This window comes from Chitinophaga niabensis (assembly GCF_039545795.1).
In the GTDB taxonomy this organism is placed as follows: domain Bacteria; phylum Bacteroidota; class Bacteroidia; order Chitinophagales; family Chitinophagaceae; genus Chitinophaga; species Chitinophaga niabensis_B.
This window is the reverse complement of the sequence record NZ_CP154260.1, coordinates 6,058,975-6,114,797: the sequence shown is the minus strand read 5'-3', so window position 1 is coordinate 6,114,797 and position 55,823 is coordinate 6,058,975. Positions and strand designations below refer to the sequence as shown.

The following is a 55,823-nucleotide window of genomic DNA, read 5'->3' as shown; positions in this document are numbered from 1 at the left end:
CCTCTACAGCGCCTACCATCTTACCCGCGATCTCCTGCCTGGTATGAAAGCGGCAAAAAAAGGGCATATCTTCAATCTTTGCTCTACAGCCAGCCATAAAGCATACCCCAATGGCGGATCCTATAGCATTACCAAGTTCGCGCTCCTGGGTTTCTCCCAGAACCTCCGGGAAGAGCTGAAGCCCCATAATGTAAAGGTCACCTCTATCAGTCCAGGCCCCACTTTAACAGCTTCCTGGCAAGGATTTGACGGTCCTGCAGGGCGTTTGATGGAACCAGAAGATGTGGCAGCCATGATATGGGCCGCGTATAACCTTAGCCAGCAGGCAGTTGTAGAAGATATACTCATGCGCCCTATGTTGGGTGATATTGAGTGAAATCCTTACTAGTGGCTAATCTTACAAGATTTTTAACTAACTTTTAACGCGTGATCGCAATAGGCCCCGTAAGCATTGGTTAAATTTGTTTCCAGGATGAACTTCAATATCAGTTTGAAAAAGTATCTACTAACGCTGCTTGTGATTTGTGCAGCAACACTTACAACTGTCGCGCAGACATTTCGTTTTACCACAGCTGTGAACACGAATACCATCGCAATGGATGAGATGGTGCATATTCAGTTCATGCTGGAAAATCCTGTTAACCTCAGCCAGTTCTCGCCACCACAATTCACCGGCTTTAATGTTGTACAGGGGCCTCAGCAAATGCAGGGGAGTTCCTATGTGAATGGAAAGGGCACAGACTATATCGCATTCAGTTACATCTTGCAGCCAACAAAAGCAGGTTCTTTCACCATTCCCGGAGCCACCGCAAGGGTAGATGGCAAACTGGTGAAAAGTAACCCCGTGAATATTGAAGTGGTGAAAGGAGGGCAGGGCGCGCAATTACCGCAGCAGCAACAACAGCCTTATCAACGGAGAGCATTCCCTGATAACGGATATGAAAATCAGCCCGGCATTTTAAAGAAAGGAGAAGATGTAAAAGAGAAACTGCGCAGGAACCTTTTTGTGCGGGTTGACGTAGACAAAACCACTGTATACGAAGGAGAGCAATTAACAGCTACTTATAAACTCTATACCCGCCTCCCGACAAATTCAAGCGTTACCAAAGTGCCTGCATTCAAAGGGTTTTCAGCAAGGGATATTGAACTGCCCAATCCTCCGCAGGCAACAGAAGAGATCGTGAACGGAGAACGGTATAAAGTATTCACCATCCGAAAAACATTATTATTCCCCTTACAATCCGGCCAGCTGGAACTGGATCCCGCAGAAGTGGATAACCAGGTGCATTTGGTAACCATGGCCAGCGCAAGAAAGAAAAGGTCCGGTGATGATCCTTTCAGGGATGCATTCGGCGCAAGCCCATTTGATGATCCGTTCTTTGATGATCCCTTCGGCAATCCACAATACGAAGTAGTACCCTATAAAATCCAAAGCCCGGTAGTGAAGATCAATGTGAAACCATTACCCACTGCAGGGCGCCCGGCCAGTTTCAATGGAGCCGTAGGGCGTTTCACCATGACGGCCGTTGCGGATAAAAAAGACCTTAGCACAGATGATGCCCTCACACTGAAAGTGACGATTGCAGGGCAGGGAAATGTGAACCTCCTGAATCCGCCGCCTTTAAACATTCCGACTGCATTCGAGAAATATGATCCCACACTGTCCGACAATATCGATAAGAACAGTAACCCGCTCAGCGGTTCCCGGATCTTCCAGTATGTATTAATGCCGCAGGAAAAAGGAGAGCATACTTTACCACCGGTAGAGTTCTCGTATTTTGATCCTGCCGCCAATGCCTATAAAGTATTACAGTCTTCCGCCTTCCCTTTACATGTGATTGCAGGTAAACTGGCGAAGAAAGAAAAAGAAGACTTCGGCGGCAAAACGGAACTGGGTAATATCCGTACTTCCGGTCAGCGCTGGAGTAAACACAGCCCCTTCTTCTTTGGTAAACCCCTTTTCTGGATCCTGTTATTATTACCTTTACTGGGTGTAGCAGGAATGGCCTGGTACCGCAAACGTGAAAACTTTAAGCAGAGCAATGTGGCCATGTTGAAACATAAACATGCCAACAAAGTAGCGTTGAAACGGTTGGAACTGGCGGCACGTTATCTGAAAGAGGGAAAAGACAAAGCGTTCTATGAAGAAACTTCCCGTGCTACCTGGGGATACCTCAGCCACAAGTTAAAGATCCCCATGGCAGAGCTGAGCAAACAGGTGGTGCAGGATAAACTGGGCGACCGGCTGAAAGAAACAACCAAATTACAATTGATAGAACTGATAGACAGATGCGAAACAGCACTCTATGCGCCTGTGAGCAGTAATGAACATCGCCAGGATGCTTACCAGCAGGCTGTGCAGGTGATCAGTTCTGTTGAAGAAGAACTAAAAGGAAGGGCCGGAAAATAATAGACTATGATGCGTTCATTCGTAAATCCCCTGTTATACATCTTATTGTTCTTAGGTACTGCGCTGTATGCGCAGGACCCTGTTCTGTTCACGGAAGCCAACAAGCTGTATGAACAGAAGAAATATGCAGAAGCCGCGGATAAATACCAGCAGCTGATAGACTCCGGTTACCAGGTGGCAGACCTTTACTACAATGCAGGGAATGCTTATTATAAAAGCAGCCAGACCGGCATGGCCGTATATAGTTTTGAAAAAGCCCTCAGCCTTAAACCGGGAGATGAACAGATAGAACAGAACCTGGCACTGGCTAATCAGCAGGTAGGGAATAACCTGGAATCATTACCACTGCTCTTCTTTGAAAAATGGTGGCTGCAGTTACAGGTGATACATACTGCTGCAGGATGGGCTACCGGTAGTATTGTGTTTTGCTGGATCCTGGCCGCACTGGCCATCGTTTATTTTTTCGTGCCCAATATGAAACGCCCTGTTTTTCGTTGGGGGATGCTCGTTGCAGGTATCCTGTTCATTGGATATTTCAGTATGGCTATCTGGATGCAGAATAAAGCCTACAACAGCGGAAGCGCCATTGTAATGAAGAATGGCAAAGTGAAATCCGCACCGGATGAAGGCAGCAAAGACCTCTTCGAAATAAAGGAAGGGATTAAAATAAAGGTACTGGACAGCACAAAAGATTTTTCCAAGGTACGGTTGTCTGATGGTAAAACCGGTTGGATAGCCGTGAAAGATATCCGCAACCTATAACCTTTCTATCCGCATTAAAAAATCCTGTTTGCGGTTCCGTGAAACGGGGATATTCTTTCCATCCGTCATAATGATCTCGCCGCCATCTCCCTTAATGTACTTGTGCATATAGGAGAGATTGATGAGATAACTGTTATGCACCCTGAAGAAGCCTTTCTCTCTCAAAGCTTCTTCCACTTCTTTCAGGGATCTGCAAATGAGTGTAGGCGTACCCTGCTGTGCCATGAACACTTTCGTATAACCACCGGCGGATTCGCAATAGGTGATATCTTTTACCGGTATCATGCGCAAACCATCTTCCGTAGGCAGGGCCAGCCTTTCGTTCGGCTGTACATGCTGATGCAGGAATTGCAGGAGGGCATCTACCTTGGTAGCGGAATTAGCGGTTTGTGTGAGTGCTTTTTGCACACTTTGCACCAGCTCATCTTTATCGATAGGCTTTAATAAAAAATCCAGGGCGCTATGCCGGATGGCTTTGATGGCATATTGATCGTAAGCAGTGGTGAATATCACTGAAAAGCTGCGGCGGACGCAGGATTCAAGTAATTCGAACCCATTCATGCCGGGCATTTCCACATCCAGGAAAACAAGCTGAGGTTGCAATCTTTCGATCACTTTCAAAGCTTCTTCCGGATCCCCGCAAAGGGCGTCTATCGTTACTTCCGGACAATGGCGTTCTATTAGCATTTGCAGCACATCGCGGCAATGTTTCTCATCATCTATAATAACGGCGTGCATATAGGTAAAATGCTTTTGGTTGATCCTCTGTTCACTATTCGCACATCGAATTTACTTAAAAATCTGCTCTTCTTCGGGAAGAGAGGTGGTAGTGACATTGGGGAAGTGAAAAAGGGTGTAAGTACCCGTCTTATTATGATGGGGGTCAAACAGGTGACCGGTACTGATAGCCGCATGTGTATGATAGCGGGCATTCATCCAGTGGAGCCTTTCAGCTGCCACACGGGTACCTGCAGTTCTTTGCTGGTGGTGGTGAAACATGCTTTGCCTTGCCACACCATTATCTTCTACACGGATGAACACTTCATCTTCATTCTGCCCAATTTCTATCCTGATCATGCCTTTATGTTCCGGTGTTTTTTGTAAAAGCCGGTACCAGATGGCATTTTGAATATAAGGTTGAACAATGAAAGGAGGTACCAGCATCTGCAGATCCAATGAAGGGGCAGTGTGTATTTCATACTCAAACTGTCCTTCAAACCGCAGTTGTTCCAGTTGCAGATAGAGTTCAAGTGTTTCCAGTTCTTCTTCCAATGGTATCCATTCCTTGCTGCTGTTCTCCAGCGTAAAACGCATCAGGCGGGAAAAGCGGGTAAGGTAAGTAGAGGCCTGTTCCGTACTGGCGGAGAGGATATAACTATGAATAGCATTCAGACTGTTGAAGATGAAATGGGGGTCCATCTGGGATTGGAATGCATGCAATTCCAGGGACGCGCGGCTTCTTTGTGCTGCGATCCTTGCCTGCATATTTCTGCGAAGTTTCTTCTCCCGCCACCAGAATAATGCTCCGAGTATTCCGATGACCACAAAAAAAATGATCCAGTAGACCGTTTTTCCCGTTAAGGGTTGAACAATGCATGATGTATACAATATGATGGATCCGTTAAGGGGGTTATACATACTTTAAAATTCCTAAGCCTGCCAAATATAGCCCTGTTTCCCACCCTGAAAAAGGGGGATTGAGTAGCTGGCAGCAGCAGCCTTACGGATGGCAGCGGAGGGGGGATAGTTGGTGATCAGCCATCTGTGAACTTATACCCTACTCCGCGAACGGAATGAAAGTACTGGGAATTGCGGCTGTCCTGCTCAAAATACTTGCGGAAATTGAGGATAAAGTTGTCTATGGTACGGGTTGTAGGGTAAACATTATAACCCCAAACCACCTGGAGGATCTTTTCGCGGGTTACTACCTCGCCTTTGTTTTCTATGAGCAGTTTCAGCAGCATGGTCTCTTTTTTGGAGAGCTCATGGTGTTTGCCGTCTTTACCTACACATTCTTGTGCAGCAAAGTCTATCATATTATTGCCAAAGCGGTAGATATTGGGTACGTTATCCTTTTCCTGGATCTTTTTGTTCTTTACGATCAGCTTCTCTACGCGGAGGAGCAGTTCTTCCAGGTTGAAGGGCTTGGTCATGTAGTCGTCCCCGCCTTTTTTCAGCCCCAGCACTCTGTCTGCACTGCTATTTTTGGCGCTGAGGAACAGGATGGGCACTTCATTATTCTGAATGCGGATGTTTTCGCACACAGCGATGCCGTCCATCTCGGGCAGCATGATATCGAGAATGATCAGGTCAAAGTATTCGTTCTTAACGGCTTTCAATGCACTGGTCCCATTGTCCACAGCCGTTACCTCATATCCTTCCAGCTCCAGGTTCAGCTTAAGTGCTTCCTGGAGATTTTCTTCATCTTCTACCAGCAATATTGATGCTTTCGTCGCTTCCTTCATATTGATGCATTGGTGAATGGTGAACGGTAATTGCCTATAAAATTACGCACAACTGGTTAATTTTATACAGATTGTAAGGAATAATCATTCCAGGTGATCTCAAAGCAGGTGCCTTTTGGGGTATGATCCCTTACGGTAATAGTGCCTCCATGCTGTTCCACGATCTTTTTGGTCAGGTATAGTCCAAGACCTGAACCTTTGGATTTACGGGTGTTTTCGTTACCAATGCGGTAGAATTTCAGGAAGATCTTATTCCTTTCTGCCGGTGGTATACCCTCTCCTTCATCCGATACCGTAAGTTTTAACGTTTCTTCTTCAATAAAGAGCCGGACGTTGATCTCAGAACCCTTGGGAGCATATTTAACGGCATTCTCCACAAGATTGTTCAGCATCAGCTGCATCATGAACTTATCCGCGTTCAGCCATATATAAGGTGCAATATCGGCTTTTATGGGATGGCTGGCAATACGGCCTTGTAATTCTTCCATACTGCTTTTCAGCAGGCTGGAAAAATCCAGCTGTTCCAGGAAAGGCTGGTACTTCTGATGTTCAAACTGGGAGGCCAGCAGGATGTTATTACATAGCTGGTCCAGCCGGTTGGTTTCCCGGATAGTAGTATCCAGCAACTTTAACCGTTTCTCTTCATCCAGTTTATGCTTCCTTAATGTTTCGAGGTTAAGTTTAGCGACAGCGATGGGGCTTTTCAGTTCATGCGTCACTGCCATCATAAAGTTCTGCTGTTGCTGGGAGAGTTTCATTTGTTTCCATACAGCACGGTAAACGAGTGCAGCGCCTGCAAGGATCAGTACCAGGAAAATGATGCCTTCCCCAACATATTTGAACGTACGCATCTGCTGTTCTTTATGCAGCCTTTGCATTTCAGACATGAATTGCGCAGGCTGTGTAAGTTCCTGTACCCGGTGCGTCAGTTCCAGCTGCTCATACTTTGCAATCTGTTTGCTTTGCTGATGCAGCAGGACTCCCCACCATAACAGCTGAAGCACTGTATATGCCAGCACAAAAACATAAATGCCGGTGATCACCTTCCTGCTTTGCAGGCCGGAGGAGGATTTCTTCATGCTCAATTATTTCCGCGGAGCAGCTTTTTCTATGCGGAGCCCCACACTCAGCATTTCCGGCAATGGGTTCTGACGCATGTTCTGCTCAAAAGTAAAACGATAAGTTCCGGGTTTTGGAAGGATAGCATTTTGCTGAATGGGAATGCGGTGTTCATAGATATCATCCACACCGCTTCCCAGCCATTTACCATACGTATCGGCCAATGGAAGTTCTATCCGGCGGATAGCGGAAGTACTGTCTCCAGGTAACTGTGTTCCCACCAGCAGCCAGAGGTTGCTATAAGGATAAGCATCCGTATGCCTTACATTGATGTACATGTTGTAATAGAATGCGGTATCCTCCGGCGCAAGTTCCAGTTCAAAGGACTGTTTATTATCTATCGTCCATTGAGAACGGGGAATGTCCCGGTTCTTTTCAAAGGTTTCCATCCTGGGTGGTTTGCAGGCAACAGCCAGCATACATAACAGGAGGCAATTGAATCGCAGTTTCATCTTCAGGGGATCTTTTTATAGGAATTACAGCACATTCAGTACCTGTTCCTTTGCTTTTTCCAGTTCATCCTTCATCATCACTACCCATTGCTGCATAGCGGAATCGTTGGCTTTGGAACCTGTTGTATTGATCTCACGGCCTATCTCCTGTAACACAAATCCCAGCTTTTTACCTTTAGCGGCATCTGCTTCTGCAAGGATGTCTTTAAAGTAGCGGCAGTGATTGGCAAGGCGCGTCAGTTCTTCTGTAATATCGAGTTTTTCTAAGTAAAAGATCAGTTCCTGCTCCAGGCGGTTGCCATCCACATTATCCTTCCCTACATATTCCGCCAGCAGAGATTCCAGCCTGGTACGCACGCGGTCTTTCCTTAAAGGATCCAGTTCACGTACCTTATCCGTATACAGGATGATGTTATCTATGCGGAGGAGTAGGTCCTTTTCCAGCATATTGCCTTCATCGATACGGTGAGCATCCATTTCAGCAATAGCGGAACGGATGATGGCTTCTACTTCCAGCCATTCTGATTTGGCCAGTTGTTCAGAGGCAGGGGTTACTACTTCCGGGAGTTTCATCAGCACATTGAGCATGTCTTCCTGGGGAAGGTTCAGTTCAGTGGCCATAGTAGAAAGTGCCTGGTGATAGTACCTGGCCAGCTCCGTATTGATCACCACGGGGCGGGTGGCACCATTCTGTTTGATATTGATGGTAGCATCAAGCGTACCGCGTTGCAGTTCCTGCTGTAAGAGGTTGCGGATATCGAACTCGTAGGGTTTTAACAACGGAGACATCTTAAGGTTCACCTCAAACTGTTTCCCATTCAGCGATTTGATCTCTGCTACAATGGTGGTTTCTCCCCTTGTTATCTCCGCTCGGCCGAAGCCGGTCATGGATTTGAGCATATTATCTGTTTATTGTGGCAAACCTAGTTAAATTAAGCCATATTTCTGATTGATGCACAATCATTTGGTCTATTTGAAAAGCGCATTGTATAAAGCAGGCCGGGAAAGCTCCACAAGATCACCGGGCTGCATGCCATCTATGCTCAGTTGTTCTATCCGGTAACGGATAAGCCTCAACGTTGGAAACCCAACAGCAGCGGTCATTTTACGTACCTGCCGGTTCTTTCCTTCCCTTAATATCAAACGGATCCAGGGGGCCGGAATATGTTTGCGGAAACGGATGGGAGGATGTCTGTCCGGCACAAAAGGGTCTTCCGTAAAGATGGCTGCATCACAACCCCGGGTACGGTAAGCTTTGCCATCTATGTTGATGGAAACGCCTTCCCTGAGCTGTTGAATGGCGGCATTGGTCACTGCACCGTCCACCTGTACCCAATATTCCCTTTCATGGGCAAATTGGGGGTCTAAAATGCGGTGGTTGAGAGATTTATCGTTGGTGAGGATCAGGAGGCCCTCGCTGTCATAGTCCAGCCGGCCTACCGGGTAAACGTCCCGGGGGACCTTGAAAAAATCAGACAATACAGCCTTATCACCTTCTTTCCCGAAGCGGGTCAATACCTCATAAGGCTTGTACACGATAAAATAGTGAAGGCTCACAATACTTGTATTGGTTAAGGGCCTGTAAATTAGTAATTTTGGCCCATCATTGGCGGTTTTATGAGAATGACATGTTAAGCGATCAAACAAAATGCCGGTTCTGCAACAAATATCTAAGCGATATATTTTCCACATCCTCACCAGAGCACATGGAAGAGATCGCCAACGCCAAACAATGCGCGATCTATAAGAAAGGTCAGGTGATCTTCCAGGAAGGAGCACATCCCTATGGCATTTATTGTATCAACACCGGAAAGGTTAAGTTATCCCATTCAGGAGATGAAGGGAGAGAGCAGATCATACGCCTGGTAAAACCAGGTGATCTTATCGGCTATAAAGCACTCATTAGCAATGAACCATACACAGCTACTGCTACCGTTCTGGAAGATAGCGCCGTATGTTTCATACCACGCGACCTGTTCCTGCATCTCCTGCAAAAGGATAATGTATTATCCTTGAAGATGATGCAGATACTTACCAGCGAACTGAGAAGAGCAGAAACAAAGATCACGCACCTCTCACAGAAACCGGTAAGGGAACGTTTGGCTGAAACACTGCTTACACTCAAAGAAACATATGGCCTGGAGGAAGACGATCAAACCATTAATGTAACCCTCTCCAGAGAAGAGATCGCCAACCTCGTAGGTACTGCAACAGAGTCTGCAATCCGCCTCCTCTCTGAGTTTAAGAAAGAGAAGGTGATTGATCTTACAGGTAAGAAGATCCGCATCTTACGCCTTCAGCAACTCATAAAAATGGCTAATCTCCAGGATTGATTCCGGTTATCCGTTTAATTCGTTAAAATTTATGCCCTGAAGTACCCTTCTTTGAAAAAATTTCTGTTAAAAAGGGAGCTTAAAGGGTAAAAAGGAGGAGAAACCGGAAAAACCGGCGGACCCGCTAAAGGGCAAAAATCCCTTCAAAACGGAGAGGCATTACAACATACATTCGTTGATATGAAAAAGTATGATCGTCTGAAACACTTTGCTGCCGCGGGTTGTAGAGGCAATAAAAAAAGTCTGACCGTTGGAACAATCAGACTTTCTTGTTATGTGAATGGGTTAGTAAGTACAGGGAAATAAAATTCCCTACACAATATTAAAAAGAATTTCATCACAAAAGAAAAAAAATGCAATAAATTTTATTCACACGCTGAAATAAATTGTGGATAACGCCCCCTAACTTTGCCATCACTTTAACGAAGTTCATATGAAGTTTGAGAAACCAATATCGGTAAAAGAAATAGCAACGCTCATAGGAGCAGAGCTGACAGGTAACGATCAGTTGATGGCTACCGGCATTAATGAGATCCATAAAGTAACGGAAGGAGACATCTCCTTTGTTGACTTTGAGAAGTATTACAATGCCTGCCTTAACTCTGCTGCCACCATCATCATCATCAACAAGAAAGTACCTGCACCGGAAGGTAAGGCACTGCTGGTGATCAATGATCCGTTCAGTGCATTCGTGAGCCTGGTGAAACGCTACCGGCCCTTTGTTCCCGCAACTACCCCTATCAGTGATACGGCAGTAGTTGGTGAAGGAACCATCCTTCAGCCAAACGTATTCATTGGCCATCATGTGCGCATCGGAAAGAACTGTCTTATCCATCCCAACGTTACCATCTACGACCATACCATCATCGGGGACAATGTGATCATTCATGCAGGTACCGTTATCGGTGCCGATGCCTTTTACTTTAAGAAACGGGCAGAACGTGAAGTGATGTACGACAAACTGGAAAGCTGCGGAAGGGTGATCATTGAAGACCATGTGGAAATAGGCGCAAGCTGTACCATCGATAAAGGGGTAAGTGGCGACACCATCATCGGACAAGGGACCAAATTTGATAACATGGTGCATATAGGACATGGTGCCGTGATCGGAAAGAACTGCCTTTTTGCCGCACAGGTTGGTATAGGTGGTAAAACACATGTGGAGGATAATGTGATCCTCTGGGGACAGGTAGGTGTGAATAAAGACCTTACCATCGGAAAGGGAGCTGTTGTATTAGGACAAAGTGGTATCTCCAGTTCCGTTGAAGGAGGTAAAACCTATTTTGGCTCACCGATAGAAGAAGCCCGTGAAAAGAAAAAAGAATTAGCCTGGGTAAAACGTATCCCGGAGATCTGGGCAAAGATCAACAGTTAATACTATGTTTAAGATGTACCGACTGCTCATTATGGGCTGCCTTCCATTCCTTGCCTGCTCAGTAGTGAAACCCACTATTGTTAAAGCGCCTGATCTCTATACCACGGAAAATGAGTTAGCCGTTAAGATCAAAGACGGCTGGTTAAGCGCCAAAACAATTTCACTGGGAGCATACAACACTACTTCCCGTTCAAACGGAGTGGCGGATCATTCTCCTGCCAAACAGATCAAACAGGCCAGCGATGCCTTTTACTTTACCCTGAAAGGCAAAGATGTGCAGGTTCCCGTTCAGCTGCTCAGTACAAATGCCATTACTTTTTCCAACCGCACATTACCATCTTATCTGAACGGGTTATCGGGAGATGCACCCTTATGGTATATTCATGTAGGGGCAACTGCTTTAACGCCATTAAAGACCTGGGAACTGATCCTGAAACGCAATCTATCCTTCCTTGAGCTGAACGAAAACAAACCAGTAGGTGTACTTCGTTCAGCTACTGAAGAAATAAGGGTAACCGTACATAACCGTTTCGGTATCAGGAACAGTTATGAGAAAACCTGTTATGAATTTCAGTTGAAAGGTATTCCCGTTGCTGCTGTAATTGTAGGGGATGCTCCCAAAGCATGGATCAATACAAAAGCAGATGCCGATCTGCAGCAGACATTATCAGGCGCTATGGCTGCCTTGCTGTTTAAGTAGGAAGGCTTTGGAGATTTCCGTGATGGTTTGTTCCAGGGGTTTATAACGGAAAGAAGGTAAGGCGGCACGTATCTTATCACTGTTGTAATATACTTTCAGCTGTGCCGTTCGGGCTGTTTCTTTTGTTAACAAGGGCCGTTTACCCCTCAAGAGGCCTTTTACTTTTTCCAGTCTCCATACCAATTCAGCCATCCAGGGTTTAGTGGCAATATGTGGCGGCTTTTTGCCCAGGGCATTTGCCATTGTAGTAAACAATTGCCGGTAAGGCCAGTTCTCTGCAGATAAAATAAAACGCTGGGCGCTGATCTCACTGTCCATCAACCTTATCATTGCCTCCACTACATCTTCCACATCCACAAAACCATTGATGCCTTCCGTATAATAAGGGAATTCTTTCCAGGCATTCTTCAGTAACATACCGGAGCCATCATGCCAGAAGCCGCTGCCTAAAATAATAGAGGGGTTCACGATCACGGCATCCAGCCCTTCTGCAATACCTCTCCATATTTCCATTTCACTGCCATGTTTGCTGATGGCATAATTGGAGTTGTTCTTACTTTCTTCCCAAGGGATATCTTCTGTGAGTTCTGCCTGTGTTAATGATCTGCCGATGGCAGCAACGGAACTTACATGTACCAGTTTTTTTACGCCGGCATCCAGGGCAATGTTCACCACATTTGCCGTGCCTTCTATATTCACCTTTAAGAGATAGTCGCGCTTGTCCGGTTGAAAAGATACAACGGCGGCGCAATGATAGACCTGTTCAACACCCTGCATGGCATCTTCCAGTGAGCCAATGTCCAGTACATCGCCCTTCACCCATTCTACCCGGTCTTTAATATCATTGATCTGTTCCGGGATCTGCCGGCGGTATAATGCACGTACCGGTTTGCCGGCCAGCACAAGGGCCCGCAATAAGTAACTGCCTAAAAAACCAGTACCGCCGGTTACCAGTATCATGATCTCATGTGTATTAATGAAGGCACAAATGTAATTTAATAGTTGTAAAAACCTTTTCCGGTTTTGCGGCCGAGTTCTCCTTTGGCGACTTTATCTGCCTGAAGCTGACCTGGTTTAAAACGGGGAGCATGGTTGAATGCTTCGTATAAAGAAGTGGTAACGGCAAAGTTGATATCATTTCCAATGAGGTCCATTAAAGCAAAAGGGCCCATCCTGAAACCTGTTGCTTCCAGCAATTTGTCTATGCTTTGCAGCGATGCAGTACCTTCTGATGCCACCTGCATGGCTTCCAGGTAATAATGTCTTGCCACACGGTTCACAATAAAACCCGGAGCATCTTTTACACGCACGGGCGTTTTGCCCAGTTGTTTTGTGAGTGCATACAATACCTCCGCAACAGCCGGATCGGTTGCCCTGCCACTTACAATTTCCACCAGTTGCATAAGGTGCGCAGGGTTGAAAAAGTGCATGCCGGCTACACGCTCCGGATGTAGTACATCTTTGGCGATATCGGAAACAGATAAGGAGGAAGTATTGGTGGCAAAGATGGTCTCAGGGGAGTTTAAGCCTGCAAGTTGATTGAACAGCGCTACTTTGGCCGGAATGTTTTCTACGATGGCTTCTATGATCACATCTGCCACACATTGCTGTGCATCATGCACTGTGGAAATGCGGGAAAGAATGATAGCGGGCTGCGCTGCATCCAGCTTCCCTTTCTCTACGGCTGTCTGTAAGTTGCGGCTGATCTGTGTGATGGCTTTCTGCAGGGCTTCTTCTCTTGTATCGAACAGGATGGTTTTAAAACCTCCTGCGGCTGCAACCTGGGCAATCCCTGCGCCCATGGTCCCTGCTCCGCAAATTGCTATGGTGTTCAGCATTAGTTGGGGGATTAAAAAAAAGTGACAGGCGGTGTTACCTGTCACTTTCGATATTCGTTATAACACTCCCTGGAATTGTTTCAGGAAGCGAAGATCATTTTCTGAGAATAACCGTAGGTCTTTGATCTGGTATTTCAGCATGGTGAGCCTTTCAATACCCATTCCGAATGCAAAGCCGGTATATTTGGTGGAGTCTATGCCGCAATTTTCCAACACCTGCGGATGTACCATTCCGCAACCCAGGATCTCTACCCAACCGGTGTGTTTACATACATTACAACCCTCGCCGCCGCAGATCAGGCAGGAAATATCCATTTCTGCGCTGGGCTCTGTGAAGGGGAAATAAGAAGGGCGGAAACGCACTTTAAAGTTCTCCCCGAACATCTCCTGTACAAAGTAATACAGGGTTTGTTTGAGGTCTGCAAAGGATACGTTCTCTGCTATATAAAGACCTTCTATCTGGTGGAAGAAACAATGTGCACGGGCGCTGATGGTTTCATTACGGTATACCCTGCCCGGGCAGATGATCCTGATGGGCAGTTTCCCCAGTTCCATTGTTCTTACCTGGGCAGAGGAAGTATGGGTGCGCAACAGCCAGTCCGGGTTGTTCTGCACATAGAAAGTATCCTGCATATCCCTGGCCGGGTGATTTTCTGCCAGGTTGAGCGCTGTGAAGTTATGCCAGTCGTCTTCAATTTCAGGGCCCTCCGCAATGGTAAAACCCAGTCTTTCGAAGATGCGGATAGCTTTATTCCTTACCAGGCTGATAGGGTGGCGGGTACCCAGCCTGTGGGGTTCACCGGGAAGGGTAAGGTCCAGCTCGCCGGCTGCGCCATTTCCTGCTTCCTTCAACTGCTGAAACTCCTCGTATTTAGCCTCTGCCAATTGTTTGAAGGCATTCAGCACCTGGCCGAACTCCTTCTTTTTTTCGTTGGCAACGTTCTTCATTTCCCCGAAAATGCCTTTTACAATGCCTTTTGTTCCGAGAAATTTAATACGGAATTGTTCCAGCTCCTCTGCCGTTTTGGCCTGGAAAGCGGCAATCTCCTGCTTATATGCTTCTATTTGCTGCACTATCTGCTCCATGGCCACAAATATAACGTGCTGTGGATAAAAATGAGTACTTTTTGGGAGTTTTTGTAACCATGTCTGTCGTTGTATATATTATAACTGTTTCTGTGTTGTTGCTGCTGATTGCCGGGATATACCGGCAAATGCTGCGCTATAAGCGTCAGTATAAAGCAGAGGCCACCCTCAATTACTTTACCACCTCCCTTTTTGGCAAAAACACGGTAGACGATATCCTCTGGGATATTGCCAAGAACTGCATCTCCCACCTCAACCTGGAAGACTGCGTGATCTACCTGGTGGATGAAGACCGCAACGTACTGATCCAGAAAGCAGCTTATGGCCCTAAAAATCCTGAGCGTTTTGAGATCCGCGATCCCATAGAAATACCCCTGGGCAGAGGAATTGTAGGATATGTGGCATTGTCCGGCAGGGCTGAAATAGTACCGGATACTACTGTAGACGCACGTTATATTGTTGATGATGAAAAACGGCTTTCAGAACTGGCCGTGCCCATTTACTACGAAAGGAAAGTGATCGGCGTAATTGACACGGAAAACCCACGTAAGTATTTCTATACGGCTGAACACCTGGCCATGCTCGAAAAGATCGCGGCCATCTGTTCCTCCAAAATAGGCCGGTCTTTAATAGAAGAAAAAGCCCGCAGGCAGGAGCTGGAAGTACAATTGCTGCATAAACAGCTCGCAGAGTTCAGGCTGGTGACCCTCAAAAGCCAGATGAATCCCCACTTCCTCTTCAACTGCCTGAACGGTATCTATAACTGCATCCTTGCAGAAGAGATCGATAAAGCATCTGAGTACCTCTCCAACTTTGCGAAACTGCTGCGGATGGTGTTGATGCATTCTGAAAAGAACTTTATTTCCCTGCGGGAAGAAGTAGACCTGCTGCAACATTATCTCAGAATAGAGGCTTTGCGGACCAGTAAACCGTTCGAGTTCAACATTCTGATAGACGAAGGGATCAACCCGGATGAATTTTTTGTACCCGGTATGTTGATCCAGCCTTTCCTCGAAAATGCTATCTGGCATGGTCTCATGAACAAAGAAGGACAGCGGAAGTTACAGATCCACTGGCGCAGGTTGAAAGAGGACGTGTTGATGTGTGAGATCCTGGATAACGGCATTGGGCGGGAGCAATCATCCCGCAGGCAGGGAAATGGCTTACGGGGAGAATCCCATGCCTCCAAAGGAATGAGCCTTTGCATGGAGCGGGTGGAACTCTATAAAGCATTGTTCAACACTACTTTCAACATCCATGTATTTGACCTCTATAGCGAAGATGGCCTGGCAGAAGGCACAAAAGTGAATATTGCTTTTGAAATAGCACCCGGTATGGGAACTGCTTACCTGGATTAAAAATCTTTTTATGGAATTATGGAAAGGCTGCGTCTTAATAAAAAACCTTTCCTTATGCTCAGAAACACCGCCCTCCTGGTTGCTGCATGTTTAATTGCCGGCAGCCCATTACTGGCTCAGGAAAAAGCTGCGCCAAAGAAAACACCTCTCCCTCCGCCCGTTGTTCATCAAAAAGAAGTGACAGTTGCCGATGTGAAGAAACATGAAAAGCTTACGCCGCCGATTGTTAAAAAAGACGTGGCTTCCAGCAAAGAGGCCTCTAATCCTAAAGGTAAAATGGTGAAGTTCAAAGCTCCGGTGGTGAAGAAAGAGGAAGTGCCCTTGCCGCCTCCGCCACCATCGCCTCCGGTGATTAAGAAGGATGAGAAAATGCCTCCGCCGCCTCCACCAGCTCCACCAAAGAAAGATTAAGATTTTAAAAAGCCCTGCCCGGGGCTTTTTTTATTCAAACACTACTGTTTTATTGCGATAGACAAATACCCTATCGTTCAGTACCAGTCTCAATGCTTTAGCTAGTACGGATACTTCAATGTCCTTACCCGCCTTTACCATATCTGTTGCTGTAAAAGAGTGATTAACGGGGATGACCTGTTGCGCGATGATGGGCCCTTCATCCAGTTGATCTGTTACAAAATGCGAGGTGGCACCTATGAGTTTCACGCCTCTTTCAAATGCCTGTTTATAAGGTTGGGCACCGGCAAAAGCAGGAAGGAAAGAATGGTGGATATTGATGATGCGGGCCGGGAACTTTGCTACGAAAGCAGGTGAAAGGATCCGCATGAACTTGGCCAGTACAATGTAATCAGGATCAAGTGCCACAATATGTTCCATAATCTTTGCCTCAAACTGTTCTTCTTCGTGGGAAATATACACAAAGGGAATACCGAACCTTTTGCAGACATCCTCCAGTGTAGTGTGATTACCGATCACGGTTTGCACTTCTGCCCCGAGGGTAGAGAAGTAATTACGGATGAGGATATCACCGAGGCAATGATATTCCTTCGTGACCAGTAATACGATCTTTTTTTCCTGTTTAGGATTGATGGTGATGAGTGCTTTTTCAGGAAGTACCTGCCGGATGGCAGCTTCCAGCTGTAAGGGATCTGTTTCGTTCTCTGCCTCTATGCGCATGAAAAAACGGTTCTCCACTTTATCCACGTGTTCACGGAGGGAAACAATGTTGAGGCCGGCCTTGGCTAATATACCGGAGATAACGGCAACAAGGCCTATCTGGTCTTTGGATTGGATAAGGATGATCATAGCAGGGTGAAAGTATACAATTTTCTCCGCTATTTCCTGGCTATTGTGCTTTCTTTGTTTTCTTTCACCCTGGCTTTAATGATCATTCCGCCAGTTTTTTCAATTCGTTTAATGCCTTGGGAAAGGGTTCGTCAAAATGATTTTCAAACTCATCCGGAAGGTCCAGTTCTACTGTTAAAGCTGTTTTGTCGCCCACTGTTTTAAGGGTATAGTTCTCTTCGGAACCGGCCCATTTTTTCACTTCCGGACTGTCCAGGTCCTCTACCCCGTTGATCATGTTGCCGAGGTGTTTAATGGACATATACTCATTAGGAATATTCTCAGCGATCACGGATACCATGCCATTGTTCTGGCCGTCTACGAACACGGCTTTACTGCCTTTTTTCCAATCTGTTTTAACGTCTGATCCGCTGGCGAAAGGAGCTGTCCATACCCGGTAACTTTCTTTACCCCAGAGTTGTTCCCACACTTTTTCAGCGGGGGCATCAATTGTAATAGAGAATGTTTTCTTTTTCATAACCTTGAGTTTTGTATAACAAAGGTGGGCTCTTTTAATTTGAAAGAACATGGTTAAACGCGACAAATTCAGGGTGATTTCCGCCTAAAATAAATAAGTCAAATGTACCATCGTCCTGTTCCCTGCTTTTACTTTCATGCCGGCCAGCTCCTGCGAAAGCACCGGTTGAAAATTACCGCCGATAGCATACTGTTTAAAAGAAAGCTCTATGCCGGCAGTACCCATCAGAGTATAACCACCGGAAACATCGACCCTTATTTGTTCTGTATCCTCATCTGCTGTTTCATACAGTATACCTGCATTAGGGGAAATGGAAAGGTCTTTCAACGGCCGTAGTTTGTAATAGACCAGCAGGTTGGCGGTGAACTTATTGCCATATTGATAATCATATTTATTACGGGTGTTGAGCTTATAGCTGATGTTTGTATTCAATCCTATATCCATTAGCCGGATATCGTACATGGCATTCAGTGTAAAATCCATACTGGCTGTTCCCAGCTGAAAGTTATTGGGACTGTCTTCATTTTCTTTTCTTTCCGCAGGCTCATATTTGCCGGTAGGCAGCTTCACACCTGCACCGATCCATAAAGAATGCGCCGCCGTATTCATTTTGCTGAACACCTGATAATATCCTGTAACAGCAATATCTCCCAGTCCTGTTTTGCTTTTGGATATGCCCTGGTTGCTGCGTTCACTGAAATTAAGCGGAACGAAGCCCAGCACCCGGAACTTCTTCCCGATATTCCAGCCGCCCCATAATTCAGCTGTCTGGTAAGTTTCATCTGTGGTGAGGTAAGAAGTGCTGCCTCCCGGGCCAAGATGAGAACGCATGGTTTTGTATTGATAACGCAGGCCTGCAAAGCGTTGCTTAAAATCAGGCAGCAACCCGATGTAATAACTGCCTACTCCGCAGCCGCAGATATCGCAGGCTGCTGAAATCTTGTACACGAATAAGGCTATAAATACCAGGGCCATCTTTTTCATTGTTCAGCAAATCGTTTATCTGTTATAAAAATTTTATCGTTCAGGGTATTCAGGAAAGCTTTTAACTGTGCCTTTTCTGTAGTTGTTAAAGCAATGCCGTTCTTTAGCAGAGGATCCAGTGTGGGCATATCCTTTACTTCATCTGCGTAATGGTTTAATACAGCATCCAGGGAATAGAATCTGCCATCATGCATGTAGGGAGCCGTATAAGCCAGGTTACGTAGACTGGGTACTTTGAACTTAAATTTATCCGCCGGGTTGAGTGTGATGGGTTCCCTGCCTTCATCATTGGCGGGTCCCGGCCCGATGCCATTATTCCTGAAAGAAAGATCTGTGAACAGCGGCTCCTGGTGGCAACTGTTGCATTGCTGTTGAAAGATCTTATAGCCCTGTTCTTCTTCGGCAGTGAAGGTGGCTTTTTTTGTTTTGACGCTATCGTACCTGGAATTGGCGCTTACCAGCATCACCATGAACTGGGACAAGGCTTTGAGCATTTTGGCAGACGTGATCTCCGTGCTGCCGTAAGCCTTTTTAAACAGCTCAGGGTATTGTGGGTGGTTGCGTAGTTTATTCAATACGTTGTCTATCGTTTCATCCATTTCCACCACGTTTGTGATGGGAACGATGGGTTGAAGGTCGAGGTCAAATACTCCGCCATCCCACATGAAAGTAGTGTGCCAGGCCATATTCATAATGGGAGTGGCGTTGCGGTTGCCCAGGCGATCGTCAATTCCATGGCTGATATCATGGCCATGATGTGTGAAGGCTGCGCTTTGAATATGACAGCTTCCACAGGAGACAGTATTGTTCCTGGAAAGCCGGGGTTCATAGAATAACTTCCTCCCTAATTCAAAACCAGCCTGCGTCACTTCTTTCTTATATACCCTGGGTGGAAAGTTCTCCGGTTGTTTAAAACCGAAGAAACGCTCCATCAGGTCCTGTTTGGTACAGGCGAGTATAAATATGGATAGTACGATTAAGAGTTGTTTCATAGGTCATCAGTTTTCAGTGTGATCATGATGGAACATGCTGGAGAAGTTGTTGGCAATCTTCCCGCTGAATTCGCTGAACATCACAGTAGGGTTTGCTGCGATGCTGGCTTTATTCGGGCCATTGAAGACCTTGAGGATATCTACCATCAGGTGGATATTGGGCTGTCGGCCTGCTCTCACTTTTGCCACGCCACCTGCATTGAGGTCTACGCTGATCGTTCTGATGTTGTTGATCGTTGGGGCACTGTAGCCGCCAAAACCGCCAATATGGTATCTGAATTTACGTTGTCCGCTGGGGTCAACGGGAGCTGCTGCAGCAATCCCTTCCATCCTGAAAAAGATATAACCACTGTTCCACCCCCAGTACATACCATCATCATGCCCGCCTGAAGGATCTAACACACCAGTGCGTTTATCAATATCCATCGTGCTTCTGAGGCTATCTACACCCAGCACAAAGCTGATGCTGGCATAATCTCCCTGCGGTACTTTTACTTTAACGAACTGTGTGGATGGATTACTTTCTGAGATGAGGAAATAGCTGCTGTCCTGCGGAATTACATATTCCACACCTGCGGCTGTTTTTACTTTGATATTACTGATGAAATATTGCAGCAGGGAAACATTGAATTGTTCTCCTGCTTCGTTGGAATAATTACCGGTATTCAGTTGGAGGTTCTTATCTCCGGCAACATTATCGAATTGAATGCTGAGTGTGGCTTTGGAAGTATCTGTTGCGATGGAATCTTTTTTACACGCGGAAAAAATGAACAGGAATATGATGAGTAATTTTGCTTGTTGCATAGTTTGTTGAGTTTAAGGCAATAGAATTCCCGGCCGCGGAATGGTGCAGCAATAGACATGACAATAAGCCTGCGTTTATGCGGGAGTTTTAATTTATGTGGAGTATGCGCCTATGCGGTGGGTGGATGGAAGATAGCGGCTGATTGATCTACAGGGTATCCGATGGATATGGGAAAGATGAAAGTGTTGTTTAATAAAGTATATGCGTTAGAGAGGGTATTATCTGTTTTGCAGCTTAGGTAAATGATTTCTTTACTTTCCGTTTTTTTAGCAGGAACCTCCTGTTGTTTCTTTTGTTCTTCTGCGAGCTTCTTTGAAAGCACGCAATTACCGTTACAGTTCAACTGTGGCCTGGCGCGGTTTTCACAGAGGTTCTTCGCAATGTAGGATTGATTGAGGTAGAACTCCAGCATCACTACATATCGGTCCCCGACCTGGCAGAGCCAGGTGAGAAAGAGGAACGTGGCTATGATACGTTGATGCATGTTGTAAAGCTAAGGAATTGGGGTGGTTGGTGGGAATGATTTTGGTCAGGTTGACTTGTGTTTCAGGAAAAGCAACATTGAAAGATTTAAACGTTTCAATGGCCCGTAATCCGGCTTCGGTGAGTTGTGTTTGCCCACCACCTTTACCACCGACATTCATTAGTACAAGGGGGCTTTCTGTTTGTTCATTCATTTGTTTAACGAACTCCCAGGCCTGCCGGTAGGACATTTTCATGGCCTGCGCCGCCTTACGGATAGGACCCGTTTCATGGATCTTTTCCAGCAGCTCCACTCTCCCGTAACCGAGAAAAGCGCCTTCTTTTCCATCTATCCAGATCCTTCCGTTTGCTTTGAAGTCTTTACCATGGGCATAAAAGTATTGAATTTTAGATAAACCCGCTATGGTAGCTTTATCCTTGCTTCATCCTTGCTTCATGTTGCAGCCTGGAGCGGGTTTAAGCTACTTTAAAGCAAGGATGAAGCAAGGATAAAGCATAAGAAAAAGAATACCAATTTATTATGAACAAAAAACGTCAAAAGCGTCAAAACGCGTCATACGTTTTTAGTCCCCACAGAATTGGATATAATTTTGACTTATTGATCGCCGCAAAAGGAGCAGTGCTTAAGTGGAACGGGAGGAGCACCCCGGGAAACTTTCTCCTGGCGCGGGGATCACAGATTTAAACAATTTTTTCTTACCAGTTAAAACAGTCTATCATGGCTAACATAAACAATAACTTGCTCGTCCGCGGTGCAAGTGGAAATGTAGGTAAACAATTCGTTTACCGTAAACGCGGAAATAACACACATATCGTAAAGATGCCGTCCGTTAAAAAAGGCGCGGTAGCTACAAAAGAACAAACAGAAGCCCGCGAGCGGTTCGCAGAAGCAGTACTGTACGCACAGGGTGCTATTGCTTCGGCAGACTTAAAAAAGGAATATGAGAAAATAGCCCCTTTCGGAAGTACTGCCTATAACATGGCCTTCAGAGACTATCTGAAAGCCCCTGTTGTAAAAAAGATCGATGCATCCAATTACAATGGAACACCCGGTTCAACGATCGTTGTTCATGCGAAAGATGATTTCAGGGTAGCCAGCGTAAAGGTGAGCATCTTTGATTCCGCCGGCGTTTTGCTGGAAGAAGGCAATGCATTACTGAACCCGGTTAAGCGAGGGCAATGGGTGTACACGGTTACACTGGCCAACACCGGAGCAGTGATCAGCGCCAAGGCAACAGACCTTCCCGGAAATGAAGGAATGCTGGAGTTATCACTTTGATGAGATCGCGTTATCGTTACTTTTAGACATGAAGTTTATCCCTCGGCGTAAAAGCCGGGGGATAGCTTTTTTGAATAGGCATAAAAAAACCGGAAATCCATACAAGATGAACTTCCGGTTTTGTGGTCCCACTCGGGCTTGAACCAAGGACCCTCTGATTATGAGTCAGATGCTCTAACCAACTGAGCTATAGGACCAGTCCTTTCGGACAAAAATATATATATAAACTTTAATTGGGCCCTTTTCAGGGACGGCAAAACTAAATATTTTTTAGTCAATCCCCCAAGAATTATTTCTTTTTTCTTTCAGGCCTTAACTTTGCGGCACCATGCAAGGAATCCAACACATCATTTTCGACCTGGGGGGTGTACTTCTCAATATCGATTACCAACTCACCCACAAAGCATTCACCGATCTGGGCATCGCTGATTTCAATACACATTTCTCCCAACTCCATGCCAATTCCCTGTTTGAGGACTTGGAAACCGGTAAAGTGAATGAGGAAGAATTCCTGGAAAAAATAAAAGCCCACTTACCGGCGGGGGTAACCAACGAGGCCATCATTACCGCCTGGAATGCCATGTTGCTGGATTACCCGGTAGCCCGGCTGCAGCTGCTGCAGCAGTTACGGCAGCATTACAACTTATTCCTGCTCAGCAATACCAATGCCATTCACCTGGCAGCATTCAATACCATCCTGGAAAAAAGCCGGGGCATATCATCCCTCGCTTCCTTTTTCGACAGAACATACTATTCCCACCTGGTGGGCCTTCGCAAGCCCGGGAAGGAAATTTACCAGTTGATCCTCGATGAAAATGATCTCCGGCCGGAGCATACTTTGTTCATTGACGACACACTTCCTAACGTGGAAGCCGCGAAAGAACTGGGTATACAGGCTATTCACCTGCAGGCGCCGAAAACCATCCTGGATATTTTCAGGAAGTGATTATTTGATCTCTTCAAAATCTATGTAATCCCCCTTCTCCCTGGGTTTGGGAGAAGGTTGCTGAGGAGGAGGAGCTTGTTGTTGCTGCTGCTGTTGCTCGAATTGCTCACGCATATGCTGTTGCATATCCCTTACCTGGCGGCGGACATGCTTGGTAGAATTATAGACCGGAATGATGAACTCAAACACCAGTTTATAAAGGATCCAGCCTACGATGATAAAGATGAGTAACTTACCTATTGACATAATCACACAAAGATAACAGTATCTCCCATTTCTTGCCCCATTTTAGGGATTCTTTAACGAAGTCCGATCATCGCTGCAACATCCATGGAAGCCTGTTTATTGTACTCCCAGGTGAGTTTGCGATAGTTCATGGCATCGATAATTGTACCCACTAAACAGAAGCCTCCGGTGAACAGGTAAAGGATACCCATCAGCACCTGGTCCATCAAAAAACGGTGAATGCCGGCTACGGCCACCAGGCCCAGCAGGCAGGTGATCAGTATCGTTTGGGGATCTTTGCGCCTTGTCTGGTAAAGGACCAGGAAGCGCTGGCGCGTATCTTCATCGTATTTTTTGGTTAATTCCTCCAGCCAGATAATCTCTTCATGGTCGATGCCAGGTAACATGGCAAAATGGAAGTTGTTCATATAGCGTTTATTTTACAGGCTTAAATGGTATATGGAAAAGTTTTATCAGTTGAATGATCCGCCACAACAAAGCCACTAATACAATCACCCCGAGTTTGTGACTTTCCCAGCTTTCCTGCCATTCCCCATGAAAAAGATGACTGATGGAAGTACCCAGGCCACAACCCGGGCAGCCGCCAAAACCAATCATTTTAAAGAAGCAAAAACCGGTGAAACCCTCGCCGGGATGGATGATAGCGAGGTAGAGCAGGCCGGTGGTCCAGGCGATCAGTTCGATATTTATTTTGGGAAGATAGCGCTGCATGTGTATACAAGATAGCGTAATCCAACCGCATTTACAATTTCTATTAAGATTAAACAACATGTGTGTGGTTGCGGCTTTCCCAAGGCCTGTACTGTATTATATTTAGAAGAAATACTTTTTGTAATGAAATAAAATGCTAATTTTGTAGTGGAAAAATGATTCAAATGAAGGGGACGAAAAAGTCCCCTTCTTCTTTTTTGTATGGCAAACGAACAAGTGATAGCACCCATCCGGGAAATGCTGGATTCGCTCCTGGCGGACAAACCAGAGTATTTTGTGGTGGATATTAAGATCAAACCTACCAATAATATTAAGGTCTTTGTAGATGCAGATAATGGTGCTTCCATCGACAAGCTGGTGTCGCTGAACAGGCAATTATACCCGCTGCTGGAAGCGGCCGGATTATTTCCGGCAGATGATTTCTCCCTGGAAGTATCTTCTCCCGGTTTGGACGAACCATTAAAGTCTCCGCGTCAGTTCCAAAAGAATGTGGGCAGAAAAGTGGAAGTGATGTTGCTGAACGGCACCACGCTGGAAGGCAAGCTGCTGAGCTTCAATGACACAGAACTGGTGCTGGAAGAAACAGTAGGTAAGAAAAAAGAGATTAAACAAACAAATATCAATTTATCCGAAATAAAGCACACAAAGGTGTGCATCGTGTTTTAAAAAATAATAACAGAACATGGCTAGTATTAACCTGATTGAGTCATTCACCGAGTTTAAGGAGGCGGAAAATATCGACCGCCCGACCCTAATGAAGGTGTTAGAGGATGTGTTTAAGACGCTGTTGCGTAAGAAATATGGCTCAGATGAGAACTTTGACGTGATTGTAAATACCGAAAAAGGTGACCTGGAGATCCTCCGCCGCCGTATGATCGTAGAAGATGGTACGGTAGAAGATGACAACGCCCAGATCGCATATTCGGAAGCTATCCTGGTAGAACCTGATTACCAGGTAGGAGAAGACTTGTACGAAGAGGTAGAGATCCTGGATTTCGGCCGCCGTGCTATCCTGGCAGCCAAACAAACGCTGACTGCCCGGATCGGTGACCTGAAAAAGAATATCCTGGTGAAGAAATATGGCGACCGCGTAGGCGAGATCGTGACAGGCGAGGTATACCAGGTATGGAAAAAGGAAGTTTTATTATTGGATGATGAAGGGAATGAGTTAATATTGCCTAAATCCGAGCAGATTCCAACAGATTATTTCAAAAAAGGTGAAAATGTGCGGGCGGTAGTGAAAAAAGTGGAGATGAAGAACAACTCTCCATTGATCATCCTCTCCAGAACACATCCTTCCTTCCTGGCGAAACTTCTCGAAATTGAAGTGCCGGAAATTTTCGATGGTCTTATCGTGATCAAAAAAATCGTAAGGGAACCCGGCGAAAGAGCCAAAGTGGCTGTGGAGTCTTATGACGACCGTATTGACCCCGTAGGTGCCTGCGTAGGTATGAAAGGTAGCCGTATCCACGGTATCGTTCGTGAGCTGCGCAATGAGAACATCGACATTATCAACTATACCGCGAACATACAACTGCTGATCCAACGTGCGCTGACGCCAGCGAGGATTAGCCGTATGGACGTAGACAATGAAAATAAATATGCATCCGTTTATCTTAAACCAGACCAGGTGTCACTGGCCATCGGTAAGAAAGGGGTGAATATAAAATTGGCCTGCGAATTGACGGGATTTGAGATAGATGTATTCCGTGATGAAGAACAGGAACAAACTGAGTTTGACATTGACCTGGGTGAATTCGCGGATGAAATTGAAGCATGGGTGATCGATGAATTAAAACGCATTGGTTGCGACACTGCCCGCAGTGTACTGGATCTGACTCCGGAAGAACTTGTACGCCGTTCCGACCTCGAAGAGGAAACCGTACATGAAGTGAGGAGAATTTTGCAGGAAGAATTTGAAAAAGAATAAAGCCGTCCGCTACCCCTTCCCAAGTGGTAGGCTTTTTTGATTGCAGAGATAATTGAGTTATTTGTTAAAATGTTAAAAGAATTACTCCGCCGGCTGGTGGGGATTAAACGGGAAGGACGCGAATACGATATGCCTGAAGTAACAAACAACACACCGCGATTGCTGGCTGCGGCCAAGGAATTCAATATTGGAAAGGAAACGCTCATCGATTTCCTGGCCAATAAGGGCTATGATATGGACGGATTCGGATCTCCTAACGCCCGTCTCACAGCCCAGATGTACAACTCCTTGCAGAATGAGTTTCAACAGGATAAGGCAAACAAGAAGAAAAGTGATCAGATAGCCTTACCTAAAGGAACCGTGCTGGATGCAGCCAAAAAGAAGGAGAAGGAAGAGGCAGAGCTTGCAGCGAAGAAGAAAGAGAAAGAAGATGCTGATACCGCTGCTGCTAAAAAGAAAGAAGAGGCTCCTGCCAAACCTGAGCCACAACCGGAACCTGTAGCACCTAAGGTGGTACCGCAACCGGAAGCAAAGGTGGAAAAACAGGAAGCGAAACCGGAACCTAAACCCGAACCGCAACCTGAACCAAAACCACAACCACAGCCTGTACAGGAAGTAAAACCGGAACCTAAACCGGAACCAGCGCCTGCACCAAAAGCTGTTGTGGAGGAAACACCTAAAGCAGAAGAAGTAGTGAAACCTGAAGCCCCCAAGATCAATGGTCCCAAAATAATGGGCTCTATCGATCTGGATGCGCTGAATAAGGATAACCGCACTGCTAAGAAACCTGCTGCCAAAAAGAAAGACGACACTGAAACTGTTGAGGATAAACCAACACCCGCACCACAGGAAACTGCACCGGTTGCGGAAGTGAAAGCAACGCCTGCTCCTGAAGTGAAAGAAGTGCCTGTCGCCAAAAAAGAGGAACCGGAAGTAAAAGTGGAAAAACCAGCTGCGAAAGCAGAAGAGAAACCCGCTGAACAAACTCCCCCTCAGGCCAAAGCATCGAGAGAAGAAAAAGCAGAAAGGCCGGCTGCCAAAGTGGAAACACCTCAGCCCCCCGTTTCTAATGAACCAACAGACGAATCAGGAGACGACAACAGCAAAGCAGTGATCGAAAATATCCAGGCTAATAAACTCACTGGTCCCAAGGTGATCGGAAAGATTGACCTGCCAGTGCAGCAAGATCGCAGGGATAATAGTAAAGGGTTTAACAACTCTAAAGACGAAAAACGTAAGCGCAAGCGCATCGTTATAGAAAAGAAACCAGAACCCATCAAACCAGGTGAGTTCGCTAAAGAAGGCGGACAAAATGCACCAGGCGGAGGACACCAGGGTAATCGCGAAAACCGCGGTCCCGGAGGACCAGGCACTCATCAGGGTGGAGGTCATCGCGGACCAGGAGGCCCGGGTGGAGGACATGGTGGAAATCGTGGACCCGGTGGTCATGGTGGAAACCGTGATAATCGTGGCCCAGGTGGAGGACATGGTGGAAACCGTGGACCAGGTGGTGGTGCACCAGGAGGTGGAAATCGCCCTCCGGGAGCTCCAGGTACTGGCAACAGCCGTCCATTACAAGCCCGCCAACCCCGTCCGGGTCAAGGTGGTGGTTACGGACAAGGTGCTCCACGCAGACCGGAAGACAAGGATAAAGAAATTGACAAGAACGAGATCCAGAATAAGATCAAGGAAACAATGGCCAAACTGGGTGGCAACTCCCGTGGCCGTTCTACCAAAGCAAAACGCCGTCACGACAAACGCCAGGAAATGGCCAGTCGCAGAGAAAGTTCTGCAAACGGAGAAGGAGCAAAATTACAGGTAACGGAATTCGTATCTGTAAGTGAGCTGGCTAACCTGATGGACGTGAGCTTTGCAGAAGTGATCTCAAAATGTATGGGCCTCGGCATCATGGTATCTATCAACCAACGCCTCGATGCGGAAGTAATAGAACTGGTAGCCGGAGAGTTCGGATACGAAGTAGAGTTTATCGGAATTGAAGATGCAACGGACGATGATGATGAAGAAGTAGTAGATGATCCGGAAGATCTGCTTCCCCGTGCACCGATCGTTACCATCATGGGTCACGTTGACCATGGTAAAACCTCCCTGCTTGATTACATCCGCAGTGCGAATGTGGTAGCTGGTGAGGCTGGTGGTATCACCCAGCACATTGGTGCTTACCAGGTAACTACCGCCACCGGTAAAAAAGTAACTTTCCTCGATACACCTGGTCACGAAGCGTTTACCGCAATGCGTGCCCGTGGTGCCAAAGTTGCGGACATTGCAGTAATTGTGGTGGCTGCGGATGATGCCATCATGCCTCAAACGCGTGAAGCCATCTCCCACTCCCAGGCTGCTGGTCTCCCCATGGTCTTTGCGATCAACAAGGTGGATAAAGACGGCGCCAATCCGGAGAAGATCAAAGAACAACTGGCCGGCATGAACCTCCTGGTAGAAGACTGGGGTGGTAAATACCAAAGCCAGGAGATCTCTGCGAAGAGTGGTTTGAACATCGACATTTTATTGGAGAAAATATTGCTCGAAGCTGAATTGCTGGAACTGAAAGCCAACCCAGACAGGGAAGGTACAGGTACAGTAATTGAAGCCACCCTGGATAAAGGCCGCGGTTATGTAACAACCGTACTGGTATCCAGCGGTACCCTGAAACAAGGGGACACCATCGTTTCCGGTGCTCACTTTGGTAAGATCAAGGCTATGTTCAACGAACGCGGTCAGCGGGTTGAAAAAGCGGGTCCTTCCACGCCGGTTCAGTTGCTCGGTTTGAACGGAGCATCACAGGCCGGTGAGAAGTTCAAGGTATATGAAGATGAATCTGAAGCGAAAGAAGTTGCCAACCGCAGAGCACAACTCGTGCGGGAGCAAGGTATCCGCACCAAGAAACACATTACCCTGGATGAGATCGGACGCCGCCTTGCACTGGGTAACTTTAAACAACTGAACCTGATCCTGAAAGGGGACGTGGATGGTTCCGTGGAAGCATTGAGCGACTCCCTGCAGAAACTCTCTACAGAAGAGATCGTAGTGAGCGTGGTGCTGAAAGGCGTAGGTCAGATCACAGAATCAGACGTATTGCTGGCTACTGCATCAGATGCCTTGATCATCGGTTTCCAGGTACGCCCTTCAATGAATGCGGCAAAACTGGCTGAGAAAGAGAACATCGAGATCCGCACTTACTCCATCATTTACGATGCGATCGATGAGCTGAAGAGCGCCATGGAAGGTATGCTTGAGCCGAAGATCGAGAAGAAAGTGGTGTGCAACGTGGAGATCCGCGAAACTTACAAGTTCGACAAGGTGACCATCGCCGGTTGTTATGTGCTGGATGGTAAACTGAACAGGAACACCCGTATCAACATCGTTCGCGATGGTATTGTGGTACACACAGGTGAACTCCAGTCCCTCAAACGTTATAAAGATGATGTGAAAGAAGTGGTATCCGGTATGGAGTGCGGCTTGAGCATCAAGAACTATGCGGACCTGAAGGTGGGAGACATCGTGGAAGGTTTCGAAGAGGTGGAAGTTAAAAGAACACTCTAAAATCGTTTGGAATGGGCCGCTGGCCCGCTCCAAAACCGAAATTTTTGTTAAATAGATTAGCCGTCTTTGTACGGCTAATTTTTTATTGGTTATTTTGGTATTACAGTAACGTTACTATGAAAAAAATTCTCGTATCCTCCTTAGGCGCTATGCTGCTTTTCCAGGTAGCAGTAGCACAACAGGGACAGCAGAAAGTGGTAGCCGATAAGATCGTTGCCAAAGTGGGAGACAAGATCGTCCTTAAATCGGACATCGAATCTGCTCTCGTAGATATGCAACAGCAGGCGCTGGAAGGACAACCCTTGCCGCCAAACGCTTCCTGCTCTGCTATTGAACAAATCATCGCACAAAAAATATTGGTTTTACAAGCTGAGCGGGATAGTTTGCCGATCAGTGAAGCTGACGTGGATGGCCGTATCGAAAGCCAGATCCGTTGGGCTGAACAACGTTATGGAAGTCGTGAGAAAATGACGGAAGTAACGGGTTACACTATTTACCAGCTCCGCGAGCGTTTCCGTGATGCCATCAAGGAAAGTATGCTGGCAAAAGCCATGCGCGACAAGGTGGTGAATGCGGTGAAAGTGACGCCTACAGAAGTAAAGACCAGCTTTGAAAAGATCCCTGCAGACAGTCTTCCTTTCTATGAATCAGAACTGGAGATCGGCCAGCTGATGATCTTACCGAAAGCCAGCCGTGAAATGGATAAATATGCCATAGACCGTTTGCTGGATTTCAAAAGCAAAGTAGAAAAGAAAGAAGGTGAATTCAGCACATACGCCAGCCTTTACTCTGAAGACCCCGGTGTGAAAGAAAACGGCGGTACTTATACCCTGAACAGGAATGATAAGAACTGGGATCCGGACTTCCTGGCTGCTTCTTTCCGTCTGAAGGAAGGTGATATGTCTTCTCCCGTTAAATCCCAATTCGGTTACCACCTGATCAAAATGATCAAACGTGCCGGGGATAACGTGGTAGTACAGCACATCCTTATCAAACCTAATATCGTAACAGCAGATATCACTGCTGCCATGAATAAACTGGATACAGTAAGAGCGAACATCATATCCGGAAAAATGAGCTTTGGTGAAGCGGTTGTAAAATACAGCGATGAGCCAATGGCTAAATTTAACGGCGGTATGCTGCAGAACCCTCAAACAGGTAGCACCTACATTACAGTAGATCAGTTGAATGATCCATCCACCAAGGATATTGTAATGATGCTGGACTCCCTGAAACCAGGTGGCGTAAGCAAACCCATGTTGTTTGACGATGAGCAGGGCCGTAAAGGCATTCGCCTGGTGTATCTGAAAACACGTACCCAGCCGCACAGAGAGAACCTGAAAGACGACTACTCCCGTATCCAGCAACGTACTTTGCAGGAAAAACAGGTAGTAGCGCTGAACAAATGGCTGATGGACAAGATCCCTACCTTCTATGTTCACGTGGAACCCGAGTACACGGAGTGTGCCAACGTTTCGAAGTGGACGGCAGGAGCGGTCGCGCAGAAGTAGATTATTCGTAACAACGATAAAGTAACACTATCCCGGATCCTCCCAGAGAGGTCCGGGATTTTTGTTTTGGCAAGTACCAGCGCCTGAGTTAGGGTGTATTTTGCAAAGAAATATCAGCACCTGAAAGGTTTTGGTGTATTTTGCAAAGAGGTATCAGTACCTGAAAGGTTTTAGGGTTTTAAGAAGAAATACAGACATCCCTGAGAGGTTCGAAGTTTTTGTTCTTGGAAGAAGTGCAGGCTACAGGATTTTAGTTTTAAAGAAGAATCCCCTGAAAACATCTCCATTTCGTTTTTTAGAAAATATCCGCCCATTCCTAAAGATAAATCCAACAGATCACCGCTGTTTTTAGAAGTCTCTCCTTCCTGCTAAAAAATAAAATCCCCTAATCCAAGCCCCCGGCACGTTCTCGGGAGAACTGTGAAGGCTTTGCTAAAGAGAAGGCAGTTTGATAATTTAAGCGTAACTTTGCGAATCAATTTTACAGCATGAGCGACGCGATAAAGCATGAATGCGGTTTAGCATTCATAAGATTAAGAAAACCATTCAGTTACTACCAGCAAAAGCACGGAACGGTTTTCTACGGATTGAATAAGCTGTACCTCCTCATGGAAAAACAGCACAATCGTGGTCAGGACGGCGCAGGAGTAGCCGCAGTAAAATTGCACACGGAACCAGGAGTCCCCTTCATGCACAGGATCCGTAGTAGTGAACCCCAACCCATAGGCGATGTCTTCGCCAAGATCAGAGAAGAAATTGCAGAAATAGAAAAATACCAGCCGGAGATCACCAAATATCCCGGTCTCCTGAAAGGCCACATGCGCTTCCTGGGAGAATTGCTGTTAGGCCATCTCCGTTATGCTACCCAGGGAAAGAACAACGTTGAGTTGTGCCATCCCTTCGTTCGCTACAACACCATTCCCGCCCGCAACCTTACCATGGCGGGTAACTTCAACCTGGTGAATGTAGAAGAACTCTTCAACTTTGTAAAAGTATCGCCCGGCGAAACCCATAAGAACAGTGACCTGGCCGCCATGCTGGAAGTAGTACACCATTTCCTGGCTAAGGAAGATGAAGTACGCCAGAACGGCCTGGATGTGAAAGCCATCCTCCAACAGGCATTTTCCATGTTCGATGGTGGTTACCACGTCTGCGGCCTGATCGGTTCCGGAGATTCCTTTGTGATCCGCGACCCGCATGGTATCCGTCCTTCTTATTATTATATCAATGATGAAGTGATCGTAGCAGCTTCTGAAAGAGCCGCTATCCGTACTGCTTTTAACGTGGGCGAGAATGAGGTAATGGAACTGATGCCGGGTACTGCACTCATCGTGAAAGAGAACGGAGATTATTCTATTGAACAGATCATTCCTGCTAAAGAACGCCGCGCCTGTAGCTTTGAGCGGATCTACTTCTCCCGCGGAAATGACGAAAAGATCTATAAAGAACGTTCAGCACTCGGATATCATTTATCCGAAACAGTACTGAAAGCGATTGATAACGACCTGCGTAACACTATTTTTTCCTTCATCCCCAATACGGCAGAGGTAGCCTTTTACGGCCTGATCAAAGGCCTGGAAGATTACCTGAACCGGATCAAGGTAGAAAGGATCATGTCCTGGGGCAAGGATTTCGATGAAGAGAAACTCCAGGAAATGGTGAACCGCCGGATCAGGATAGACAAGATTGCGATCAAGGATGTGAAGATGCGCACCTTCATTACAGAAGATGCCAGCAGAAATGAAATGGTGCAGCACGTGTATGATATCACGTATGGCACTGTTAAACCGGGCACGGATACCCTTGTTGTGATAGATGATTCTATTGTAAGAGGAACCACGTTACGGGAAAGCATCATCAAAATGCTGGACCGCCTTGGGCCGAAAAGGATCATTATCATGAGCTCTGCCCCACAGATCCGTTATCCGGACTGTTATGGTATAGACATGAGTAAGATGGGTGAGTTTGTGGCCTTCCAGGCAGCGATTGCATTGATCAGGGAACAGGGCAAGGATTACATCCTGCAGGAAGCCTATGGTCTCTGTAAAGAACTGGAGCGTACCAATACCCTCCATGCGCAGAATGTGGTGAAGAATGTATACAAAGCATTCACACCGGAAGAGATCTCCAAAAAGATTGCACAGATCATTACGCCGGCAGGCATTTCTGCTAATGTGGAAGTGATCTATCAGAATATTGAAAGCTTGCATGCCAGCTGTCCCAATAACCTTGGGGACTGGTATTTCACCGGTAACTATCCCACTCCGGGTGGTAATCGCGTAGTGAATAAATCCTTTATGAACTACATGGAAGGCAAGAACGAAAGAGGTTACTAAGCGGTAAGGGGAATATGTTATCAATAATATATTCCCCAACCAATTATGTTAATTTTATCTTAATTCCCGCCCCAAACTTCCCCTCCAGATCATTACACATTAACTTACAGTAAAAACCCGTATTTTCGATAAGTGTTTGTACTCAATGGTTTACAATGTGTATGAAAACATTGTTGCTTATCCGCCACGCAAAATCAAGCTGGAACGATCCGGACATGGATGATTTTGACCGCCCGCTTAACAAACGGGGAAAACTGAATGCCCCTGAAATGGCAACAAGGCTACTCACCAGGGGAACGGTTCCGGAATTGATCATTTCCAGCCCGGCCAAACGTGCCCGCTCTACTGCCCGTATCATGGCCAAAGAATGGAAATATCCAAAAGAGGCTATTTTACTGGAGGAGGAGTTGTATCTCTGTTATGCCTCCACTTTCCTTAAAGTGATCACTAAAATTGATGATGATTTTAAAGCAGTGGCCATTTTTGCCCATAACCCCGGGATCACTGATTTTGCCAATTACCTCACGGAAGAGATCCGCATCGATAATGTTCCCACCACCGGCATCTTTGGTATAGAAGCCGAAACGGACCACTGGGAAGATTTTGACCGCGCAAAGAAACGTTTCCTTTTCTTCGATTATCCAAAGAGTGAGGGCATCGTATAGTATTTGGGAATATTTAAGTAGTTTGGAGCACGATAGCTTATCAAAAGTATGGACGAAGAAAAATTAGCACGCAGGATCGATCGTTTCATGATCATTTATGTATTAGCAGGTTCCATGCTGATGCTGTTCCAGATTCTAGGATTTTACTTTAGCAGGCAAACGGAAACCGGCAGAACAATGGCCGAAAAGTGGCCTGGCATCCTCAATAAGATCACCCAGGTAGTTTTTGCTGTTAACCTCATGAATGTGATCACTGTAGTGGTCTTTGCCTTCCTATTGATCGCATACAGGAAAACTATCCGCGTAGGGATCATCGGATTACTGGCAACGGGTTTGTTTGTGTTTTATGTTTACCTCAGCCTGCGGGCAACGATCCTGTAGTGGATCAGGCATCAATGGGCACAGGGCGTTTGTATTCATCAATGGCCACAAAGGTGAATGTACCACTGATGGCTTTATATCTTTCTTCTGAATACATTTCCTCCACAAAAATTTCTACCGAAACTTTAAGACTGGTGTTCCCTGTGTGGATCACTTTACCGATCAGTTCCACAATGGTTCCGCCGGGAATGGGCTTTTTAAAATCAATCTTGTCTGAAGACACGGTGACCATGCGTTTGCGGGAATAACGGGTGGCCGTGATAAAGGCCACTTCATCCATCAGCTGCATGGCGGTACCGCCGAAAAGGGTATCGTAATGATTGGTGGTGTTGGGGAATACGGCTTTGAAAATGCGTGTTTCCGAGGATAGTATCTTTTGTTCGTTGCTCATCTGTTTGATTTTACTTCTACAATCCATTCAGGGCCGCTGGCTACTTTATGCTTCTCTGCAAAGTTGCCGTAATTAATGGCGAAGGAAAGGTTCATCAGGCTGTTCTGATAGGCCAGTGGTAAACCTTCTTTTACAGCAGCAAAGGTAGTGACATATGGCATAATCCCTGCAAACACCTGCTTTTTATTATGCAGGATGCGGATACTCAGCTGATCACCATATTTCAGGTTTAGTTTGGCTAGTGTGGCTGCATCAATATTCGTCCACACGTTACCATATTGGATATCCAGGATGGGAATATTACCATAGATAGTGCCTTGCCTGAATTCAGCCTGCTGATAAGGAATGCTTACAACTGAATTGGGTAAGGCGGGGCCAACGGAATCAAAAGGGATCACACCCGCTGCAAGCCTCGCTCCCGTATAGGCGTATACGTCACGGCCATGAAAAGTATAAGATGCTGAAGAACCCGGCAGCCGGTTGCGTTTTTCATCTATTTCCCTAAGGGCTTTGATACCCAGGTGTTTTGCGATCAGCGTGAGTGTGCCATTATCCGGGGTTACAAAATAATGGCCGCTATTGGTTTGCAGTACTACTGATTTTCTTTCAGAGCCTACGCCAGGGTCTACTACTGATACGAATACAGTGCCTGCGGGCCAGTAAGGAGCTGTTTGTTCCAGCCGGTATGCAGCTTCCCAGATGTTGTAGGCGGGAATTTCGTGGGTGAGATCAAAGATCTTCAGCTCGTTGGATACGCCAAAGGCTACTCCTTTCATGGCAGATACGGCACCGTCTTTCAGGCCGAAATCTGTTTGGAGAACGAGGGCTTTGGATTGTGCGGAAGCGGCGTTATAGCAGATTGTTAGCGCCAGGAGGAGTACATGCAATGGTTTCATGTAATAAAATTAAGGAAAGTTTCAGATTGGGGGTATCCCCGGATTGCGGGATATATTAATCCATTTCCTTCCTTAACACCTGCAACGCATTATGTAAGGTATTATAGATCGTTCGTTCAGTGAGCCCGGTTGCTTCCGCCATCTCTTTGAATCCCCTTCCTTCATAAAACCGCATCTGCACCAATTGCATCTGCCGTCCGGATAATTGTTTCATGGCCACCTGGAGTTTTGCCTTCAACCCTTCATCCGTTTGGAAGGCAATGAGCATCTCTTCATAAGAGGCCTGTGTCAACTCCATATGTGCTGCTTCATCAAACAAAACCACTTTAACGCCATTAGCGGCTTTATAAAGGAGGCGTTTGAAGATGGTGATCACATATTGCTGGATATTCTGTACCTCCTTCAGGCGCTCCCTGATCTTCCATAACTCCAGGAAGAGCTCATTGATACATCCCTGAACAAGGTCCACATCGCGGTAAAGGGCAACGCCCAGCCTGAAAAGGTCGTCATAGAAAAGATCAAAGCACTCGTAAAGGCCCTCACGGTCCCCTCCGGCAAGCAGGTGCCAGTTCTTTTCAATCTTTGACGTACGAAGCTGGTTCATCGGGTGATGAATACTTATTTTTTGGTTGACATGGGTAAAGTAAAATATTTTTTTGAATTCATTGGTAAAAACGAAAGCTTTCTCACACTTGTATAGTATCAACCAATATAGTATATGCTGCATTCGCATTCTACCGCAGAAGAATTACTGCTGATCGATTCATTCCTCCACTACTGTAAAGGTACCCCGGAAGAAGATGTACTATACTGGGAGCAGATGCTCCAGGAGCATCCGCAATTGTTGCCTGAAGTGGAAAGAGCCCGCGAATTATACCTCACCATGCAAGGATATCCCCCCATTTCCCTGAAGACCGCAGCCCTTCAAAGATTGAAGGACAGTCTTGATGCCCAGGAAGTTACCACACCCGTACGCAAACTTTCCTATAAATGGATCGCCGCTGCCAGTGTTGTGGCCATCGCCCTGGCTTCTTTCCTGGTGTTTAATAATAAGAAAGAAAAAAGCATCCATTATACACCACTTGCAGAAACAGGACTGCAGGACCGTACCCGCCTGACCCTCCCTGACGGTTCTTCCGTTCTCCTCAGCACTGCCAGCAGGTTGCAGCTGAGCGATAACTTCAACAAAGGAGACCGTTCTGTTTACCTGGATGGGGAAGCCTACTTCGACGTAAAATCAAATGCCAGCCTTCCTTTTACTGTGATCACCAGCAAAACCGCTACCACTGTGCTAGGTACAGCATTTAAAGTGCGCAGTTACCCCGCAGACCACAATGCACAGATCATGCTGGCATCTGGTAAAGTGAGAGTAGAAGCGCAATCTAAAACCATGGAATTAACCCCGGGAGAAGAAGCGATCTGTGAAGATGGCGCAGGAATTAAAAAAGCGAACTATCAGCCTGAGAATATGCAGCGATGGATCCAGCGTAAAGTTGAGTTTGTAAACGCAGACCTGGATCAGATATCAAAGACCCTCGAAGAATACTATGGAGTAAAAGTGAAATTGGAGAAACGCCCCACCGGAAAGGCCGTAAGGTTCACCGGTGTATTTAACAACCAACAACTGAATGTAGTACTGGACGCAATCAGCTTTACCAATGAGTTCACTTACCGCCTCGAAAACAATGAGGTAGTGATCCGCTTTTAAGACAGGACGCAATTTTTGGTTACCTAAAACCTATATACATGACTAAAACGTTACCACGTTCATGTATGATGTTTGCTATGCTATTGCTATGGCAGGCCATCACTACATTTGCCCATGGGCAGCAAAAAAAGTATTCTTTCAATTGGGAAAATGTAGCGCTTTCAAGTGTGTTCAAACAAATTGAGCAGGCTGCAAACGTTCGTTTTTCCTACAACCCCTCCGGCATTAAAGAGAACACACCTATTCATTTACGGATAGACAGTCAGCAACTGGATGCAGTTGTTGCACGGCTTTGCCAGGCTATCAATTCCAATTACAGGATCACAGATAACATTGTGATGATCCGCCCAACAAGTGGCCCGACAGAGGTGGCCGTCCATGCATTGCAAGGCAGGGTAGTGAATGAAAAAGGAGAAGCGCTGCCAGGCGTAACTGTACACAACCTGCGTCTCAAAAAAGCAGTGCATACAATAGACAATGGCACGTACACTATTGAAGCCAGCCAGGGAGACCGCATTGAATTCACCATGATAGGTTTTGAATCCCTGGTTCGTGTAGCGGGTTCTGAAGGCAGTGTATTAAACATCACCCTGAAAGAAAAAGTGACGGAACTGGGAGCTGTAGTGGTAACGGCACTCGGTATCCGCAGAGAGGCCCGCGCTTTAGGTTATGCGCATGCAGAGGTTTCCGGTGATGATATGAAAAGGGCCCGCGAAACAAATGTGATCAATTCCCTGGCCGGTAAAGTACCGGGCCTTGTGATCAATAGCACAGCAGGTGGTCCCGCAGGTTCGTCCCGTGTGATCATTCGTGGTAACACAACTATTACAGGTAATAACCAACCCCTGTATGTAGTGGATGGTGTACCTATCGATAACTCTAACTATGGCCAGGTAGGCAGTGAAAAATATTCCAGTGGTTTTGATTTCGGAGATGCCATCTCTGCCATCAACCCGGATGATATTGAAACCATCAGTGTACTGAAAGGCCCTTCTGCTTCTGCATTGTATGGAAGCCGCGCAGGTCATGGCGTTATCCTTATCACAACTAAAAAAGGAACGCTTAAAAAAACCCTTGGCATAGAACTGAACAGTACGGCCACGATGGAAAAACAACTCACCCGTTTTGATGATTATCAATATGAATACGGGCAGGGTACAGGTGGTACTATTCCCCGTGATAAAGACCAGGCAAGAACTACTTTGTTCAGCAACTTTGGCGCAAGGTTAGATCCTAATCTGCCCGTAACCGGCTTCGATGGCAAACTGCGGCCTTACGGACTGGTGCGCAATAACATCGAAAACTTCTTCCGCACCGGCTCTACTTTTACAAACACTATTTCTCTCACCAGCTCAACTGATAATACGGCCTTTCGTCTGTCTTTGTCCGACCTGCGTAATAACGACATTGTTCCCAATAGCGACATGAACCGCAACACGGTTAACTTTTCCAGCAATTCAAAATTCGGCAAGAAACTCACCGTGGATGCCAAAGTAATGTACATGCGGGAAAAAGTGAACAACCGCCCGGCGTTAGGAGATGATGCCGGTAACATTGGTAACTCTTTTGTGGGTTTGGCCAATAATGTGGACCAGGAAATTTTCTCTACCGGGTATAAAAATATAAACGGGGATTATGTTGACTGGGGTGGTGGAGAATACCGGCTCAATCCTTACTGGGTGATCAACGAAATGCAGAACACCACTAAGAAAGACCGTGTGATCGGGAACCTGGTAGCCAACTACCAGTTCAAAGACTGGATCAGTTTACAGGGAAGGTTCTCTACAGACTTCACTTATTTCAATTACCGCAAGTTCAGTCCTCCCAGCACACCGGGATCTATTACCGGAAGATATGAAGGGGTTGATCAGAAATACCAGACTACAGAAGCAGACCTCCTGCTTACACTGCAGAAACAATTCACGCCAAAATGGTATGCTGCTGCAAGGTTAGGTACCAGCCTTTCCCAATACTCCAAACCGGGTACCGATCTGCTGGCTACAGACATGCAGGTAAAAGATGTGATCAGCTTTAACAGCTTCAACGATAAAGTGGTGGAAGACCTGGAATCCCGCAAACGCATCAACTCATTCTATGGCTTGTTCAGTGTGGCATATAAGAACTGGGCGTATTTAGATGCATCCGTCCGCAGGGATGCTGCTTCTACTTTACCGAAGGATGTGAACTCCTATATCTACGGTTCTCTATCCGGTAGCTTTGTGTTCTCAGATGCATTAAATCTGAAAGGCAAAACACTGAGTTATGGTAAACTGCGGGCTTCTGTTGCTGAAGTGGGAAATGATACGGATCCTTTTATGGATGGATTGTATTACAGTCTTGCCCCATACCCTATTAATGGCCAGGCACTCGGGCGTGTTGATGGTAAAATAATGCCAATTACAGATCTGAAACCCACCCGCACCCGTTCTTTTGAAGTGGGCACGGAAATGAAATTCCTGAATAACATCGGTGTTGATGTAACCTATTATTCACAGGATTCAAGGGATCAGATCAATTACCTGCCTGCTCCTACTTCTTCAGGATTTACACAACGCCTGATCAATGCAGGCGTGATCTCTAACAGCGGATGGGAAATAGCACTTTCCGCCACGCCTGTCAATAAAGGAGATTTTAGATGGGATATCAGTGTGAATGCGGCACGTAATAAGAACGTAGTGAAATCACTGGCGAATGGTGTTCCATTCCTCACACTCTCCGATGCCCGCTGGCTGGGTGTTTCAGTTGTAGCACAACCTAATACGCCTTATGGCGCTATCCTTGGATATGATTACCAGTATGACGCGGGAGGTAATGTGATCCTGGATTCCATTACCCTTACGCCGCTTACCACAGATAACCGCAAGGTTTTAGGAAAAGGAACCTGGGACTGGACGGGTGGTATGACCACATCCCTCTCTTACAAGAATTTCACCTTCAATGCTATCCTGGATATTAAGCAGGGCGCAGATCTCTTTTCCATGACCAATCTTTTTGCGGTGATACGTGGTAGTCATAAAACCACATTGGAAGGCCGGCAGGAATGGATCCATTCAGAGGAAGAAAGGCTGGCTGCCAATAAAACGGCGATAGAATGGAAAGAGATGGGAAATGTACGGGGATATGTTCCGCAGGGCGTTGTACCCAACGGCATGGGACCTGATGGTAAACAGCAGTATGTGAAGAATACGGCTGCGGTAGATCCTGGTCAGTACTGGTCACTGTTTTATAGTGATAACAAGGGCATCACCACTCCTTTCCTATATGATGCATCCTACATTAAAATGCGCGAAATGTCTTTGATGTACAGTGTGCCATCCGGTCTTTTAAAACGGATCGGCATCAATGCTTTAACGGTGGCTATTGTTAGTCGTAATCCTTTCATCCTGCATAAAAATGTGCCGAATGTAGACCCTGATTCCAACTATAACAATGGTAACGGCCAGGGCCTGGAATATGGTTCCCTGCCTTCCCGCAGAAGCTGGGGTTTGAACCTGAATGCAAGGTTCTGAAAACGATGCCCGATTGAACAACCAAAAATGAAAAGTATGAAACGTTATTATAATTCCCTGTTGTACTTATGCCTGGCTTTGGTGACAGGGTTGATGAGCTGTGATGATTTTGGGGACATGAACGTGAACCCCACAAAAAGCAGCAACATGGACCCTGCACTTCAGCTTGCGCTGATCCAGGCAAGGTTTTCCGGGGACCTCGAATCCAATGAACGTGTAGGCACTTTTAACTGTATGCCTATGGTACAACAACTGGGTGGTGCATGGGCCTGCCAGTATGGAGGTTTTTATGTGAAGCAGCAGCAATATATGAGCATCCTCTGGGAGTTGAACTACCCGAATGATATCCTGAATATTGCAGATGCGGTGAACCGCTCTAAGGACGATCCGAAAAAGCAGAACCTGCATAACATCTGCCGCATTATGAAGGTCTATGTGTTTGCCAGGTTAACAGACCTCTATGGAGATATCCCTTATTCAGAAGCATCTTCCGGTTACAGCAAAGGAATTGTACATCCTAAATACGATAAGCAGGCAGATATCTATGACGATTTCTTCAAAGAACTCACAGAAGCTTCCACTGCGCTGGACCCTGCCAAGGACCAGGTAGCACAGGACCAGTTCTATAAAGGAGACATTGCTGCCTGGAAGAAATTTGCGAACTCATTACATCTCCGATTGGCGATGCGGCTGGTAAAACGGGATGAAAATAAAGCAAAGGCAGAAGTACAGAAAGCATTTGCCCGCGGTGTGTTCAGTAAAAATGAAGATGTGTGTAAGATGACGCATGAGAATGTGCAGAACAATTATGAGGATGTAAGAGGAAATGGCCTTTCTGCTTCCATCAACCAGGGAGAGTTGGTGCCTTACCGTTATAACCAGGTATTCATCAATGCGCTCCGCAATACCAACGATCCCCGCCTGGAGCATATGGCCAGGTATTACATAGATATCCCTTACAAGTTTATGGAACGGCTGGATGTTACAGAGCAGGTAAGAGCGGTAGTGGGATATACCGGTTGCAATAATGGTGATTTTGTGTGGGACGACTGGAAGAGCACATTTACCATTACCGTTCCCGGCCGCGGAGATTTTGAGATCGGCAACAACGGGCAAAAGATCCAGCTGGCTAATTTCCTCATTGCCAACAATGCACCTTTCCTGCATCTTACTTATGCAGAAACAGAATTGTTACTGGCCGAAGCCTGTTTCCGCTGGGGGCTTAACCTCAATGGCGATTATACCACACACTACAATAATGGTATAGAAGCAGGGATCCGTCAGCTGAGCTTTTATCCCGGCGGCCCCACTATTGAAACAGCAAAGATCACACAGTATAAAGCAGATAACGTGCTAGCGCCTGGCAGGGAATTGCAGATGATCAATCACCAGCTTTGGGTGGTGCTGTTCATGAATGGCCCAGAGGCATATGCTAACTGGCGCAGGTCAGGCTTCCCGCAATTGACACCAGGTTATAAACCCGGCTATTCCAACATCAATACCATACCACGCCGTTTTGAATATCCGCTGTCTGAGAAAGAGCAGAATAAAGTGAACTACGATAAAGCCTTGCAGGATATGGGCGGAAATGATGACTGGACGGCCCGCGTATGGTGGGACAAGCAATAAGCATTCTATCACTTAACAACCACTAACATGCATAAGAAAATATACATACTGCTGGTGTCCCTTCTTGCATTGATGGCTTGCGGCAAAGAAAGGATCAAAGATCCTGAATTTGGCGCCGGGGATTATCCGCGCATTTATGATATCAGGAACGTTTTTGTTTCACCAGTGCAGATCCTGGCACCAGGGCAGCCGGCTAATTTTACCGGGCTGTTATATTCACCTGCAGGTAAAGTGAAAATATCCTGGAAGGTGAATGGGGAACAGAAATCAACAGACACCACCTTTTCTTTCACACCACCTGCTCCCGGAGAATATACCTTATTACTGGATGTAGAATATGGCGGATTGAAGAGCACCCGTTCTTCCAATATTTTAGTACCTCCACCTACCTATACACTGAAGCCCTACAATAAAGTAGTGAATGCTTATCTCTCTGATGCAGGCACTGCTAAAAGTCTGAACTATGAACAACTCACACATGTGACCTTCCAGGCCGGCCGTGTTTCTTCAGATGGTACGGTAGATTTTGCTGCAGGAGAAACCAATCAAAGGATGGATGAAGTGGTGGCACGTGGGCACATTGCAGGTAAAGCAGTATTGCTGGGCCTTACGGGGAGACTTTCTGCTGTTGACGGATGGGCTATTTACGAAGCCAATGATTTTGGGCAGGCCATTAAAGATCCGGCTACGCGTGCGGCATTGGTAAACACCGTAAAGAATTATGTAACCACTAAAAAACTGGATGGTGTGGATGTGATGATGAGTGATGTGAACTCCGGTGCTTATGCTGCCAACCAGGCTGCCATGGCTCCTTTTATCACTGAACTGAAAGCAGCCCTGCCGGCAAATGCTATTGTTACTGCAACAGTGGGTGCAGGATGGCAGCACTGGGATTATCCGAGTCTTGCTGCAGCTACCTGGGTAAATGTAAGAGCATTTGAAGATGGTATTCATGTTGGCCCGGCGGCGCCACGCGGACAGGCTTCCAGTTATGATTATATGGTGGCTGCTGCTAAGATCTGGACGGACTTTCATCTTCCCGCAGATAAACTGGTGATCGGTATTCCGGCTTTCGGTTTACGCTATAATGCCATAGATGCAAACGGTAATAATGAGGGATGGGCGTCTTACGATTATGTGCCTTACAGAACTATCCTGGGAATGGATCCTGCTGCGGCAGGTAAGGAGAAAGTGGACAAAAACTTTGGTATTTACTATAATGGCCAGCCGTTGGCAAAGAGGAAAGCAGACCAGATCAAACTGGCCGGCTTCAAAGGAGCTTACCTCTGGGCGGTGGATTTTGACAGTAATGATGATAAGTCCCTGCTGAAGGAAATATATAACGCATTGAAATAGTAGCTTTTTTGGTTAATTGAGCAATGGGTCGGCTGCGAGGCCGGCCTTTTTTTGTCCGGGTAAATTTCCTTAAATTAGACTGCACCAAAACCAGCCGATATATTGCAACGAGCAGCAGTGTACCCCGATGAGCGCATTTTAATTGAAAAGATAAAAGCCGGAGATCCCCACGCAAAGCATTGGTTATATGACCAATATGCTGCGCTTGTGTATGGGCTTTTATTACAGTTGTTCCCGCACAAGCAGGATGCTAACAATGCGTTGGTAAGAACATTTGTTCATGTTTTCAAAAATATCGAAGAATATTATCATTCCGGCGGAATATCCTTATTTTCGTGGATAATGAAACAGGCGAGGGAAACTGCCGAAGCAGAAATCCCTTACGCCGGATTAACTGGTAATGATATAAGCATCCTAGCAAAAAGTGGTTTAATGCAATTTAGCAGTACGCTTAGCGTTGAATGCCGTGACGTATTCAACCAGTGTTACTGCATGGGACTCTCCAGATCAGTTGTGGCAGCCCGCCTGGGTTTACCCGAGCAACAGGTGTTTCTCTTATTACAGCAGGCGATGATAGCATTCAGAAAATTTTCCAATAACAATTGAACGTACAGGAATACATAGACAACGGAATGGTTGAAAGCTACGTGCTGGGCCTTGCGACTCCTGAGGAGGCGAAGGAGCTGGAACGTTTGATAAAAGAGTATCCGGAACTGCGCAAAGAGTTCAATGCCGTGGAACAAACCATTCAGAAATTATGGCTGGAAGATGCCGTACCTCCCCCCATGGAGTTACGTGAACGTTCCCTGCAACCTTTAGGCTGGGCGGATACTAGTCCCGGCTCAGATAAAAAGAACCCCAACTATACCTTCATCAATATCCAGCATAATCAAAGCAACTACATGACCGTCCATAAAATATGGAAATGGATCTTTGTAATTGCTTTCCTCCTTTTCAAATTTTGTTTATTCCTCGCTATTTATTTCTACTTCAAATACCGCCAGGTAGAGGACCGTCAGCAGGAAAGAGAGAAAGTGAGAAAGGAGTTGCAACAGTCGTCCCCCCAATAGCATTATCATATCTCTTCTTCCGCGCTTAAACAAAATCTTCTTTTGTGCTGTTTATTGAGGATAGTAGTACAGAGCAACATTACTAAACTTCAATACTTAACTTATGGCACAACGTGTTGAGCATGATTTTTTGGGTGAAAAAGAAATCCCTAAGGATGTCTATTATGGCATTCAAACCCTTCGTGCAATTGAGAATTTTCATATTACAGGCATCCAGATGAAAAGCGAGCCCATATTTGTGCAGGCACTGGGTTATGTGAAGAAAGCAGCTGCACAGGCCAATGCAGACCTTGGTGCATTGGATAAAGGAATTGCAGCCGCCATCGTAAAGGCCAGCGACCGTTTGATCAACGGAGAATTCCTGGACCAGTTCCCGACAGACCTGATACAAGGGGGGGCAGGTACTTCCGTGAACATGAATGCCAATGAAGTGATCGCGAATGTAGCACTGGAGATGATGGGAAAAGATAAAGGTAATTACGATTTCTGCCATCCCAATAACCATGTGAACTGTTCGCAATCCACAAATGATGCTTACCCTACCGCATTCCGCATTGCATTGATCAATAAGCTCACAGCGTATAGCGATAGCCTGCGTGAGCTGGCAGATTCCTTTCATGCAAAAGGCCAGGAATTCAGCCAGGTATTAAAAATGGGGCGTACGCAATTACAGGATGCCGTGCCCATGAGCATGGGCGATGAGTTCATGGCTTTTGCTACCAATCTGCGGGAAGAACTATCCCGCATAGAAGACAGCAAACGCCTTATCTCTGAAGTGAATATGGGCGCCACGGCCATTGGTACCGGTGTGAATGCGCCTAAAGGATATGCAGAACTGGTGATCAAATATCTCAATAAAGCAAGCGGCCTCAGTCTTTCCCTGGCCACCGATCTGATAGAGGCCACTTACGATACAGGGGCTTACGTTCAATTGTCCGGCGTACTGAAACGTACTGCCGTGAAAGTTTCCAAGATCTGTAATGATCTTCGCCTCTTGTCTTCCGGGCCGCGTTGCGGATTGAATGAGATCAATCTGCCACCCATGCAACCCGGCTCCTCCATCATGCCAGGCAAAGTGAATCCCGTGATCCCTGAAGTGGTGAATCAAACAGCATTTTATGTGATCGGGGCAGATCTTACTTTAACCCTCGCTGCAGAAGCAGGGCAGTTGCAACTGAATGTAATGGAGCCCGTGATAGGCTTTTCGCTCTTCACTTCCATCACTTATATGACCAATGCCTGCAATACCCTGCGCGAGAAATGTGTAGTGGGTATTACAGCCAATGCCACCCGCACACAGGAAATGGTGATGCAGAGTATTGGCATTGTAACCCAGCTGAATCCCATCATTGGTTATGAAAAATCTGCGGCCATTGCCAAGGAGGCCCTGGAAACAGGCAAGTCCGTACATGATATTGCCGTGAAAGAAAAGAAATTGGTAACGCAGGAAAAATGGGATGAGATCTTCACATTCGAGAATCTCATCCGCCCTAAGTTTATCAATAGTTAGCTATGAAACCATACACCTACTTCGTCTTTGTTTTGTTTTCTTCTTTACAGGTATCCGCACAGCAGCAAAACAAACTGCCCAATGTGGTGATCCTGGCAACCGGCGGTACTATTGCAGGTGCCGGTACATCCAGTGTGGGCACTGCTTACACAGCCGGTAAGTTACCCATCGATGCATTACTGAATGCCTTACCGGAAGCGCGCAAAATTGCGAACCTTACCGGAGAGCAGGTAGCCTCCGTAGGAAGCCAGTCTATGCACGACAGTGTTTGGCTGAAGCTGGCCAAAAGGATCAATGAGCTGGCCGCAAAGCCGGAAGTGGATGGCATTGTGATCACACATGGTACTGATACAGAAGGGGAGACGGGCTACTTTTTACAGCTGACCGTAAAAACAGAAAAACCCGTAGTGCTGGCTGGCGCTATGCGTTCTGCCACGGCTATTTCTGCAGATGGCCCCATGAATTTATACAATGCCATCGTTACCGCATCCAATAAAAAATCATCGAACAGGGGCGTACTGGTATGTATGAACGACCATATATTTTCCGCCCGGGAAGTGACTAAAACCAACACCACCAATGTGGCTACTTTCCAAAGTCCGAACACCGGCCCCCTGGGTACAGTGTTCGATGGGAAGGTGGAATATTACCACAGCATCCTGCGTAAACACACGGTTCAGACAGAATTTGATATCAGCCAGGTGAATTCTTTGCCGAAAGTAGATATCTTGTACGGCTATGCCAATATGAATCCTGTGCTGCTGGAAGCGGTGGTGAATGATAAAGCACAGGGAGTTGTAATTGCCGGAGTGGGCAATGGTAACCTATACCCGACTGTGGAAGCCCGTGTGAAAGACATTACCCGAAAAGGTGTGATCATAGTACGCTCTTCGCGTACAGGCAGTGGAAGGGTTACCCTTAACTCCGAAACAGATGACGCTGCGCTGGGAACAATTGTAGCTGACGATCTTAATCCACAGAAAGCACGCATCCTTTTGCAACTGGCATTGTTAAAAACCAAAGATCCAAAGAAGATCCAGGAGATGTTCTTTAAGTATTAATGGCGTTGCTTTCAATTATCGTATAAATAAAACACATGATCTGGCTTCAATTTGCAATCCTGTTAGCTGCCATACTTATCGGCGCAAGAATGAAAGGCATAGGCCTTGGTGTAATGGGAATGATAGCACTTGCCCTCTACCTCTTTTTATTCCGTATGCGGCCGGCAGAGCCGCCCATTGATGTAATGCTGATCATCCTGGCGGTAGTGACTACTGCAGCAACCATGCAGGCTGCCGGCGGAATGGACTATATGGTACGCATCGCAGAAAAGATCCTGCGCAGCAAACCTTCCATGATCACTTTGATGGGGCCGCTGGTAACTTTCTGCTTTACACTTTTCGCAGGTACTTCTCATATCACTTATTCCCTCCTGCCGATCATTTCGGAGGTGGCTACCAAAAAGAGGATCCGTCCTGAACGCCCGCTCAGTATCTCCGTAATTGCTGCACACCTGGGTATTACGGCAAGCCCTATTTCTGCAGCCACAGCAGCGATGATCACTATCCTGGCCGGCCAGATAGAAATGATACACATCCTGAAAATATGTATCCCTGCCTGCCTTATTGGTATCCTGGCAGGAGTAGCGGTTGTGTGGAAAAAAGGAAAGGAACTGGAAAATGATCCTGTGTTCATTGAGAAAATGAAAGACCCCGAATTTGCTAAAGAACTGGATGCGGAAAGTGCAGATAATAATAAACCATTGCCTAAGGGCGCCAAAACCTCTGTGATCATTTTTGGGATTGCGGTGTTATTGATTGTGCTGGTAGGAGCATTCCCGAACCTGCTGCCACATTTTGAACCCGGCAAGGCAAACCTTTCTGTAAATGCAAACGGCACCATTAAAATGGCCGCTGTGATTGAACTGGTGATGCTGGCTGCGGCAGCCCTGATGTTATTGTTTACAAAGACCACCACTACTGCTATCGCTAAAGCAAGTTTATTTACGGCAGGAGCACAGGCTGTGGTATCTATTTTTGGGGTGGTATGGATGAGTGCCACGTTTATGGAAGCTAACGAAGCCGTGATAGAAGGAGGATTGGGAGATATGGTAAGAGCAGCCCCCTGGACATTCTCTATTGCACTGTTTGTACTGAGCATGTTGTTATTTAGCCAGGCAGCTACCACCAAAGCTTTGATGCCATTGGGGGTATTACTGGGCATTGCTCCCAGCAGCCTGGTGGCTATGTTCCCTGCTACCAACGGAGATTTTGTATTACCGGGTTATCCCACCCTGCTGGCTGCGATCAACTTTGACCGTACCGGCAGTACACATATCGGCAAGTATCTGATCAACCATAGTTTTATGATCCCCGGTTTAGTGAGTGTTTCTGTTACGGTTGCCGCGGGATTTCTGCTAGCCAGCATATTCTGGTAGCAGGGCCTTAAAAAAACCTTTCTTATGCGTTCCCTGATCATTGTTCTGTTATTTGTACCCATGGCTGTGATGGCACAGCGGCAGCAGGATACGGCGGCCAACGGGCAACCCATTATCCCGGTCAGCAAACAATCACTGTTGTCTAATGTAGACGTGATTGCGAATATGCAAACGGCTTTCAGGAACGAATTCAGTGAGGGAACTTATCAGCGTTCCCGATTTACACTGGAGCAGTTCAGGCTGGAGATCAAGGGGAAAGTGCATGAGAAAGTTTATTTCCGTTTCCGGGACAGGTATACACGCAATGTAGTACCCCAGTCGATTGACAACATCAGCCGTTCTACGGACATGGCCTTTATCCGTTTTGATCCCACACCAAACTGGAAGATCTATGCAGGTAAAATGTCAGCAGACTGGGGTGGGTATGAGTTTGATGCAAACCCGATAGACATTTATGAGTACTCCGATATCATTGAATACGCAGACAATTTTCTGACCGGTGCAGGTGTTGGGTATGTGCTGCCGGATAAGAAGCATGAATTCACCCTGCAATTACTGAATACACGTACCGCCAGTTTTTATGAGCTGTACGATACTATCCCCGGTATTAAGGAAGCCCGTTTCCCTTTTGCTGCTGTAGCAAACTGGCGTGGCAGTTTTTTTAACGGAAAGTTTAATACCATCTGGTCCTATTCCTTATTCCGGGAAGCAGAATATGAATACATGAACTACTTCGCGTTTGGTAATCAGCTCAACCTGGATAAAGTTAAACTGGAGTACGACTTCAAATTCAGCCAGGAGCAGTTGGACAGGAAGGGAATTGTATCAGGCTTCACCGAGAATATTGATATTAAAACCGCACAGAATGTGCGCTACATCAGCCATTGGGCAAAAGTGGATGTGCGGGTGTCTGATAAAGTGAATGTATTTTTTGTGGGTATGCTGGACGATGCTTTCTGGAAGAAACCATCCGAAAGCAGCCACACTAAACTGCGGCAGGCATGGGGATATATTCCGGGGCTGGAAGTATATCCTGTTAAGAATTTTAACCTGAAGGTATTTGGCGCATTTATAGGCAGGGTATATAAATACACGGAAAATGCCCGGCAGGAATTAGGGCAGCGCAATACAGATAATTACCGCATTTCAGTTGGGGTGATCAGCCCGCTGGTGATCCTGTAACCCCTTATCTTTGTTACATGAGTTACACCGTTCCGGCACAAACGCGCATTGGCCATGTGCATTTAAAGGTTGCAGACCTGCAACGTTCCCTTGATTTTTATTGCGGGTTACTGGGTTTTGAATTGATGGTGAAATATGGGGACCAGGCAGCTTTCATCTCTGCAGGTGGTTACCATCATCATATCGGGTTGAACACCTGGCACAGCAAAGGCATGCCGCCTGCTCCGGAGAATGCGCCCGGCCTGTATCATACGGCCATTTTATATCCCACCCGTAAAGACCTTGCTACGATCTATAAAAGATTAACCGATGCAAAAGTACCTTTCACAGGCTTTTCAGATCATGGTGTGTCTGAAGCATTGTACCTCAATGATCCTGATCAGAATGGTGTTGAGTTGTATTGGGACAAACCCCGTGATCAGTGGCCCTTAGACGAAAACGGGCAACTGACGATGTACACACATCGCCTGAACCTCAGCAATTTGTTACAGGAATTAGAGAGCTAAGTTTTTTTGAAGGCTTCTAACTTATCCTCAATATTATCGATCGCTTCTTCAATGGAGTGGGAATGTTTGAGGTCGAGATGTTTGGGTGTTTCCTGGGCCAGTTTGGTGTAGAACGTACGGAGTGTATTTAGTTCTTCCTCTGATAAAGACTCCACATCTATCAAACGATTACTGGCGGTTTTAGTGGCCGCTATCAGTTCGTTCAGTTTCAGCTGAATGGATTTGGAATCTTTATTCTGCGACTTCTGGATGATGAACACCATCAGGAAAGTAATAATGGTGGTGCCTGTATTGATCACCAGCTGCCAGGTATCAGAATAATTAAAGATGGGGCCTGTTACGCCCCATACTATAATTGTTAAAAGAGCCAGCATAAAGGCCCAGGGGCTTCCCGTTGCTGCTACTACTTTTTCTGCCATCTTTTCAAAAAGATGTATCTTTTTCTGGGCCATATGTTTTAGTAATTAATATTCAGCAGGCGCAGCTTATTGTACAGGGTTTTCCTGTCGATGTTCAGGAGTTGCGCTGCTTTGGTTTTGTTATACTTCACTTCCTTGAGCACATTGATGATCTTATTGTATTCCGCCTTTAACGCTACGGATTTCAGGTCATTAGACTCCGGTATATCAAGTTCTTCTTCACCATTCTGACTTAGTGTTTCCTGTGGCGGTGCCATGGTTGCACGGAAGGTGCCTCCCCCTTTCATTTCCAATGGAAGGGCTGCCATGCTGATCTCTTTATTGGCAGGTGTTAAGAGGCTGGCGCGGCGGATCACGTTCTTCAGTTCACGGATATTTCCCGGCCAGTCGTATTGACGGAAACATTCCCACACTTCTTCGCTGAGCACTACCGGTGGTTTGTTCAGTTCCTTACTTACCTGCGTCATAAAGGATTCTACAAAGAAAGTAAGGTCTTCTCTGCGGGCACGTAATGGGGGAATATGGATGGTGAATTCATTGAAACGGTGGAAAAGGTCTTCCCTGAATTTGCCTTTCTGAACGGATTCAAAGAGGTTTTCGTTGGAGGCAACAATGAGGCGTACATCTATGGATATTTCCTTCATGCTGCCTACGCGGCGGATCTGTTTTTCCTGGATCACCCGGAGTAATGCAACCTGTATATCGTAAGTGAGGTTGGATATTTCATCCAGGAATAAGGTACCTCCATGGGCTTGTTCAAAAGCGCCTATTTTGGTGCCGATGGCTCCTGTAAAGGAACCTTTTTCATGACCAAAAAGTTCACTGGCCGCCAGTTCCCGGGAGAGGCTACCGCAATCCAGGGCCACAAATGGTTGTCCTTTCCGGCTGCTGTGTTCATGTATCAGATGTGCTACGGATTCTTTACCTGTACCTGTTTCACCAAAAATGATCACACTGTAATCTGTTGGTGCCACCAGCGTGAGTTCCCTGTACAATGCTTTGGATGGTTCACTTTCACCATATACATAAGTACCGGTTTTGTGCTGCTGGGTAACAGGCAGATTATTTTCTTCGTGGGCATGTGGCGCTACGGCAATTTCGGAAATAGCCACTGGTTTTTGAGACAGGGCTTTGTTCACCAGGTTCAGGATCTCGTCCGGATATAATGGTTTCGAAATGTAATCGTAAGCTCCGTTCTTCACCATTTCCACTGCGATCCTCACATCTGTATAGCCGGTAATGATGATCACTACCGTTTGTGGGCTGATCTGATGGATATCGTTCAACAATTTGGCACCGTCGGTGTCTTTCAGCCGGTAATCACACAATATCAGATCATAGGGCTCCTCTTTGATCATTTTTAAGGCCTGTCCGCCGGTCATGGTACTATCTACCTTGAACCCGTGTTTGCTTAAAAACTTGCTCAAAAGGGTACATATGTTTATTTCATCATCAATAATGAGGATACGTTTCATACTTATTATTTGGTATTGGACGGGTATTAAATTTACGAAAATTATGCACACGCTAACTTAAGCTAAGCACCTAACTTTTCACGTCAGTAATGATCTCCTGTAATTTCCCCACGTTAAAAGGTTTCGGCAAAAAGTGGGCCGCTCCTGCTGTTAGTGCTTTTTCTTTTTCTAATCCGTTGTCATAGGCACTGATAGTGATCACTTGCAAGGCTGGGTATAATTGCTTGATCTGCGGCAGGGCTTCCAGCCCGGAGCCGTCAGGGAGGTGTATGTCGAGGAACAGGACGTCAGTTGGATGACTTTTAAGAAATTGCCAGCCTTCAGACAGCGCATGAACATATTTTACTTTATATCCATACTTGCTGAGATTCAATTGCAGTAGGCGGCAGATATCCGGCTCATCATCAATAATCAGAATTGAATTTCCCATGATCTTTTGGTGTTGCGTATCTTTTTTAGGGATATAATTGGCATTTCTTGCAGGTATAAGTGTCCGGTGTTCACGAGCCGGGTGTATGATCGATAGACCAAAAACATTTCCGAATATCTTATTCCAGTATGTATTTCTTCTGTGGCTCATGGTAACGATCCCTTCAGTACATAAAAACAATTGCAAACTCTCTGCCGGAAGAAAAATACTGCCCCTACAGCTAAAATGGGGATAAAATTCCACACTTTTCCCGGTTCCTGCTTCCCCAATCCGCGATAATATCCATCATTTTTCCAGTTGTTAACCGCTTTGGCCTGATGGTATAGTAATTGTCTTTTTATCTGCAGAAACAAAACCATTATCATGAACTCACTGCAATTGAAAGGAACTTGGAACGAGGTTAAAGGTAAATTAAAACAGCAATATGCAGATCTTACAGATGATGATCTGATGTATACAGAAGGAAAAGAAGACGAACTGTTCGGTAAACTGCAAAAAAAGCTGGGCAAGTCAAAAGAAGAAGTACAAAAGTTAATTAACGAACTATAGCCGGTGCGTCGGTTATACTTTTATCATAGCTGTTGTTTTAGTTATTGGCTGCTGTGAAGGTTTTATAATGTTAGCAGCATCATAACATTTATCAATAAAATGATAAAGTGTTTCATGTGAAAAGCGAAGCAATATAAAACCAGATAGCTTGCCTTGCCGTCCTGCATCTTCATGCAGGACGGCTTTTTTTATGCCGGTAGCGGACATAAAAAAAGCCTTTAGTAAATGAATACCAAAGGCCGATGGAGTTTTTCTCAAAAATGGAAGAACTGATTATTTATTCACCGCTTCAACATCTCTCATATGACGGATCTGGTCGTGCGCTGCTTTCAGTGTTCTTTGCTGTTCTGTGATCAGCGCGCGTACATCTTCCGGTAAGTGATCCTGTGCCAAAGCTTCGCGATATGATTTCTGGGCAGCATCTTCGCCATATTCGCAGGAAGCGAGGATAGCGTGCCGGCTGTTTCCTCCAAAGGATACTTTTACGTCCATCCAGGTACGATAGATCTTACCTGCCATGGTGCTATCCCTTTCTCTTTCTTCTCCCAGATTCCGGAGCTGTTTGTTTAATTCAGTGGTGAATTGTTTGCTATCAGCAACCATTTTATCAAAGAGGATCTTCAGATCGCCATCATCTGTTTGTTTTATAGCTTTCTGATATCCTTCGATACGGTCGTTGTTAATTTTCACCAGGTCTTCCAATACTTCTGCTGTTTTTTCAGAATGTTGCATAACGGTTAATTTTTCGGATGAGCAATAGTGGAATAACTCCAAAAACACTGCCACCCTCAAACATGCATTATACCTTGTATGCAGTGACGATCATTCACCCCCATAGGGGGAAGAGCTTCCACAAAATATCCAATGAAATCTGCCACAGTTAAGCATACAGCCGTTGTTTGGCATTGGCACAGTTTTTCCACTACAGTATATGAACTTAAACTATAAAGCCATGAGTAATTTACTTTATCTGATCGCAGTAATCCTTATTATAGGCTGGTTACTTGGATTTTTTGTATACTCAGCAGGTGGCCTCATCCATGCATTATTGGTACTGGCAATCATTGCCATACTCATCAATATTATTCGTGGAAGGGCTGTGTAGCAAAGGAAGATTCTGATCCATAAAAAAGAGAAGGGGAAGAAGAACGGTTGTTCTTTTTCCCCTTCTCTTTTTACGCGAGGGGTAAGGTAATGGTGAATAAAGTTCCTTCTCCAAGTGCGCTTTCTACCTGGATAGTACCTTTGTGGTTGAGGATGATGTTCTGCGTGGAAGTAAGGCCCAGGCCGGTTCCTTTGGCTTTTGAGGTATAGAATGGATCAAAGAGTTTGCTTTTGTTTTCTTCAGGGATACCGGTACCGTTATCGCCGATTCGGATCAGTACTTTGCCCTGGCTCGTTTGGGTACTGACGGTGAGAACGCCGTTGCCCGGTGTCATTGCTTCAATAGCATTGATGAAGAGGTTCAGCAGGGCAATATTCATTTTCTCTTCGTCTACCAGCAACATGGCTTCTTCTTCCATATAATGCTCCAATAAACGGATGCCATTCAATTGCAGGCGGTCTTCAGCCAGCGCCAGCGCTTTTTTCACCACCTCATTAGTGGGATATTCCTGCATATTGAGTTCCAGCATGCGGGTAGATTGCAATAGTTCCGTTACCAATACATTGATGCGGGTACAATTGCGTTCAATAATGTCCAGGTAAAGGCTGCTGTCTTCCACGGAAGGCTGCTCATCCTGCCGGTACTGGCCAACGGCCAGTAGTATATTGGTGAGTGGATTCCTTACTTCATGTGCAATTACACGTGCAATGCGGCCGGTGATCACAAATTTCTCCTGGTTACGTTTCTCCTGTTCCTCTCGTTTTTTATCAGAGATATCTTCTGCCACCAGCAGGAAGGTGCCCAGCTGTTCATCCAGTTTATTAGCGTTGATGAGCATATCCAGCTTCTGGCCGTTTTTGGCTTTGAAGGTGTGCTCCTTATGAACGATGGCATTGTTCTCACAAATATCCAGGAGGAATTGGAGCGCCTCTGTTTCATTCATGAACAGTTCCTTCAGGTTCATATTCAGGAGTTCTTCCTTGGTGTATTGCAATTTCCGCGTGGCGGTAGGATTGATCTCAATAATATTCTTATTGCAGTCCGCGAGGATGATCAGGTCGTGGCTCTTTTCGAAAATGCCGAAGTATTTTCTCTCATTTTCCGCAATGAGGCGTAGGTGTTTGAATTCAGTGATGCCATAACGGATGG

General features: G+C 46.1%; 58 protein-coding genes, 1 tRNA gene and 1 pseudogene (2 of these 60 only partly in view). 30 read left to right on the top strand and 30 right to left on the bottom strand.

Features of this window, described 5'->3' with window-relative positions; all coding sequences use genetic code 11:
- From AAHN97_RS24465 to AAHN97_RS24455, 3 genes are all read left to right on the top strand, one after another.
- Positions 1-376, top strand: the 3' portion of a protein-coding gene (locus tag AAHN97_RS24465; RefSeq protein WP_343304723.1) for an SDR family oxidoreductase. It extends 332 nt beyond the left edge of the window; 376 of the gene's 708 nt are visible here — the last part of the coding sequence; its start codon lies beyond the left edge, outside the window; it ends in the stop codon at positions 374-376.
- Between the two features lie 96 nt (positions 377-472).
- The gene (locus tag AAHN97_RS24460) at positions 473-2,410 is read left to right on the top strand and encodes a BatD family protein (protein WP_343304722.1); all 1,938 of its coding nucleotides are present in this window, start codon (positions 473-475) and stop codon (positions 2,408-2,410) included.
- 6 nt (positions 2,411-2,416) lie between these two features.
- Positions 2,417-3,172 carry a tetratricopeptide repeat protein gene (locus AAHN97_RS24455; protein ID WP_343304721.1) on the top strand — a complete coding sequence of 252 codons (756 nt, stop codon included), beginning with the start codon at positions 2,417-2,419 and terminating at the stop codon, positions 3,170-3,172.
- Here the strand turns inward: AAHN97_RS24455 and AAHN97_RS24450 are convergent.
- The 7 genes from AAHN97_RS24450 to AAHN97_RS24420 form a co-directional block, all read right to left on the bottom strand.
- Positions 3,167-3,910, bottom strand: a complete 744-nt coding sequence (locus tag AAHN97_RS24450) for a LytR/AlgR family response regulator transcription factor (protein ID WP_343304720.1) — start codon at positions 3,908-3,910, stop codon at positions 3,167-3,169. The two genes, AAHN97_RS24455 and AAHN97_RS24450, sit on opposite strands and share 6 nt — an antisense overlap.
- A gap of 51 nt (positions 3,911-3,961) precedes the next feature.
- Positions 3,962-4,657 (bottom strand): sensor histidine kinase, encoded by a 696-nt coding sequence (locus AAHN97_RS24445; protein ID WP_343304719.1) that lies wholly within the window; start codon positions 4,655-4,657, stop codon positions 3,962-3,964.
- Between the two features lie 269 nt (positions 4,658-4,926).
- Positions 4,927-5,637, bottom strand: coding sequence for a response regulator transcription factor (locus AAHN97_RS24440; protein WP_074241694.1), 711 nt, complete (start codon positions 5,635-5,637; stop codon positions 4,927-4,929).
- Positions 5,638-5,699: 62 nt separating this feature from the next.
- The gene (locus AAHN97_RS24435; protein WP_343304718.1) at positions 5,700-6,716 is read right to left on the bottom strand and encodes a sensor histidine kinase; all 1,017 of its coding nucleotides are present in this window, start codon (positions 6,714-6,716) and stop codon (positions 5,700-5,702) included.
- Between the two features lie 6 nt (positions 6,717-6,722).
- A complete protein-coding gene (locus tag AAHN97_RS24430) occupies positions 6,723-7,208 on the bottom strand; it encodes a gliding motility lipoprotein GldH (RefSeq protein WP_343304717.1) in 486 nt (161 codons plus the stop codon).
- 24 nt (positions 7,209-7,232) lie between these two features.
- On the bottom strand, positions 7,233-8,108 hold the full coding sequence (locus AAHN97_RS24425; protein ID WP_084185748.1) for a YicC/YloC family endoribonuclease: 876 nt from the start codon (positions 8,106-8,108) through the stop codon (positions 7,233-7,235).
- A 69-nt stretch (positions 8,109-8,177) separates the two neighbouring features.
- Positions 8,178-8,765 carry a pseudouridine synthase gene (locus AAHN97_RS24420; protein ID WP_343304716.1) on the bottom strand — a complete coding sequence of 196 codons (588 nt, stop codon included), beginning with the start codon at positions 8,763-8,765 and terminating at the stop codon, positions 8,178-8,180.
- 149 nt (positions 8,766-8,914) lie between these two features.
- Between AAHN97_RS24420 and AAHN97_RS24415 the strand changes: the two genes are divergently transcribed.
- The 3 genes from AAHN97_RS24415 (at position 8,915) to AAHN97_RS24405 (ending at position 11,616) form a co-directional block, all read left to right on the top strand.
- Positions 8,915-9,541: a Crp/Fnr family transcriptional regulator gene (locus tag AAHN97_RS24415; RefSeq protein ID WP_343304715.1), complete on the top strand. Its 627-nt coding sequence runs from the start codon at positions 8,915-8,917 to the stop codon at positions 9,539-9,541.
- Between the two features lie 433 nt (positions 9,542-9,974).
- The gene (locus AAHN97_RS24410; RefSeq protein ID WP_343304714.1) at positions 9,975-10,916 is read left to right on the top strand and encodes a UDP-3-O-(3-hydroxymyristoyl)glucosamine N-acyltransferase; all 942 of its coding nucleotides are present in this window, start codon (positions 9,975-9,977) and stop codon (positions 10,914-10,916) included.
- Positions 10,917-10,929: 13 nt separating this feature from the next.
- Positions 10,930-11,616, top strand: a complete 687-nt coding sequence (locus tag AAHN97_RS24405; protein ID WP_343304713.1) for a hypothetical protein — start codon at positions 10,930-10,932, stop codon at positions 11,614-11,616.
- Here AAHN97_RS24405 and AAHN97_RS24400 read toward each other — a convergent pair.
- The 3 genes from AAHN97_RS24400 to pheS are packed head-to-tail and all read right to left on the bottom strand — an operon-like array spanning position 11,584 to position 14,540.
- Positions 11,584-12,576: an NAD-dependent epimerase/dehydratase family protein gene (locus tag AAHN97_RS24400; protein ID WP_343304712.1), complete on the bottom strand. Its 993-nt coding sequence runs from the start codon at positions 12,574-12,576 to the stop codon at positions 11,584-11,586. The two genes, AAHN97_RS24405 and AAHN97_RS24400, sit on opposite strands and share 33 nt — an antisense overlap.
- Positions 12,577-12,611: 35 nt before the next feature.
- Positions 12,612-13,454, bottom strand: coding sequence for a 3-hydroxyacyl-CoA dehydrogenase NAD-binding domain-containing protein (locus tag AAHN97_RS24395; protein ID WP_343304711.1), 843 nt, complete (start codon positions 13,452-13,454; stop codon positions 12,612-12,614).
- Between the two features lie 57 nt (positions 13,455-13,511).
- The gene (pheS, locus tag AAHN97_RS24390) at positions 13,512-14,540 is read right to left on the bottom strand and encodes a phenylalanine--tRNA ligase subunit alpha (protein WP_430516953.1); all 1,029 of its coding nucleotides are present in this window, start codon (positions 14,538-14,540) and stop codon (positions 13,512-13,514) included.
- Between the two features lie 128 nt (positions 14,541-14,668).
- Here pheS and AAHN97_RS24385 point away from each other — a divergent pair, with 128 nt between their 5' ends.
- Positions 14,669-15,898, top strand: a complete 1,230-nt coding sequence (locus AAHN97_RS24385) for a histidine kinase (RefSeq protein WP_343304709.1) — start codon at positions 14,669-14,671, stop codon at positions 15,896-15,898.
- A gap of 54 nt (positions 15,899-15,952) precedes the next feature.
- Positions 15,953-16,309 (top strand): hypothetical protein, encoded by a 357-nt coding sequence (locus AAHN97_RS24380; RefSeq protein WP_343304708.1) that lies wholly within the window; start codon positions 15,953-15,955, stop codon positions 16,307-16,309.
- A gap of 30 nt (positions 16,310-16,339) precedes the next feature.
- On the opposite strand, the gene purU is transcribed toward AAHN97_RS24380, so the two are convergent.
- The 7 genes and pseudogenes from purU to AAHN97_RS29005 form a co-directional block, all read right to left on the bottom strand.
- A complete protein-coding gene (purU, locus tag AAHN97_RS24375; protein WP_343304707.1) occupies positions 16,340-17,158 on the bottom strand; it encodes a formyltetrahydrofolate deformylase in 819 nt (272 codons plus the stop codon).
- A gap of 82 nt (positions 17,159-17,240) precedes the next feature.
- The gene (locus AAHN97_RS24370) at positions 17,241-17,675 is read right to left on the bottom strand and encodes an SRPBCC family protein (RefSeq protein ID WP_343304706.1); all 435 of its coding nucleotides are present in this window, start codon (positions 17,673-17,675) and stop codon (positions 17,241-17,243) included.
- 84 nt (positions 17,676-17,759) lie between these two features.
- Positions 17,760-18,659, bottom strand: a complete 900-nt coding sequence (locus AAHN97_RS24365) for a transporter (RefSeq protein WP_343304705.1) — start codon at positions 18,657-18,659, stop codon at positions 17,760-17,762.
- Positions 18,656-19,651 (bottom strand): cytochrome-c peroxidase, encoded by a 996-nt coding sequence (locus AAHN97_RS24360; protein WP_343304704.1) that lies wholly within the window; start codon positions 19,649-19,651, stop codon positions 18,656-18,658. Before AAHN97_RS24360 ends, AAHN97_RS24365 begins: the two co-directional genes overlap by 4 nt.
- A gap of 6 nt (positions 19,652-19,657) precedes the next feature.
- Entirely contained in the window at positions 19,658-20,455 is a 798-nt protein-coding gene (locus AAHN97_RS24355; protein ID WP_343304703.1) for an MbnP family protein, read from the bottom strand.
- Positions 20,456-20,565: 110 nt separating this feature from the next.
- The gene (locus AAHN97_RS24350; protein ID WP_343304702.1) at positions 20,566-20,940 is read right to left on the bottom strand and encodes a hypothetical protein; all 375 of its coding nucleotides are present in this window, start codon (positions 20,938-20,940) and stop codon (positions 20,566-20,568) included.
- 121 nt (positions 20,941-21,061) lie between these two features.
- Positions 21,062-21,232, bottom strand: a pseudogene (locus tag AAHN97_RS29005) (winged helix-turn-helix domain-containing protein); the annotation flags it as partial.
- Between the two features lie 425 nt (positions 21,233-21,657).
- On the opposite strand from AAHN97_RS29005, the gene AAHN97_RS24345 reads away from it, so the two are divergent.
- Positions 21,658-22,218 (top strand): hypothetical protein, encoded by a 561-nt coding sequence (locus tag AAHN97_RS24345; RefSeq protein ID WP_343304701.1) that lies wholly within the window; start codon positions 21,658-21,660, stop codon positions 22,216-22,218.
- Positions 22,219-22,341: 123 nt separating this feature from the next.
- Here AAHN97_RS24345 and AAHN97_RS24340 read toward each other — a convergent pair.
- A tRNA-Ile gene (locus tag AAHN97_RS24340) sits at positions 22,342-22,415 on the bottom strand.
- 131 nt (positions 22,416-22,546) lie between these two features.
- Here AAHN97_RS24340 and AAHN97_RS24335 point away from each other — a divergent pair.
- Positions 22,547-23,164: an HAD family hydrolase gene (locus tag AAHN97_RS24335; protein ID WP_343304700.1), complete on the top strand. Its 618-nt coding sequence runs from the start codon at positions 22,547-22,549 to the stop codon at positions 23,162-23,164.
- Here the strand turns inward: AAHN97_RS24335 and AAHN97_RS24330 are convergent, their stop codons facing one another.
- The 3 genes from AAHN97_RS24330 to AAHN97_RS24320 are packed head-to-tail and all read right to left on the bottom strand — an operon-like array spanning position 23,165 to position 24,121.
- Positions 23,165-23,410 carry a hypothetical protein gene (locus AAHN97_RS24330; RefSeq protein WP_343304699.1) on the bottom strand — a complete coding sequence of 82 codons (246 nt, stop codon included), beginning with the start codon at positions 23,408-23,410 and terminating at the stop codon, positions 23,165-23,167.
- Positions 23,411-23,463: 53 nt separating this feature from the next.
- Positions 23,464-23,817, bottom strand: a complete 354-nt coding sequence (locus tag AAHN97_RS24325) for a TM2 domain-containing protein (protein ID WP_343304698.1) — start codon at positions 23,815-23,817, stop codon at positions 23,464-23,466.
- Positions 23,818-23,824: 7 nt separating this feature from the next.
- On the bottom strand, positions 23,825-24,121 hold the full coding sequence (locus AAHN97_RS24320; RefSeq protein WP_343304697.1) for a DUF2752 domain-containing protein: 297 nt from the start codon (positions 24,119-24,121) through the stop codon (positions 23,825-23,827).
- A gap of 201 nt (positions 24,122-24,322) precedes the next feature.
- Here AAHN97_RS24320 and rimP point away from each other — a divergent pair, with 201 nt between their 5' ends.
- From rimP to AAHN97_RS24285, 7 genes are all read left to right on the top strand, one after another.
- The gene (rimP, locus tag AAHN97_RS24315; protein ID WP_343304696.1) at positions 24,323-24,787 is read left to right on the top strand and encodes a ribosome maturation factor RimP; all 465 of its coding nucleotides are present in this window, start codon (positions 24,323-24,325) and stop codon (positions 24,785-24,787) included.
- A gap of 16 nt (positions 24,788-24,803) precedes the next feature.
- Positions 24,804-26,051 (top strand): transcription termination factor NusA, encoded by a 1,248-nt coding sequence (gene nusA / locus AAHN97_RS24310; protein WP_074241722.1) that lies wholly within the window; start codon positions 24,804-24,806, stop codon positions 26,049-26,051.
- A gap of 69 nt (positions 26,052-26,120) precedes the next feature.
- The gene (gene infB / locus AAHN97_RS24305; RefSeq protein ID WP_343304695.1) at positions 26,121-29,609 is read left to right on the top strand and encodes a translation initiation factor IF-2; all 3,489 of its coding nucleotides are present in this window, start codon (positions 26,121-26,123) and stop codon (positions 29,607-29,609) included.
- 116 nt (positions 29,610-29,725) lie between these two features.
- Positions 29,726-31,120, top strand: coding sequence for a peptidylprolyl isomerase (locus AAHN97_RS24300; protein WP_343304694.1), 1,395 nt, complete (start codon positions 29,726-29,728; stop codon positions 31,118-31,120).
- Positions 31,121-31,608: 488 nt separating this feature from the next.
- Complete coding sequence (locus AAHN97_RS24295) at positions 31,609-33,456, top strand: amidophosphoribosyltransferase (protein WP_343304693.1); 1,848 nt, start codon at positions 31,609-31,611, stop codon at positions 33,454-33,456.
- A gap of 161 nt (positions 33,457-33,617) precedes the next feature.
- Positions 33,618-34,121 carry a SixA phosphatase family protein gene (locus AAHN97_RS24290; RefSeq protein WP_343304692.1) on the top strand — a complete coding sequence of 168 codons (504 nt, stop codon included), beginning with the start codon at positions 33,618-33,620 and terminating at the stop codon, positions 34,119-34,121.
- Positions 34,122-34,169: 48 nt separating this feature from the next.
- Complete coding sequence (locus AAHN97_RS24285) at positions 34,170-34,502, top strand: hypothetical protein (RefSeq protein ID WP_343304691.1); 333 nt, start codon at positions 34,170-34,172, stop codon at positions 34,500-34,502.
- A 4-nt stretch (positions 34,503-34,506) separates the two neighbouring features.
- Here AAHN97_RS24285 and AAHN97_RS24280 read toward each other — a convergent pair whose 3' ends face one another.
- The 3 genes from AAHN97_RS24280 to AAHN97_RS24270 are packed head-to-tail and all read right to left on the bottom strand — an operon-like array spanning position 34,507 to position 36,393.
- Positions 34,507-34,893, bottom strand: coding sequence for an acyl-CoA thioesterase (locus AAHN97_RS24280; protein ID WP_343304690.1), 387 nt, complete (start codon positions 34,891-34,893; stop codon positions 34,507-34,509).
- Positions 34,890-35,789: an SAM hydrolase/SAM-dependent halogenase family protein gene (locus AAHN97_RS24275; protein ID WP_343304689.1), complete on the bottom strand. Its 900-nt coding sequence runs from the start codon at positions 35,787-35,789 to the stop codon at positions 34,890-34,892. The genes AAHN97_RS24280 and AAHN97_RS24275 overlap by 4 nt, the downstream gene beginning before the upstream one ends.
- A 55-nt stretch (positions 35,790-35,844) precedes the next feature.
- Positions 35,845-36,393: an RNA polymerase sigma factor gene (locus AAHN97_RS24270; RefSeq protein WP_343304688.1), complete on the bottom strand. Its 549-nt coding sequence runs from the start codon at positions 36,391-36,393 to the stop codon at positions 35,845-35,847.
- A gap of 114 nt (positions 36,394-36,507) precedes the next feature.
- Here AAHN97_RS24270 and AAHN97_RS24265 point away from each other — a divergent pair, with 114 nt between their 5' ends.
- The 11 genes from AAHN97_RS24265 (at position 36,508) to AAHN97_RS24215 (ending at position 50,696) form a co-directional block, all read left to right on the top strand.
- Entirely contained in the window at positions 36,508-37,497 is a 990-nt protein-coding gene (locus AAHN97_RS24265; protein WP_343304687.1) for a FecR family protein, read from the top strand.
- A 38-nt stretch (positions 37,498-37,535) separates the two neighbouring features.
- A complete protein-coding gene (locus AAHN97_RS24260; RefSeq protein WP_343304686.1) occupies positions 37,536-41,006 on the top strand; it encodes a SusC/RagA family TonB-linked outer membrane protein in 3,471 nt (1,156 codons plus the stop codon).
- Positions 41,007-41,042: 36 nt separating this feature from the next.
- A complete protein-coding gene (locus AAHN97_RS24255) occupies positions 41,043-42,635 on the top strand; it encodes a SusD/RagB family nutrient-binding outer membrane lipoprotein (RefSeq protein ID WP_343304685.1) in 1,593 nt (530 codons plus the stop codon).
- 27 nt (positions 42,636-42,662) lie between these two features.
- The gene (locus AAHN97_RS24250) at positions 42,663-43,991 is read left to right on the top strand and encodes a glycosyl hydrolase family 18 protein (protein WP_343304684.1); all 1,329 of its coding nucleotides are present in this window, start codon (positions 42,663-42,665) and stop codon (positions 43,989-43,991) included.
- Positions 43,992-44,093: 102 nt separating this feature from the next.
- Positions 44,094-44,597, top strand: a complete 504-nt coding sequence (locus AAHN97_RS24245; RefSeq protein ID WP_343304683.1) for an RNA polymerase sigma factor — start codon at positions 44,094-44,096, stop codon at positions 44,595-44,597.
- Positions 44,594-45,061 carry a hypothetical protein gene (locus AAHN97_RS24240; protein WP_343304682.1) on the top strand — a complete coding sequence of 156 codons (468 nt, stop codon included), beginning with the start codon at positions 44,594-44,596 and terminating at the stop codon, positions 45,059-45,061. The genes AAHN97_RS24245 and AAHN97_RS24240 overlap by 4 nt, the downstream gene beginning before the upstream one ends.
- Positions 45,062-45,164: 103 nt before the next feature.
- Positions 45,165-46,571 carry an aspartate ammonia-lyase gene (gene aspA / locus AAHN97_RS24235; RefSeq protein WP_343304681.1) on the top strand — a complete coding sequence of 469 codons (1,407 nt, stop codon included), beginning with the start codon at positions 45,165-45,167 and terminating at the stop codon, positions 46,569-46,571.
- 2 nt (positions 46,572-46,573) lie between these two features.
- A complete protein-coding gene (locus AAHN97_RS24230; RefSeq protein ID WP_343304680.1) occupies positions 46,574-47,632 on the top strand; it encodes a type II asparaginase in 1,059 nt (352 codons plus the stop codon).
- A 35-nt stretch (positions 47,633-47,667) separates the two neighbouring features.
- Positions 47,668-49,008 carry an anaerobic C4-dicarboxylate transporter gene (locus tag AAHN97_RS24225; protein ID WP_343304679.1) on the top strand — a complete coding sequence of 447 codons (1,341 nt, stop codon included), beginning with the start codon at positions 47,668-47,670 and terminating at the stop codon, positions 49,006-49,008.
- Between the two features lie 24 nt (positions 49,009-49,032).
- Positions 49,033-50,190: a porin gene (locus AAHN97_RS24220; RefSeq protein ID WP_343304678.1), complete on the top strand. Its 1,158-nt coding sequence runs from the start codon at positions 49,033-49,035 to the stop codon at positions 50,188-50,190.
- Between the two features lie 17 nt (positions 50,191-50,207).
- Complete coding sequence (locus tag AAHN97_RS24215; RefSeq protein ID WP_343304677.1) at positions 50,208-50,696, top strand: VOC family protein; 489 nt, start codon at positions 50,208-50,210, stop codon at positions 50,694-50,696.
- Here the strand turns inward: AAHN97_RS24215 and AAHN97_RS24210 are convergent.
- The 3 genes from AAHN97_RS24210 to AAHN97_RS24200 all read right to left on the bottom strand — a co-directional run bounded on the left by AAHN97_RS24210 (position 50,693) and on the right by AAHN97_RS24200 (position 53,263).
- Positions 50,693-51,148: a low affinity iron permease family protein gene (locus tag AAHN97_RS24210; RefSeq protein ID WP_343304676.1), complete on the bottom strand. Its 456-nt coding sequence runs from the start codon at positions 51,146-51,148 to the stop codon at positions 50,693-50,695. The two genes, AAHN97_RS24215 and AAHN97_RS24210, sit on opposite strands and share 4 nt — an antisense overlap.
- A gap of 5 nt (positions 51,149-51,153) precedes the next feature.
- On the bottom strand, positions 51,154-52,590 hold the full coding sequence (locus tag AAHN97_RS24205) for a sigma-54-dependent transcriptional regulator (protein WP_343304675.1): 1,437 nt from the start codon (positions 52,588-52,590) through the stop codon (positions 51,154-51,156).
- Positions 52,591-52,660: 70 nt separating this feature from the next.
- The gene (locus tag AAHN97_RS24200) at positions 52,661-53,263 is read right to left on the bottom strand and encodes a response regulator (protein ID WP_343304674.1); all 603 of its coding nucleotides are present in this window, start codon (positions 53,261-53,263) and stop codon (positions 52,661-52,663) included.
- A 120-nt stretch (positions 53,264-53,383) separates the two neighbouring features.
- On the opposite strand from AAHN97_RS24200, the gene AAHN97_RS24195 reads away from it, so the two are divergent.
- On the top strand, positions 53,384-53,569 hold the full coding sequence (locus tag AAHN97_RS24195) for a CsbD family protein (RefSeq protein ID WP_343304673.1): 186 nt from the start codon (positions 53,384-53,386) through the stop codon (positions 53,567-53,569).
- 12 nt (positions 53,570-53,581) lie between these two features.
- Here the strand turns inward: AAHN97_RS24195 and AAHN97_RS24190 are convergent, their stop codons facing one another.
- Both AAHN97_RS24190 and AAHN97_RS24185 read right to left on the bottom strand, forming a co-directional pair.
- Positions 53,582-53,776 carry a hypothetical protein gene (locus AAHN97_RS24190; protein ID WP_343304672.1) on the bottom strand — a complete coding sequence of 65 codons (195 nt, stop codon included), beginning with the start codon at positions 53,774-53,776 and terminating at the stop codon, positions 53,582-53,584.
- 66 nt (positions 53,777-53,842) lie between these two features.
- A complete protein-coding gene (locus AAHN97_RS24185; RefSeq protein ID WP_343304671.1) occupies positions 53,843-54,301 on the bottom strand; it encodes a PA2169 family four-helix-bundle protein in 459 nt (152 codons plus the stop codon).
- A 220-nt stretch (positions 54,302-54,521) separates the two neighbouring features.
- Here AAHN97_RS24185 and AAHN97_RS24180 point away from each other — a divergent pair, with 220 nt between their 5' ends.
- Positions 54,522-54,674 (top strand): lmo0937 family membrane protein, encoded by a 153-nt coding sequence (locus tag AAHN97_RS24180; protein WP_343304670.1) that lies wholly within the window; start codon positions 54,522-54,524, stop codon positions 54,672-54,674.
- Positions 54,675-54,744: 70 nt separating this feature from the next.
- On the opposite strand, the gene AAHN97_RS24175 is transcribed toward AAHN97_RS24180, so the two are convergent.
- Positions 54,745-55,823, bottom strand: partial view of a hybrid sensor histidine kinase/response regulator gene (locus AAHN97_RS24175; RefSeq protein ID WP_343304669.1) — the 3' portion only. Its footprint extends 358 nt past the window's final position; only the last 1,079 of its 1,437 coding nucleotides appear in the window; the start codon falls outside the window, past its right edge; it ends in the stop codon at positions 54,745-54,747.

What these genes read in the sequence shown, in the direction of transcription:
- AAHN97_RS24460 (WP_343304722.1), top strand. Translation starts at nt 473, where the DNA reads ATGAACTTCAATATCAGTTTGAAAAAGTATCTACTAACGCTGCTTGTG.
- AAHN97_RS24455 (WP_343304721.1), top strand. Translation starts at nt 2,417, where the DNA reads ATGATGCGTTCATTCGTAAATCCCCTGTTATACATCTTATTGTTCTTA.
- AAHN97_RS24450 (WP_343304720.1), bottom strand. Translation starts at nt 3,910, where the DNA reads ATGCACGCCGTTATTATAGATGATGAGAAACATTGCCGCGATGTGCTG.
- AAHN97_RS24445 (WP_343304719.1), bottom strand. Translation starts at nt 4,657, where the DNA reads ATGCAGGCAAGGATCGCAGCACAAAGAAGCCGCGCGTCCCTGGAATTG.
- AAHN97_RS24440 (WP_074241694.1), bottom strand. Translation starts at nt 5,637, where the DNA reads ATGAAGGAAGCGACGAAAGCATCAATATTGCTGGTAGAAGATGAAGAA.
- AAHN97_RS24435 (WP_343304718.1), bottom strand. Translation starts at nt 6,716, where the DNA reads ATGAAGAAATCCTCCTCCGGCCTGCAAAGCAGGAAGGTGATCACCGGC.
- AAHN97_RS24430 (WP_343304717.1), bottom strand. Translation starts at nt 7,208, where the DNA reads ATGAAACTGCGATTCAATTGCCTCCTGTTATGTATGCTGGCTGTTGCC.
- AAHN97_RS24425 (WP_084185748.1), bottom strand. Translation starts at nt 8,108, where the DNA reads ATGCTCAAATCCATGACCGGCTTCGGCCGAGCGGAGATAACAAGGGGA.
- AAHN97_RS24415 (WP_343304715.1), top strand. Translation starts at nt 8,915, where the DNA reads ATGGAAGAGATCGCCAACGCCAAACAATGCGCGATCTATAAGAAAGGT.
- AAHN97_RS24410 (WP_343304714.1), top strand. Translation starts at nt 9,975, where the DNA reads ATGAAGTTTGAGAAACCAATATCGGTAAAAGAAATAGCAACGCTCATA.
- AAHN97_RS24405 (WP_343304713.1), top strand. Translation starts at nt 10,930, where the DNA reads ATGTACCGACTGCTCATTATGGGCTGCCTTCCATTCCTTGCCTGCTCA.
- AAHN97_RS24400 (WP_343304712.1), bottom strand. Translation starts at nt 12,576, where the DNA reads ATGATACTGGTAACCGGCGGTACTGGTTTTTTAGGCAGTTACTTATTG.
- AAHN97_RS24395 (WP_343304711.1), bottom strand. Translation starts at nt 13,454, where the DNA reads ATGCTGAACACCATAGCAATTTGCGGAGCAGGGACCATGGGCGCAGGG.
- pheS (WP_430516953.1), bottom strand. Translation starts at nt 14,540, where the DNA reads ATGGAGCAGATAGTGCAGCAAATAGAAGCATATAAGCAGGAGATTGCC.
- AAHN97_RS24385 (WP_343304709.1), top strand. Translation starts at nt 14,669, where the DNA reads ATGCTGCGCTATAAGCGTCAGTATAAAGCAGAGGCCACCCTCAATTAC.
- AAHN97_RS24380 (WP_343304708.1), top strand. Translation starts at nt 15,953, where the DNA reads ATGCTCAGAAACACCGCCCTCCTGGTTGCTGCATGTTTAATTGCCGGC.
- purU (WP_343304707.1), bottom strand. Translation starts at nt 17,158, where the DNA reads ATGATCATCCTTATCCAATCCAAAGACCAGATAGGCCTTGTTGCCGTT.
- AAHN97_RS24370 (WP_343304706.1), bottom strand. Translation starts at nt 17,675, where the DNA reads ATGAAAAAGAAAACATTCTCTATTACAATTGATGCCCCCGCTGAAAAA.
- AAHN97_RS24365 (WP_343304705.1), bottom strand. Translation starts at nt 18,659, where the DNA reads ATGAAAAAGATGGCCCTGGTATTTATAGCCTTATTCGTGTACAAGATT.
- AAHN97_RS24360 (WP_343304704.1), bottom strand. Translation starts at nt 19,651, where the DNA reads ATGAAACAACTCTTAATCGTACTATCCATATTTATACTCGCCTGTACC.
- AAHN97_RS24355 (WP_343304703.1), bottom strand. Translation starts at nt 20,455, where the DNA reads ATGCAACAAGCAAAATTACTCATCATATTCCTGTTCATTTTTTCCGCG.
- AAHN97_RS24350 (WP_343304702.1), bottom strand. Translation starts at nt 20,940, where the DNA reads ATGCATCAACGTATCATAGCCACGTTCCTCTTTCTCACCTGGCTCTGC.
- AAHN97_RS24345 (WP_343304701.1), top strand. Translation starts at nt 21,658, where the DNA reads ATGGCTAACATAAACAATAACTTGCTCGTCCGCGGTGCAAGTGGAAAT.
- AAHN97_RS24335 (WP_343304700.1), top strand. Translation starts at nt 22,547, where the DNA reads ATGCAAGGAATCCAACACATCATTTTCGACCTGGGGGGTGTACTTCTC.
- AAHN97_RS24330 (WP_343304699.1), bottom strand. Translation starts at nt 23,410, where the DNA reads ATGTCAATAGGTAAGTTACTCATCTTTATCATCGTAGGCTGGATCCTT.
- AAHN97_RS24325 (WP_343304698.1), bottom strand. Translation starts at nt 23,817, where the DNA reads ATGAACAACTTCCATTTTGCCATGTTACCTGGCATCGACCATGAAGAG.
- AAHN97_RS24320 (WP_343304697.1), bottom strand. Translation starts at nt 24,121, where the DNA reads ATGCAGCGCTATCTTCCCAAAATAAATATCGAACTGATCGCCTGGACC.
- rimP (WP_343304696.1), top strand. Translation starts at nt 24,323, where the DNA reads ATGGCAAACGAACAAGTGATAGCACCCATCCGGGAAATGCTGGATTCG.
- nusA (WP_074241722.1), top strand. Translation starts at nt 24,804, where the DNA reads ATGGCTAGTATTAACCTGATTGAGTCATTCACCGAGTTTAAGGAGGCG.
- infB (WP_343304695.1), top strand. Translation starts at nt 26,121, where the DNA reads ATGTTAAAAGAATTACTCCGCCGGCTGGTGGGGATTAAACGGGAAGGA.
- AAHN97_RS24300 (WP_343304694.1), top strand. Translation starts at nt 29,726, where the DNA reads ATGAAAAAAATTCTCGTATCCTCCTTAGGCGCTATGCTGCTTTTCCAG.
- AAHN97_RS24295 (WP_343304693.1), top strand. Translation starts at nt 31,609, where the DNA reads ATGAGCGACGCGATAAAGCATGAATGCGGTTTAGCATTCATAAGATTA.
- AAHN97_RS24290 (WP_343304692.1), top strand. Translation starts at nt 33,618, where the DNA reads ATGAAAACATTGTTGCTTATCCGCCACGCAAAATCAAGCTGGAACGAT.
- AAHN97_RS24285 (WP_343304691.1), top strand. Translation starts at nt 34,170, where the DNA reads ATGGACGAAGAAAAATTAGCACGCAGGATCGATCGTTTCATGATCATT.
- AAHN97_RS24280 (WP_343304690.1), bottom strand. Translation starts at nt 34,893, where the DNA reads ATGAGCAACGAACAAAAGATACTATCCTCGGAAACACGCATTTTCAAA.
- AAHN97_RS24275 (WP_343304689.1), bottom strand. Translation starts at nt 35,789, where the DNA reads ATGAAACCATTGCATGTACTCCTCCTGGCGCTAACAATCTGCTATAAC.
- AAHN97_RS24270 (WP_343304688.1), bottom strand. Translation starts at nt 36,393, where the DNA reads ATGAACCAGCTTCGTACGTCAAAGATTGAAAAGAACTGGCACCTGCTT.
- AAHN97_RS24265 (WP_343304687.1), top strand. Translation starts at nt 36,508, where the DNA reads ATGCTGCATTCGCATTCTACCGCAGAAGAATTACTGCTGATCGATTCA.
- AAHN97_RS24260 (WP_343304686.1), top strand. Translation starts at nt 37,536, where the DNA reads ATGACTAAAACGTTACCACGTTCATGTATGATGTTTGCTATGCTATTG.
- AAHN97_RS24255 (WP_343304685.1), top strand. Translation starts at nt 41,043, where the DNA reads ATGAAACGTTATTATAATTCCCTGTTGTACTTATGCCTGGCTTTGGTG.
- AAHN97_RS24250 (WP_343304684.1), top strand. Translation starts at nt 42,663, where the DNA reads ATGCATAAGAAAATATACATACTGCTGGTGTCCCTTCTTGCATTGATG.
- aspA (WP_343304681.1), top strand. Translation starts at nt 45,165, where the DNA reads ATGGCACAACGTGTTGAGCATGATTTTTTGGGTGAAAAAGAAATCCCT.
- AAHN97_RS24230 (WP_343304680.1), top strand. Translation starts at nt 46,574, where the DNA reads ATGAAACCATACACCTACTTCGTCTTTGTTTTGTTTTCTTCTTTACAG.
- AAHN97_RS24225 (WP_343304679.1), top strand. Translation starts at nt 47,668, where the DNA reads ATGATCTGGCTTCAATTTGCAATCCTGTTAGCTGCCATACTTATCGGC.
- AAHN97_RS24220 (WP_343304678.1), top strand. Translation starts at nt 49,033, where the DNA reads ATGCGTTCCCTGATCATTGTTCTGTTATTTGTACCCATGGCTGTGATG.
- AAHN97_RS24215 (WP_343304677.1), top strand. Translation starts at nt 50,208, where the DNA reads ATGAGTTACACCGTTCCGGCACAAACGCGCATTGGCCATGTGCATTTA.
- AAHN97_RS24210 (WP_343304676.1), bottom strand. Translation starts at nt 51,148, where the DNA reads ATGGCCCAGAAAAAGATACATCTTTTTGAAAAGATGGCAGAAAAAGTA.
- AAHN97_RS24205 (WP_343304675.1), bottom strand. Translation starts at nt 52,590, where the DNA reads ATGAAACGTATCCTCATTATTGATGATGAAATAAACATATGTACCCTT.
- AAHN97_RS24195 (WP_343304673.1), top strand. Translation starts at nt 53,384, where the DNA reads ATGAACTCACTGCAATTGAAAGGAACTTGGAACGAGGTTAAAGGTAAA.
- AAHN97_RS24190 (WP_343304672.1), bottom strand. Translation starts at nt 53,776, where the DNA reads ATGTCCGCTACCGGCATAAAAAAAGCCGTCCTGCATGAAGATGCAGGA.
- AAHN97_RS24185 (WP_343304671.1), bottom strand. Translation starts at nt 54,301, where the DNA reads ATGCAACATTCTGAAAAAACAGCAGAAGTATTGGAAGACCTGGTGAAA.
- AAHN97_RS24180 (WP_343304670.1), top strand. Translation starts at nt 54,522, where the DNA reads ATGAGTAATTTACTTTATCTGATCGCAGTAATCCTTATTATAGGCTGG.